This is a genomic window from Gemmobacter fulvus (assembly GCF_018798885.1).
Classification (GTDB): Bacteria; Pseudomonadota; Alphaproteobacteria; order Rhodobacterales; family Rhodobacteraceae; genus Gemmobacter; species Gemmobacter fulvus.
Genome location: NZ_CP076361.1, coordinates 3181080 through 3237591 on the forward strand (window position 1 = coordinate 3181080; position 56512 = coordinate 3237591).

Annotated in this window: 54 protein-coding genes, 1 tRNA gene and 1 CRISPR repeat array (2 of these 56 only partly in view); of the genes, 29 read left to right on the top strand and 26 right to left on the bottom strand. The window is 64.9% G+C overall.

What is annotated here, in order from left to right:
- Positions 1 to 2447: a CRISPR direct-repeat array (repeat unit 31 nt; unit sequence GTTTCGATCCACGCCCCCGGGTGGGGGCGAC); it begins 5743 nt to the left of the window's first position.
- Positions 2448 to 2642: 195 nt separating this feature from the next.
- The 9 genes from cas2 to KM031_RS15485 form a co-directional block, all read right to left on the bottom strand.
- A complete protein-coding gene (gene cas2, locus KM031_RS15445) occupies positions 2643 to 2933 on the bottom strand; it encodes a CRISPR-associated endonuclease Cas2 (RefSeq protein ID WP_215504558.1) in 291 nt (96 codons plus the stop codon).
- Position 2934: 1 nt separating this feature from the next.
- Positions 2935 to 3969 (bottom strand): type I-C CRISPR-associated endonuclease Cas1c, encoded by a 1035-nt coding sequence (gene cas1c, locus KM031_RS15450; protein WP_215504557.1) that lies wholly within the window; start codon positions 3967 to 3969, stop codon positions 2935 to 2937.
- Positions 3966 to 4601 (bottom strand): CRISPR-associated protein Cas4, encoded by a 636-nt coding sequence (gene cas4 / locus KM031_RS15455; RefSeq protein WP_215504556.1) that lies wholly within the window; start codon positions 4599 to 4601, stop codon positions 3966 to 3968. The genes cas1c and cas4 overlap by 4 nt, the downstream gene beginning before the upstream one ends.
- 3 nt (positions 4602 to 4604) lie before the next feature.
- Complete coding sequence (gene cas7c, locus KM031_RS15460) at positions 4605 to 5561, bottom strand: type I-C CRISPR-associated protein Cas7/Csd2 (protein ID WP_215504555.1); 957 nt, start codon at positions 5559 to 5561, stop codon at positions 4605 to 4607.
- The gene (gene cas8c / locus KM031_RS15465; RefSeq protein WP_215504554.1) at positions 5558 to 7288 is read right to left on the bottom strand and encodes a type I-C CRISPR-associated protein Cas8c/Csd1; all 1731 of its coding nucleotides are present in this window, start codon (positions 7286 to 7288) and stop codon (positions 5558 to 5560) included. The genes cas7c and cas8c overlap by 4 nt, the downstream gene beginning before the upstream one ends.
- Positions 7285 to 7983: a type I-C CRISPR-associated protein Cas5c gene (gene cas5c / locus KM031_RS15470; protein ID WP_215504553.1), complete on the bottom strand. Its 699-nt coding sequence runs from the start codon at positions 7981 to 7983 to the stop codon at positions 7285 to 7287. The genes cas8c and cas5c overlap by 4 nt, the downstream gene beginning before the upstream one ends.
- A gap of 381 nt (positions 7984 to 8364) precedes the next feature.
- Complete coding sequence (locus tag KM031_RS15475; RefSeq protein ID WP_215504552.1) at positions 8365 to 10605, bottom strand: CRISPR-associated endonuclease Cas3''; 2241 nt, start codon at positions 10603 to 10605, stop codon at positions 8365 to 8367.
- Positions 10606 to 10922: 317 nt separating this feature from the next.
- Positions 10923 to 10997, bottom strand: a tRNA-Asn gene (locus KM031_RS15480).
- Positions 10998 to 11086: 89 nt separating this feature from the next.
- Positions 11087 to 11974 carry an MBL fold metallo-hydrolase gene (locus KM031_RS15485; RefSeq protein ID WP_246566923.1) on the bottom strand — a complete coding sequence of 296 codons (888 nt, stop codon included), beginning with the start codon at positions 11972 to 11974 and terminating at the stop codon, positions 11087 to 11089.
- A 49-nt stretch (positions 11975 to 12023) separates the two neighbouring features.
- Between KM031_RS15485 and KM031_RS15490 the strand changes: the two genes are divergently transcribed.
- Positions 12024 to 13322, top strand: coding sequence for an ATP-binding protein (locus KM031_RS15490; protein WP_215504551.1), 1299 nt, complete (start codon positions 12024 to 12026; stop codon positions 13320 to 13322).
- Between the two features lie 4 nt (positions 13323 to 13326).
- Here the strand turns inward: KM031_RS15490 and KM031_RS15495 are convergent, their stop codons facing one another.
- Positions 13327 to 13860, bottom strand: a complete 534-nt coding sequence (locus KM031_RS15495; RefSeq protein ID WP_246566921.1) for a CAP domain-containing protein — start codon at positions 13858 to 13860, stop codon at positions 13327 to 13329.
- Positions 13861 to 14095: 235 nt separating this feature from the next.
- Positions 14096 to 14662 carry a CAP domain-containing protein gene (locus tag KM031_RS15500; RefSeq protein ID WP_215504550.1) on the bottom strand — a complete coding sequence of 189 codons (567 nt, stop codon included), beginning with the start codon at positions 14660 to 14662 and terminating at the stop codon, positions 14096 to 14098.
- Between the two features lie 96 nt (positions 14663 to 14758).
- Here KM031_RS15500 and KM031_RS15505 point away from each other — a divergent pair, with 96 nt between their 5' ends.
- From KM031_RS15505 to clpX, 3 genes are all read left to right on the top strand, one after another.
- Positions 14759 to 15367, top strand: a complete 609-nt coding sequence (locus KM031_RS15505; protein ID WP_215504549.1) for a CDP-alcohol phosphatidyltransferase family protein — start codon at positions 14759 to 14761, stop codon at positions 15365 to 15367.
- A 132-nt stretch (positions 15368 to 15499) separates the two neighbouring features.
- Positions 15500 to 16132: an ATP-dependent Clp protease proteolytic subunit gene (locus tag KM031_RS15510; protein ID WP_215504548.1), complete on the top strand. Its 633-nt coding sequence runs from the start codon at positions 15500 to 15502 to the stop codon at positions 16130 to 16132.
- Positions 16133 to 16246: 114 nt separating this feature from the next.
- Entirely contained in the window at positions 16247 to 17512 is a 1266-nt protein-coding gene (clpX, locus tag KM031_RS15515; protein WP_215504547.1) for an ATP-dependent Clp protease ATP-binding subunit ClpX, read from the top strand.
- A gap of 78 nt (positions 17513 to 17590) precedes the next feature.
- On the opposite strand, the gene KM031_RS15520 is transcribed toward clpX, so the two are convergent.
- A complete protein-coding gene (locus KM031_RS15520; protein WP_215504546.1) occupies positions 17591 to 17980 on the bottom strand; it encodes a GFA family protein in 390 nt (129 codons plus the stop codon).
- 269 nt (positions 17981 to 18249) lie between these two features.
- Between KM031_RS15520 and KM031_RS15525 the strand changes: the two genes are divergently transcribed.
- From KM031_RS15525 to KM031_RS15535, 3 genes are read left to right on the top strand one after another with little or no spacing between them, the layout of a single operon-like run.
- Positions 18250 to 18624 carry an NADH:ubiquinone oxidoreductase subunit NDUFA12 gene (locus tag KM031_RS15525; protein WP_215504545.1) on the top strand — a complete coding sequence of 125 codons (375 nt, stop codon included), beginning with the start codon at positions 18250 to 18252 and terminating at the stop codon, positions 18622 to 18624.
- Positions 18625 to 18637: 13 nt separating this feature from the next.
- Entirely contained in the window at positions 18638 to 19108 is a 471-nt protein-coding gene (mlaD, locus tag KM031_RS15530; protein ID WP_215504544.1) for an outer membrane lipid asymmetry maintenance protein MlaD, read from the top strand.
- A complete protein-coding gene (locus KM031_RS15535) occupies positions 19105 to 19530 on the top strand; it encodes a DUF2155 domain-containing protein (protein ID WP_215504543.1) in 426 nt (141 codons plus the stop codon). Before mlaD ends, KM031_RS15535 begins: the two co-directional genes overlap by 4 nt.
- On the opposite strand, the gene aat is transcribed toward KM031_RS15535, so the two are convergent.
- From aat to accB, 3 genes are read right to left on the bottom strand one after another with little or no spacing between them, the layout of a single operon-like run.
- Positions 19467 to 20123, bottom strand: coding sequence for a leucyl/phenylalanyl-tRNA--protein transferase (gene aat, locus KM031_RS15540; protein ID WP_215504542.1), 657 nt, complete (start codon positions 20121 to 20123; stop codon positions 19467 to 19469). The genes KM031_RS15535 and aat overlap by 64 nt on opposite strands.
- A 34-nt stretch (positions 20124 to 20157) precedes the next feature.
- The gene (accC, locus tag KM031_RS15545) at positions 20158 to 21504 is read right to left on the bottom strand and encodes an acetyl-CoA carboxylase biotin carboxylase subunit (protein WP_215504607.1); all 1347 of its coding nucleotides are present in this window, start codon (positions 21502 to 21504) and stop codon (positions 20158 to 20160) included.
- A gap of 19 nt (positions 21505 to 21523) precedes the next feature.
- A complete protein-coding gene (gene accB / locus KM031_RS15550; protein ID WP_215504541.1) occupies positions 21524 to 22018 on the bottom strand; it encodes an acetyl-CoA carboxylase biotin carboxyl carrier protein in 495 nt (164 codons plus the stop codon).
- Between the two features lie 280 nt (positions 22019 to 22298).
- Between accB and KM031_RS15555 the strand changes: the two genes are divergently transcribed.
- Positions 22299 to 23627: an NAD(P)-dependent oxidoreductase gene (locus KM031_RS15555; RefSeq protein WP_215504540.1), complete on the top strand. Its 1329-nt coding sequence runs from the start codon at positions 22299 to 22301 to the stop codon at positions 23625 to 23627.
- Positions 23628 to 23652: 25 nt separating this feature from the next.
- Entirely contained in the window at positions 23653 to 24954 is a 1302-nt protein-coding gene (gene preA / locus KM031_RS15560; protein WP_215504539.1) for an NAD-dependent dihydropyrimidine dehydrogenase subunit PreA, read from the top strand.
- A 59-nt stretch (positions 24955 to 25013) separates the two neighbouring features.
- Here preA and KM031_RS15565 read toward each other — a convergent pair whose 3' ends face one another.
- From KM031_RS15565 to KM031_RS15575, 3 genes are all read right to left on the bottom strand, one after another.
- Positions 25014 to 26855: a potassium transporter Kup gene (locus tag KM031_RS15565; RefSeq protein ID WP_246566919.1), complete on the bottom strand. Its 1842-nt coding sequence runs from the start codon at positions 26853 to 26855 to the stop codon at positions 25014 to 25016.
- Between the two features lie 94 nt (positions 26856 to 26949).
- The gene (locus KM031_RS15570; RefSeq protein ID WP_215504538.1) at positions 26950 to 27378 is read right to left on the bottom strand and encodes a hypothetical protein; all 429 of its coding nucleotides are present in this window, start codon (positions 27376 to 27378) and stop codon (positions 26950 to 26952) included.
- A 105-nt stretch (positions 27379 to 27483) separates the two neighbouring features.
- A complete protein-coding gene (locus KM031_RS15575; RefSeq protein ID WP_215504537.1) occupies positions 27484 to 28104 on the bottom strand; it encodes a TetR family transcriptional regulator C-terminal domain-containing protein in 621 nt (206 codons plus the stop codon).
- 236 nt (positions 28105 to 28340) lie between these two features.
- Between KM031_RS15575 and aptA the strand changes: the two genes are divergently transcribed.
- The 3 genes from aptA to KM031_RS15590 all read left to right on the top strand — a co-directional run bounded on the left by aptA (position 28341) and on the right by KM031_RS15590 (position 30977).
- On the top strand, positions 28341 to 29669 hold the full coding sequence (gene aptA / locus KM031_RS15580; RefSeq protein WP_215504536.1) for an omega-aminotransferase AptA: 1329 nt from the start codon (positions 28341 to 28343) through the stop codon (positions 29667 to 29669).
- 75 nt (positions 29670 to 29744) lie between these two features.
- The gene (locus KM031_RS15585) at positions 29745 to 30029 is read left to right on the top strand and encodes a cupin domain-containing protein (protein ID WP_215504535.1); all 285 of its coding nucleotides are present in this window, start codon (positions 29745 to 29747) and stop codon (positions 30027 to 30029) included.
- Between the two features lie 120 nt (positions 30030 to 30149).
- Positions 30150 to 30977, top strand: a complete 828-nt coding sequence (locus tag KM031_RS15590; RefSeq protein ID WP_215504534.1) for a hypothetical protein — start codon at positions 30150 to 30152, stop codon at positions 30975 to 30977.
- Between the two features lie 4 nt (positions 30978 to 30981).
- On the opposite strand, the gene tldD is transcribed toward KM031_RS15590, so the two are convergent.
- Positions 30982 to 32403, bottom strand: a complete 1422-nt coding sequence (gene tldD / locus KM031_RS15595; RefSeq protein WP_215504533.1) for a metalloprotease TldD — start codon at positions 32401 to 32403, stop codon at positions 30982 to 30984.
- Between the two features lie 175 nt (positions 32404 to 32578).
- Between tldD and coxB the strand changes: the two genes are divergently transcribed.
- The 10 genes from coxB (at position 32579) to KM031_RS15645 (ending at position 41485) form a co-directional block, all read left to right on the top strand.
- On the top strand, positions 32579 to 33472 hold the full coding sequence (gene coxB / locus KM031_RS15600; protein ID WP_215504605.1) for a cytochrome c oxidase subunit II: 894 nt from the start codon (positions 32579 to 32581) through the stop codon (positions 33470 to 33472).
- 69 nt (positions 33473 to 33541) lie between these two features.
- Positions 33542 to 34489, top strand: a complete 948-nt coding sequence (gene cyoE / locus KM031_RS15605) for a heme o synthase (RefSeq protein ID WP_215504532.1) — start codon at positions 33542 to 33544, stop codon at positions 34487 to 34489.
- Positions 34489 to 34683, top strand: coding sequence for a cytochrome c oxidase system small membrane protein (locus KM031_RS15610; RefSeq protein ID WP_215504531.1), 195 nt, complete (start codon positions 34489 to 34491; stop codon positions 34681 to 34683). The genes cyoE and KM031_RS15610 overlap by 1 nt, the downstream gene beginning before the upstream one ends.
- Positions 34683 to 35258, top strand: coding sequence for a cytochrome c oxidase assembly protein (locus KM031_RS15615; protein WP_215504530.1), 576 nt, complete (start codon positions 34683 to 34685; stop codon positions 35256 to 35258). Before KM031_RS15610 ends, KM031_RS15615 begins: the two co-directional genes overlap by 1 nt.
- A gap of 22 nt (positions 35259 to 35280) precedes the next feature.
- A complete protein-coding gene (locus KM031_RS15620; RefSeq protein WP_215504529.1) occupies positions 35281 to 36081 on the top strand; it encodes a cytochrome c oxidase subunit 3 in 801 nt (266 codons plus the stop codon).
- A gap of 91 nt (positions 36082 to 36172) precedes the next feature.
- A complete protein-coding gene (locus tag KM031_RS15625; protein WP_215504528.1) occupies positions 36173 to 36832 on the top strand; it encodes an SURF1 family protein in 660 nt (219 codons plus the stop codon).
- Positions 36833 to 36840: 8 nt separating this feature from the next.
- Positions 36841 to 38226, top strand: a complete 1386-nt coding sequence (gene thrC / locus KM031_RS15630; RefSeq protein WP_215504527.1) for a threonine synthase — start codon at positions 36841 to 36843, stop codon at positions 38224 to 38226.
- Positions 38223 to 39482 carry a M16 family metallopeptidase gene (locus KM031_RS15635; protein WP_215504526.1) on the top strand — a complete coding sequence of 420 codons (1260 nt, stop codon included), beginning with the start codon at positions 38223 to 38225 and terminating at the stop codon, positions 39480 to 39482. Before thrC ends, KM031_RS15635 begins: the two co-directional genes overlap by 4 nt.
- Positions 39482 to 40066, top strand: coding sequence for a GNAT family N-acetyltransferase (locus KM031_RS15640; protein WP_215504525.1), 585 nt, complete (start codon positions 39482 to 39484; stop codon positions 40064 to 40066). Before KM031_RS15635 ends, KM031_RS15640 begins: the two co-directional genes overlap by 1 nt.
- Before the next feature lie 24 nt (positions 40067 to 40090).
- The gene (locus tag KM031_RS15645) at positions 40091 to 41485 is read left to right on the top strand and encodes an FAD-binding oxidoreductase (protein WP_215504524.1); all 1395 of its coding nucleotides are present in this window, start codon (positions 40091 to 40093) and stop codon (positions 41483 to 41485) included.
- 265 nt (positions 41486 to 41750) lie between these two features.
- On the opposite strand, the gene KM031_RS15650 is transcribed toward KM031_RS15645, so the two are convergent.
- On the bottom strand, positions 41751 to 42623 hold the full coding sequence (locus KM031_RS15650) for an S-methyl-5'-thioadenosine phosphorylase (RefSeq protein ID WP_215504523.1): 873 nt from the start codon (positions 42621 to 42623) through the stop codon (positions 41751 to 41753).
- Between the two features lie 150 nt (positions 42624 to 42773).
- On the opposite strand from KM031_RS15650, the gene KM031_RS15655 reads away from it, so the two are divergent.
- Entirely contained in the window at positions 42774 to 43262 is a 489-nt protein-coding gene (locus KM031_RS15655) for a GNAT family N-acetyltransferase (RefSeq protein WP_215504522.1), read from the top strand.
- A 90-nt stretch (positions 43263 to 43352) separates the two neighbouring features.
- A complete protein-coding gene (locus tag KM031_RS15660) occupies positions 43353 to 44126 on the top strand; it encodes an EcsC family protein (RefSeq protein ID WP_215504521.1) in 774 nt (257 codons plus the stop codon).
- Between the two features lie 20 nt (positions 44127 to 44146).
- Here KM031_RS15660 and ptsP read toward each other — a convergent pair whose 3' ends face one another.
- From ptsP to purD, 4 genes are all read right to left on the bottom strand, one after another.
- Positions 44147 to 46393, bottom strand: a complete 2247-nt coding sequence (gene ptsP / locus KM031_RS15665; protein WP_215504520.1) for a phosphoenolpyruvate--protein phosphotransferase — start codon at positions 46391 to 46393, stop codon at positions 44147 to 44149.
- Positions 46394 to 46416: 23 nt separating this feature from the next.
- A complete protein-coding gene (locus tag KM031_RS15670) occupies positions 46417 to 47676 on the bottom strand; it encodes an aspartate kinase (protein WP_215504519.1) in 1260 nt (419 codons plus the stop codon).
- Between the two features lie 90 nt (positions 47677 to 47766).
- A complete protein-coding gene (locus tag KM031_RS15675; RefSeq protein WP_215504518.1) occupies positions 47767 to 48675 on the bottom strand; it encodes a bestrophin family protein in 909 nt (302 codons plus the stop codon).
- Positions 48676 to 48678: 3 nt separating this feature from the next.
- On the bottom strand, positions 48679 to 49941 hold the full coding sequence (gene purD, locus KM031_RS15680) for a phosphoribosylamine--glycine ligase (RefSeq protein ID WP_215504517.1): 1263 nt from the start codon (positions 49939 to 49941) through the stop codon (positions 48679 to 48681).
- A gap of 74 nt (positions 49942 to 50015) precedes the next feature.
- Between purD and KM031_RS15685 the strand changes: the two genes are divergently transcribed.
- The 3 genes from KM031_RS15685 (at position 50016) to xseA (ending at position 52874) form a co-directional block, all read left to right on the top strand.
- Positions 50016 to 50612, top strand: coding sequence for a hypothetical protein (locus KM031_RS15685; RefSeq protein ID WP_215504516.1), 597 nt, complete (start codon positions 50016 to 50018; stop codon positions 50610 to 50612).
- An 89-nt stretch (positions 50613 to 50701) separates the two neighbouring features.
- Complete coding sequence (locus KM031_RS15690) at positions 50702 to 51316, top strand: glycine-rich domain-containing protein (protein ID WP_215504515.1); 615 nt, start codon at positions 50702 to 50704, stop codon at positions 51314 to 51316.
- Positions 51300 to 52874, top strand: a complete 1575-nt coding sequence (gene xseA, locus KM031_RS15695; protein ID WP_215504514.1) for an exodeoxyribonuclease VII large subunit — start codon at positions 51300 to 51302, stop codon at positions 52872 to 52874. Before KM031_RS15690 ends, xseA begins: the two co-directional genes overlap by 17 nt.
- Positions 52875 to 52995: 121 nt before the next feature.
- Here xseA and KM031_RS15700 read toward each other — a convergent pair whose 3' ends face one another.
- Both KM031_RS15700 and KM031_RS15705 read right to left on the bottom strand, forming a co-directional pair.
- Entirely contained in the window at positions 52996 to 53394 is a 399-nt protein-coding gene (locus KM031_RS15700) for a hypothetical protein (protein WP_370879051.1), read from the bottom strand.
- A 75-nt stretch (positions 53395 to 53469) separates the two neighbouring features.
- Complete coding sequence (locus KM031_RS15705; protein ID WP_246566915.1) at positions 53470 to 54510, bottom strand: alkane 1-monooxygenase; 1041 nt, start codon at positions 54508 to 54510, stop codon at positions 53470 to 53472.
- 157 nt (positions 54511 to 54667) lie between these two features.
- On the opposite strand from KM031_RS15705, the gene ftsY reads away from it, so the two are divergent.
- Complete coding sequence (gene ftsY / locus KM031_RS15710; RefSeq protein WP_215504512.1) at positions 54668 to 55675, top strand: signal recognition particle-docking protein FtsY; 1008 nt, start codon at positions 54668 to 54670, stop codon at positions 55673 to 55675.
- A gap of 113 nt (positions 55676 to 55788) precedes the next feature.
- Positions 55789 to 56512: the 5' portion of an EamA family transporter gene (locus tag KM031_RS15715; protein WP_215504511.1), read on the top strand. It continues 176 nt past the right edge of the window; 724 of the gene's 900 nt are visible here — the first part of the coding sequence; the start codon lies at positions 55789 to 55791; the stop codon falls past the right edge of the window.

The window sequence follows — 56512 nt, forward strand, 5'->3', positions numbered from 1 at the left end:
CGCCCCCGGGTGGGGGCGACTTCGAGACCCACGGCATATTGTCCGCGACCACAGGTTTCGATCCACGCCCCCGGGTGGGGGCGACGCGAGACACGCCGTCCCTGCCCATGCGACGGCGCGTTTCGATCCACGCCCCCGGGTGGGGGCGACTCGTACCCGCAGCATTTCCTGCCACCCGATAGAGGTTTCGATCCACGCCCCCGGGTGGGGGCGACGCAATGGATCTGTCATGCGTCCTCGCAGTGCATGTTTCGATCCACGCCCCCGGGTGGGGGCGACGATGGCGTGGGCCTTTGCCCGCAATAGCTTGCCGGGTTTCGATCCACGCCCCCGGGTGGGGGCGACTTTATGTGTTTTTAGAAGCTATATCTTCACGAATGTTTCGATCCACGCCCCCGGGTGGGGGCGACTTGAACTTGTGCAGTTCATCACCGCGCTGTGCGACCGTTTCGATCCACGCCCCCGGGTGGGGGCGACGTGGCGCGTGGGTGGTGGTGACTGAGGGCAGCGATGTTTCGATCCACGCCCCCGGGTGGGGGCGACCGTGTAGGCTTTATCGCCAAAGCTGCATTTCCATTGTTTCGATCCACGCCCCCGGGTGGGGGCGACCTGGCGATCCAGACCGCCCTGCTGGACAAGACCGTTTCGATCCACGCCCCCGGGTGGGGGCGACGCAGGCCTCATAGGCATCAACCTGATGATCCGCCGTTTCGATCCACGCCCCCGGGTGGGGGCGACCAGACGATGGGCCGCCCGTCCCTACGCGCGATCAGGTTTCGATCCACGCCCCCGGGTGGGGGCGACAGAAACCAGCGCCGCAGGCGCATTGGCGCCGAATGGTTTCGATCCACGCCCCCGGGTGGGGGCGACGCTGCCTCGCACTCATGGCGCGGGCGCGTGTCGGGGTTTCGATCCACGCCCCCGGGTGGGGGCGACGTGTGGATCAGGCAGCCATCCGGGCCGACCCCATAGGGTTTCGATCCACGCCCCCGGGTGGGGGCGACCACCGACACCACCACCTGCCAAGGGTCCGCTCTTGTTTCGATCCACGCCCCCGGGTGGGGGCGACGGTAGGCGTTGGTCATTTTGGTCGGCCAATATTGGTTTCGATCCACGCCCCCGGGTGGGGGCGACGCGACTGCGACAACGCGGACAACCCAACCGATAGTTTCGATCCACGCCCCCGGGTGGGGGCGACCACCTCGGAAGAGGCCTCGGAGGGCAGAGCAAAGGTTTCGATCCACGCCCCCGGGTGGGGGCGACGCGCAGGCGTCTTGATCGACCGCACGGCAGCAAGGTTTCGATCCACGCCCCCGGGTGGGGGCGACGCCTGATTCCGCACGGCCAGACCGGCATGGTGGGGGTTTCGATCCACGCCCCCGGGTGGGGGCGACAGCTTATCACCGATATGCGCAACACGTCTGGCGGTGTTTCGATCCACGCCCCCGGGTGGGGGCGACCACGCGCCCAAGCCTCTGCACGCGGGTTGAAGCCGTTTCGATCCACGCCCCCGGGTGGGGGCGACCATAAGCCTCCACCGCACCAGACACCTCTGCCAGGTTTCGATCCACGCCCCCGGGTGGGGGCGACGGTCCATCCGCCGACCTCGATCAGCCCGTCTTGGGTTTCGATCCACGCCCCCGGGTGGGGGCGACTACGGATCTTCGCACCGTATCCGAGCTGCACACCTGTGTTTCGATCCACGCCCCCGGGTGGGGGCGACCACCGCGCATCGTGGCGCGGGCAGCATCAGCAGAGTTTCGATCCACGCCCCCGGGTGGGGGCGACGCCGGTCTATGGCCGAGATGCGGGGCGAGTTTGGCGTTTCGATCCACGCCCCCGGGTGGGGGCGACATGATTGGTGAGATACCCCACACCGGCAAGACCTGTTTCGATCCACGCCCCCGGGTGGGGGCGACCGCGGCTGGATGCCTTCCATCTGACTGATCATCAGGTTTCGATCCACGCCCCCGGGTGGGGGCGACCCACGTTAACCAGGGGTGTGGGGGCGATGATGACTGTTTCGATCCACGCCCCCGGGTGGGGGCGACGGGGCAAGCGGGCAAACGCTTGGATGATGGCGGCGTTTCGATCCACGCCCCCGGGTGGGGGCGACGTAAGCCCGGCCCTTCCAAGGTCCAGTTGCGGATGGTTTCGATCCACGCCCCCGGGTGGGGGCGACCCCCCGCAGGCCCCGTGATTTCGCGCCGTGGCCGCGTTTCGATCCACGCCCCCGGGTGGGGGCGACGTGGGCACCTATACCGATGCTGTCTGGGATTGGGCGTTTCGATCCACGCCCCCGGGTGGGGGCGACCCGGTTGATTTCGCCATAAAGTGGGGTCATGCGAAGTTTCGATCCACGCCCCCGGGTGGGGGCGACGCCTGCGCCCGGCGTGCTGGAAAATCTGGCGCGGGCGTTTCGATCCACGCCCCCGGGTGGGGGCGACGTGGGGGGATATAGAGGATTGGGGAGCATGGGTAAATTGTGGGGATGGTGCGGATGTGCGAGAAAATGTGCTGCCACGGGCACTGTCCACCCGAGTCAGTTTACTTTTATCAACGATTTCAAAGAACTGTCCTTGCTGCGAACCTGGGCCGGAAAATGGCACGCTTGGGGTTCGCAGCGGATAGGGGGCTCTGTGTCAGATGATCAGCGGGCCGTTCAGGTCGGTGGCGGGCTTGGCTCCGACATGCTCGACCCGGCGGGTCCAGTTGGCGCCCAGATAATAGTAGCGCAGGCTGTCATGCGATGGTTTGATGATCCCTTCCAATCGCGCCTTCAGCTTGGCCCATTGGCCCGGATCCACCTCGATCTCGAAAACAGAAAACTGCACACGCTGGCCCCAATCTTCGCAGGCGCGGGCGACCTGGCGCAAGCGCTTTTTACCACCGTCCTCCAGTGTGTTCACATCATATGTGACCAGAACCAGCATCTCAGCTCCAGAACCAGGGGGGATAAGCGTCCAGATCACCGCGCAGATGGCGGGCCAGCATCTGCGCCTGAAGATAGGGCACCAGACCGAACGGGGCCTTTTCGGCCAGAAACGGATGCAGGCGTTCTTCCTTCTTGCGCTCTTGCCAAGCGGTTAGAACCAGCTTGCGGGCGTCATCGGTCAGCAGCACGGCCCCACCTTCCATCTGGCGGAAATCGCCCGCGCGCAGCTGACGGCGGTTGACCAGCGACAACGCGAGCCGGTCGGCAAGGGGAGCGCGCAACTCCTCCATCAGGTCGAGCGCAAGGCTGGGGCGGCCCGGCCGGTCGCGGTGCAGGAAGCCCACAGCCGGATCAAGCCCGACGGCCTCGCAGGCGGAACGGCAATCATGGGTCAGCAAGGTGTAAAGGAAGGACAGCAGGGCGTTGATCGCATCCAGCGGCGGGCGGCGCGAGCGCTGGGTCCAGCGCAATTCGGCATCGGGCGAGCGGATCAGATGATCAAAAACCGCGAAATACAGATTGGCCGCCTCGCCTTCGGATCCGCGCAGCGCGTCCACGCCGGTATCGGACAACTGCACCCGGCGCAGGATCATCGCCATGCGGTCCGAGGCCCTTTCCAGCGCTTCGCGGGCGGCGGCGGCCATCTCGGACCCATAGTCGCGCAAGGCCCGGCGGATCACCGCGCGCTGATTGGCGATCTTGCCCATGACGATAGAACGCACGATGTCCTCAGCAGTATCGGCAACCCGGTATTGCGCGCGGCGCAGCAGCACATTGCCCGACACCGGGCCTTCGATCCTTGCCTGAAACCGGCCTGCGCGGTCCAGCAGAGCAATGGTGATGCCGCGCTCGGCGCAAATGCCGATCAGCGCGGGCGAGAGCAGGATGGGCCCGAAAGCCACCACCGAGGCCAGCATGTGCAGGGGCACGCGGGCGCGTTCCACGCCGTCGACCTCGGCCAGCAGAGCCTCGCCCTCTTTCTTCAGGGCGGTGCCTTCCGTGGTGACGTAAACGGTGTTCAGCAGCTTTTTCATGGGTTTTCCAACGCCTTGGCCAACATGCGGTCGCGCCAGTGCCGCACCGGGCGGGCGACGATCTCGGGGCGGCACAGCTCCAACAGCGAGCAGGCGCGGCAGCGGGTCTTGTGCAGTGTGGGCGGAGGCGTCTGGCGACTGGCCAGCACCGCCGCCAGATCGGCCACGGTCGCTTCGGTCAGCGCGCGCAGCGGGGCGTCGAATGGCACCACGACCCGGCGCTTGGTCTGGGCATAGAACAACGCCCCCTCCGGCACAGGCTGGCCGGTCATTTCCTCCAGACACAGCGCCTGCGCGCAAAGCTGCACCTCATCGGCGCGGTGCAGCTTGGGCTTGCCGCGCTTGTATTCCACGGGGAACGGGACAAGGCCCTGAAACTCCACCAGATCCGCCACCCCGGTCAGATTCAACCGCGCCGAGGCCAGTGGCAAGGACAGCACGCGCCGCAGCCCGCGCGCACGGCGGCTGCCGCCCTTGTCGGCCACGGCATGCAGCACGTCCCCTTCGGCGGTAAAGCGGTTCTCGGCCCAAAGCCGCTCCAGATGGATCAGCGCTGCCTGCCGCAGGCAGTAAACCGCATGCTGCACCGCCGAGAGGGGGATGGGGTCCATCTCGGCGGGCAGGTCGGTCATGGGTCAGACCAGTTCGAGGATGTCGATGCCCTCTGGCAGGCCCTCGTGGTCGATGGTGATGGTGTAATCGCTGAACCGGCGGGTGGGGGCAAGATTGCCCAGGCCGCGATCATCCAGCGCGCGGAACTCGCCATCGACATTGCGACCGATCTTGACCCGGTCGAACAGCGTATGCGCGGGCGCATTGCCCAGCGCGTTGGCATGTCGGAAGGCGATCAGCTTGCGGGTCGTCATCTCGCCCCGTGCAGCCGAACGGTCATGTTCGAACATATTGGTCAGCGCCTCGAACAACAGGTCGAGATCCGCCTCGGAAAATCCGGTGCGTTCGGCAAACTTGGCCGAGATGAAGCCATGCGCGACGTACAGCCCGTAAGGGACGATATGCTTGCGCCCCATGGTGCGGTTGTCGGTGCGGGTATCGCTTTCCTCGGCCCCTTCGGCGCGTTTCTTCTGTTCGGCCTCATTGGTGGCGGCCATGCGGGTGATCGAGATTTCCACCGGCAGAACCGGCTCCACCGAATTGGCGAAGGTCATCTGCACCGGGCCTTTGACCTGCCCGCAATTGATGCCGGTCGACATGACCGCGCCGAAGGTGCGCACATCGAAGAAGTTCTGGCACATGAAATCGCGCAGTGCCGTCGCTTCGGCGTCATCCTTCGGGTTCAGCTTGGCATCCTTTTTTGCCTTCGCATCGTCGGGGCGCAGGGCAATATAGGCTTGCCGGTGTTTTTCGTTCAGGATCGAGCCTTCCTGAACATAGATGTGATGTCCGGCCTCGCCGGTTCGGGCCAGATCGACATAGTTGCGGATCTTGCGCTTGAGGCTGACATCGGTGACGAGGCCGTGGTTGGTTTCAGGATCAAGCCGCGGCAGGTTACCTGCATCCGGGTCGCCATTGGGGTTGCCATTGGTCACATCGAAAATCAGCACAAAATCATGGCGGCGGGAAAGCGTGGTCATTCGGTCACCTCGGGGGTCTTGTCATCGTGCTTGCGGAAAAAGTCGCTGCGCTGGTGGTAATAGCCCAGCCCGAACAGCGCCTGTTCGGCAGCGGTCAGCGAGGCGGGATAGGGGTCATTGCCCGGCTCCATCAGATCGGTGATCGCGGTCAGCAGCTTTTCCAGATTCACCGCCCGGCCGGGCGATTGCTTGCGCAGTTTGGAAAAGTGGTTCTGCGCCCCCGCATCCAGCGTGCGATAGACCTTCTGTGGCGTGGCCGAGGCCGCGCCATAGAACTTGTCCTTGATGGTGGCGTTCACATTGCCGCCCAAAGCGGCGCGCTGCACCTCTTCATAGACGGCGAACAGCCGTCCGAGCATATAGCCCTTGTTGGTATTGGCGGGATCGAGCGCCACGGGGGCCTCCTTGGATTTGAAATTACGGATGAGAATGGATTTCAGGATCGCCGCCCGCAGCGGGCTCACCTCGCCATCGGCGCGGAGACGCATCAGCGTGGTCGAGAGCAGCGTGAGCGGGTAGGGCGCGCCGGTCAGGATTGCGCGCATCCATTCGCCCGCGATCAGCGGCGGCACATTCTCGCGTTTGCCCTGTACGGCCAGTTCGATCAGATAACGCCACAGCGGCGGCCAGCCGTCACGGGGTGGCGGCTGAACCTCTGTATCCTGCAGGTAGCGCTGATAATGCGCGGTCAGCGTGCCGAAATCGCTGGTCCAGTAGAAGCGCACCGACAGGCGCGCAGCATTGGGGGCAAGGCCGAGAACGTGGAACCGCACCCCTTGCGCCAGATTGGGGGCCACCTCGGTCAGACGGGTTCCGCTGCGGATCGCATCCAGCTTGTCCTTGATCTTTGCCGCCGCAAGCTTTTCGTCACCGGCGGGATCAAAGAAGGCGCTGAACAGGTTTTCCGCCTCCTCGGCTGCATCGTCTGGCGCATCCGCCCAGAACACGGTCGAGGCATCGCCGATCTGGATCCGGTGCCCGCTGTCCTTTTCCAGAAAGCGGTTCAGCGCGGTGGTATAGGCAAAGGCGGCGGCCTCGGACACCGGGGCGTTGTCGCCCTGATCGTGGCCATAGGAGGTAAAGGCGTCGAGGTTGAACGAAATCAGGCTGGCCCCCGAGGATTGCGCCCCCCAGACCCCCTTGATCGAGGGGTGCAACCGGGCCACCGGGCCGGGGGTACAGGTCACAAGGCAGATCTGCGGATCCGAGGCACCTTCCGCCCCGATCTCGCGCCAGAGCGTCCGGGCGGCGGGGCGATCGTGCAGAAAGGTGAACTCGCCCGACAGGCGGAACACCAGATTCTGATCGCGCGCCTCGTCTTGCCACTGCGGCGCGGCAAAGCTGGCGGGATCCCAGCTTTCCAGAAACCGGCACAAGGCCAGCAGGCCCGGGTCGGTGGTGTCGGCCAGCCAGTCCAGATGCTTTTCCCGGAACTTTGCATGTTCCTCGGCGGTGCGTTTGCCTTCACCAGCCGTCACGCCCAGCACATAGGCCGATTTGTCCCACAGGAAGTTCGGCGCAATGCCTGCGGTGCGTTTGACCGCCTGTGGCACCAACAGCATCCTCGGGCTGCGCTTCTTGTCATCGCCGCGCAGGTCGATCACCTCAGCCACGCGGCCATCCGTTTCCAGCACCACGCAGAAGCCGATCTTCTCGGTGGAAAACCCATAGGGCGGGGCGTCGGGCAGGCGGTCATAGGCGCGGGTGAGGGCGGCGAGCAGGCTCATCGCTTCACCTCCGGGCTGCCGGGGGCGGGCACCTCCATCACACCATCGCGCAAACCGGCGCGGAACAGCAGCGAGGGGCGGCCGGGTGCGGCGTGGTCTATATCCCACAGCATATAGCCCAGATCGCGCGGCGTGCCGAAGCCGAGATCAGCGGTTTCGGCCGCAGGGTTGCGGGCGGGCAGGGCGGCACCGGGTTCGATCAATTCAAAATGCGCGGCAAATTCGCGGGTGCCAAGGCAGGGCTGGTGAAAACATTGGCCGCGCGCCGCGCGCCGGTTGAAGATGTCCAGATGTTTGCCTTCACTGTCGCTGACATCGGCCCGGGCGGTGAGCGTGAAATGCGCCTCGATCACATAGCGCGGGGCCACCAGAACCGTCGAGGCGCGCTGCTGGCGATCCTCATCGACCAGAAGCTGCACGCCCTCCAGATCCCCCCGGTTCATCGCGCGTTTGATGGTGCCTGCGGGCGCCTTGTGCCCCACCTCATTGCGGCGGATGGATTGGAAGCGGATCGGCTCCAGCACATGGATACGGTCGATTTCCCAGCGGATTGCGGGCTTCCAATGCACCGCCTCCAGCACGCCCCGCGCGGCAGAGGGGGTCATTACATCATAGCTGACGCGTTCGACCTTGAGTTCGGGGCGGGTGAACAGGGCGTGTTGGCCCCAAACATGCAAGCGAATACCGTAAGCCATGATCTTTCCTCAAATTCCGTCCAGACTATCGCTTCGCGCGCATCTGGCAAGGGCGATCTTGCCGCAGGTTGCGCGCCCGCAAGGCGGGCGCGCAGTGCTTCTTTCACTGCACACAGATCATACGTTTCGATCCGCGCCCGTTAGGGCGACCTAGCCAGAAGTGCTTGCCCTCACGGAAAGAACTTCAGCGCAATGCGCAAAGCAAGCGCAAGGCATTCCAAAAGCATCTCTATGGTGGAGCTGGGTTTGGGCGGCTTCAAATTCATTGTCTGCGCTCCCGCGGGGTTGCTATGGAGCTAACTTAGAGTGTGCTTGGTGGATTTTAAAGTTCGTATGATCTGTATGTGAAATATGATCTGTATGTGAAAATTTCCAGCTTGATTAGATCATGGTCTGATCTGCCGCAAGATATTCCGCGTTCTCCCATCTCAGCCCGGTATCCTGATGATAGAGCGTATGCGTCGCCAATACGCAGAACTGGTCGCCGCGCAGATGCGGGGCTTCAAAACGGGCATGGCCGTTCTGCACCAGAAGGCTGCGTGCCTTTTCAGGCACTTGCACGGTGAAGGGCTGCAATTGACGTGCGATCAGGCCGGAAGGGATGTCGGCTACGCCCAGACGGGCGACCGCCGCTTCGGCCTCGGGTTCAATGGCGATGATCACCGGCACCATCAGGCTTTCAATCATGCGATAGGCCTCGGCGGTGCTGCGATAGGGGAAATTGGTGTGCCCCGCCCCGATATCCTTGCCAAAGACGAAGGCGTCGACCATTGGTTGCCCCATCCGCTCGGGCCCCCGGGTCCAGTAGACCTGTTCGAACCAGTCGCGGATGGCCTCGGGCGACAGCAGATCGTCGAACCGTGCGGCGGTGCTGCGCATGGCGGCGATGAGCGGTTGCAGGCTGCGCGGCACGGGCTGGCCGGGCGCCTCGAACACGGTCAAGGTGCTGTCCTCCAGCGGGCGTTTGCCCTCCCTGTTGACCCTGCCCGCCGTTTGCACGATGCTGTCCAACCCGGTTTCTGCCCGCCAACCCTTTGGAAAATCGACATCAACCCCGGCTTCGATCAGGCTGGTGGCGATCAGTCTGCACGGGGTTCCGGCCTTCAGCCCCGCCCGGATATCGGCCAGAATGCGGCGGCGATGGCTGGGGTATTGCCGTGTGGTCAGGTGCACCGCGCCCGCCAGCCCCTCGGCCTGCACCGCCTGAAACAGCTCCAGCGCATGTCTGCGGCTGTTCACGATCACCATGCCCTGCGGCGTGTCACGCAGCGCCGCGATCAGCGCGGCATCCTCCATTGCGCCGCCCTTCACGATCCGGGCGCGGCGCAGGCGGCTGGCCAGCCCCACCGGATCCGGGGCCAGCTCGCGCCCCTCCAGCGGCAGACCGCCCTGTTTCAGCTGGCGGCTGTCAAAGGCCGGTTGCGTCGCGGTACACAGCACCACGCTACAGCCATAGCGGGCCGCCAGAATGTCGATCATCCGCAGGGTCGGCAGCAGCAGGTCGCGCGGCAGGCTTTGCGCCTCGTCCAGCACGATCACCGATCCGGCGATGTTGTGCAGCTTGCGGCAGCGCGAGGGGCGGGCGGCGAACAGGCTTTCAAACAACTGCACATTGGTGGTGACGACCAGCGGCGCGGCCCAATCCTCCATCGCAAGGCGGGCCTTGTCGCGGCCCTGCTGGCCCGGGTGTTCGCTGTCGATGGCCGAGTGATGCTCCAGCACGATGTCGCCGCACAACTCGCGGAAGGTCGCCGCAGTCTGGTCGATGATCGAGGTATAGGGGATCGCATAGATGATGCGCCGATGGCCGTGGAGCGCCGCGTGATCCAGGGCAAAGCCGAGGCTGGCCAGCGTCTTGCCGCCGCCGGTGGGCACGGTCAGGGTGAACAGGCCGGGGGGCAGGGCTGCCTTGCTGCGGATCTGGGCCAGCACCTCCGCCCGCAGGCGGTTCAGGTCGGTTTCGGCCGGAAAACGCGCCATATGCGCATCGAAATCGGCGCGCAACCGGGGCAGCAGATCGGGCAGGGCAGGCCAGTCGCGGTCTTTCTGGCGGGCCTCCAGCCGGTCATAATAGGCCTCGGTGTCGCGGAAATCGGCATCGACAAGGCAGGAAAAGATCATCCGCCCGGCGACCGACAGATCAAAGGCGGCAGTCTCCTTACCGCGCAGCTTTGCCATGATCTCGGGCAGTAGCGGCGCGAAATCAACCGGCGTTGCGGCGGTGATCGCAGGCGGGATCGGGTCTTTGAACAGATCGAGCCTGCGCTCCATACTGCTGTCAGACCCCATGACATCGGGCAGACCCGCGTGATGGCCCAGAATGGCATAGGCCAGAAGTTCGGCTGCCACACGCTCGGCCCCCTTGGCACGGCCCAGCACCAGCGCCGCCCCGGCGGTGGAATGGTCAACCCGGTCGGGGGCGCCCAGCAGCCGACGTTGGAAGGCCGGATCATGCTTGCCAAAATCATGCAGGGCGGCTGCCAGACGGGCCGCCTGGCTGAGCCCAAAGACCGCGGCACGCGGGGCGGCCAGAGCTGCGGCACCAGCCTGATGCGCCGCAAGCGTCTGCCAGTCTGCCAGATGGCCGGGCGTGCCGGAATGTGCGTAGATCTCTTGGCTCATCGGTCTCGCCTGTGGTGATGCCGGATGGCCAGCAGTGTTCCCGACTGACGCGGGCATCGCAATTCCGAAATCGGACGGATTTGAAATATGCGGATCGGTGGCGGCTGTGGGGTTGCCCCTTTGGGTCGCAGGATCGTTGTTAAAAGACTGGGCATTCGCCACCAAACGGCGCAGCGCGAGGTCTCATCGCGACGCGGTTCGACAAGCTGTTGCGGCGATAAGCCAGACCTGTTCCTGTAGCCTTCCCCAGAGACATAACGAGAAAAGCCCCCTTGCGGGGGCTTGCTCGTAAATCTCTGTATTGTCAGGGATTTTTTTGGCTCCGGCGGTAGGGATCGAACCTACGACCAATTGATTAACAGTCAACTGCTCTACCGCTGAGCTACGCCGGAACACGAGGGGTGTATAGCGAGGGGTTTTGGGGGGGGCAAGAGGTTTGGCGTGGAAAAAATGCAGGTTGGTGAAGTTTTTTCGTGCCGCCTCAGATCCGGCTGAATTCGGCGTCGGGGTGCAGGGCTGGTGTGGCTCTGATCTGATTTCTGTCAGCCAGATCAATCAGATGTGCCAGAAGGTTGCGGCGGGCGGCGGGGATCAGGGGGGCGGGGGTGTCGTGATAGACGCGGGCGGTCAGGGTCTCGAGCGTGGCCGGGCCGGGCGATAGGGCGGCAAGGATCGCGGCCTCGCGCATCCGGCGGTGCGCGATGAGGGCGGTGATCCGCTGGCCGGGATCCTCGATCGGGGCGCCATGGGCGGGGTAGGCGCGGCGCCAGCCTTGTCCGGCCAGGCGCGTCAGGGTTGCCAGATAATCGGTCATGTCGCCTTCTGGGGGCGAAACGAGCGAAGGCGCCCAACCCATCACATGATCGCCGGAAAACAGCCGGTCCTGCCAGCCGAAGCACAGATGGTTGCCCATATGGCCTGGGGTGTGCAGCGCGGTGAGGCTCCAGTCGCCGCCCTGCACCTCGGCGCCATCGGCAAGGCAGCGGTCGGGCACAAAGCCGTGGTCGACGCCTTCGCCCCCGACAAGCCCGCTCAGCCCTGCCATCCGCGGCGAGCGCCCGGCATCCGCCGCGCCAAAGGCCAGCACCTCGGCCCCGGTCACGTCGGCCAGCGGGCGGGCAAGCGGCGCATGATCCAGATGCGCATGGGTGACGAAGATATGGGTGATCCGCTCGCCGGGCGCGAGCGCCGCCTGAATGGACGCCAGATGCGCGGGCAGGGCGGGGCCAGGGTCGATCACCGCCACCGTACCCTGACCGATCAGGAAGGTATTGGTGCCCCAATGGGTCATCGGTGACGGGTTGGGGGCCAGCACCAGCCGCAACCCGGGTTCAAGCGTCACCGGCACACCGGCCTGCCATGGCTGCATCCTCTGTCTCCTCTTTCGCCCGCAGCGCAGCGGGGCTAGGCTGGGCGCCATGTCCATGCGCCTCAAATCCGTCTTGCCCCGCAGCCTCTATGGCCGTGCCCTGCTTATTCTGGTCGTGCCTATCGTCACGATCCAGCTTGTCGTGTCCATAGCCTTCATCCAGCGGCATTTCGAACGGGTGACGCAGCAGATGACCGGCGGCATTTCGGTGGAACTGCGGCTGGTGCTGGACCGGCTGGCACAGGGCGACGAGGCGGCGGCGCAGGCTCTGGCCGGGGGGCTGGGATTCGGGCTGGCCGACGGCACGCCGCCGCTGCATGACGTGCGGCGCGCGCCCTGGGATCTGTCGGGGCGGGTGGTCGCCGACACGCTGCGGCAGGAGGTGCCCGGATTTCTGGGGGCGGATCTTCTGGTCGAGGAAGGCCGTGTGGTGGCGGATTTTCAGCTGGGGCCACGGGTGATCCGCACCAGCATTGACCGGCGGCGCATGTCGGCCACCAACCCTCATCAGCTTCTGGTGCTGATGATTGCGACCTCGGTGTTGATGACGCTGATTTCCTATCTGTTCCTGCGCAACCAGATTGCGCCGATCAAGCGGCTGGCGCAGGCCGCCGAGGCCTTTGGCAAGGGGCAGCACATTCCCTACAAGCTGCGCGGGGCCACAGAGGTGCGGGCGGCAGGGGCGGCGTTTCTGGACATGCGGGCGCGGATCGAACGGGCCATCGAAAGCCGGACCCTGATGTTGTCGGGGGTCAGCCATGATCTGCGCACGCCGCTGACGCGGCTGAAGTTGGGGCTGGCGATGCTGCCCGAGGATGAGGAGACCGCCGCTCTGCTGGCTGATGTCGCTGATATGGAGCGGCTGGTGAATGAATTCCTGGCCTTCGCGCGCGGCGACGCCACCGAGGATGGCGAGTTGGTCGATCTGGCGGCGCTGCTGCGCCGCGCCGTCGACAATGCCGAGCGTGCGGGGCACAGCGTGGAATTGCGCGGCGAGACGGCGCTGTCGATGCGGCTGCGCCCGGCGGCGGTGACGCGGGCGGTGGAAAATCTGCTGGGCAATGCCTGGCGCTTTGGCACACAGGCCCGCATCACGCTGTCCTCCACCGAACGCACGGCGCGCATTGTGGTAGAGGATGACGGGCCGGGCATTCCGATGGAACGGCGCGACGAAGCGGTTCTGCCCTTTGCCCGGCTGGATGGTGCGCGCGATCCGAACCGGGGCGGCGGCGTCGGGCTTGGCCTGTCGATTACCGCCGATATTGCCCGCAGCCATGGCGGTGTGCTGCGGCTGGGCGAAAGCGAGGATCTGGGCGGTCTGAAGGCCGAGCTGGTGCTGATGCGCTGAGGCCTTACAGCGGGGTGGCCAGCACCAGCACCCAGGCCTGCGCCCGCGCCTTGCCGATGCCCAGACCGATCTGGCGCAGGCCGGGGTTGAGGATATTGGCGCGGTGCGGCGGCGAGGCCATCCAGCCGCGCACCACCTGCGCCGGGTCATTGTTATACCCCAGCGCATTGTTTTCAGCGACGGTGGCAAAGGCATAGCCCACCCGTTTCAGCCGCGTGCCCAGATCGGCGCCATCGGGGCTGACATGGCTCAGGCTGCGGGTCCGGGCATTGTCGCAGGCATGGGCCTGCGCGGCGGCGGCGAGTTTCGGCGCGGCGCGGAAGGGTTTCAGACCGGCAGCGGCGCGTTCGGCATTCAGCAGATCCAGCACCGTGGCCGCCATGGCCTTGCGGCCGGGCGGGGCGCATTTGGCTTGCACCGGCATTGCGGCACCGGGCAGGGCAAGCGGCGGCAGCGTGGGCTGGGGCGGCTGGCTTTGGGCCATGGTGGCCAAGGCAAGGGTCAACAGCGCGAGCAGCAGAGGCAGAGAATAGCGCATGGCATTCCTTTCCGGCCTGTCATCGCGGATCCATGTCGCAGATCCGGCACGCGGGCCATGACTGTGAGGGCGGCAGAACATCACGAAAGGCAGCGACAGGCACAAAACGACACATGCACACCGCCCGAGTCTTCGGGCGGTTTTTAGGGGGATGCGGGGCGGAACCGTTGATCCTGCCCCGCCATGGTCGCGCCGCTTTGCCGTTGCGTCAAGGGCTGCGGCGCGGAGATGGGGATCAGCGCAGCGGCGTGGCCATCACCAGCACCCAGGCCGGTTTGGCCCCGGCCGCCATGCCCAACCCGGCCTCTGTCACCTTGGGGTCCAGCAGATTGGCGCGGTGTTTGGGCGAGCCGAGCCAGAAATCGACCAGACGTTCGGGCGATCCGGCAAAGCCGAGGCCGGTATTTTCGGTGGCGCGGCGCGGCGCATAGCCCACCCGTGCCAGACGGCTCATCAGCGCCGCGCCATCCGATCCGACGTGGCGATAGGTCTGATGGGCGGCATTGTCGCAGGCATGGGCCTGTGCTGCCCGGGTCAGCCGGTCCGAGGCGCGCAGCGGCGCTAGGTCCTTGCCCGCCCGCAAGGCATTGGCGCGACGCAGCACCTCGGCGGCATATGCTGCCGTCTCAGCCGGGCGAGGGCATTGGGTGGTTGCCGGGGCAGGGCCGCCTGAACTCGCCGTGCTGGCCGATGTTGTGCCGACCGGCAGCGGGACGATGATGCAGGCGGACAGGCTGGCGGCCAGCGTCAGCGCCAGCAGCGGCGCCAGACGCCGGGATGCAAGGGGGCGGGGCAGGATCATGCGAGACTCTTTCGTGCGGAACATATGCCGTTTAAAAGGCAATCCGGGGCGGATGCGCAATGGCAAAGCCGGAACAGGACAAAAGGTGGGGTGCGGATGCTGGATGGTTGGGCACGGCGGCTGATGGATCCCCCTCTCAACCACCTCGGGCGGCAGCTGGCCACGCGGGGGGTGACGGCGGATGCGGTGACGCTGGCCGGGCTGGCGCTGGGGCTGTTCGCGGCCACGGCCCTTGCGGCCGGGCTTGCGCCATGGCTGGCGCTGGCGCTGCTGCTGGCCTCGCGTGTAGCGGACGGGTTGGACGGGGCCGTGGCGCGGGCCAGCCGCAAGACCGACTTCGGCGGCTATCTCGATATCACCTGCGACTTCCTGTTTTACGGCGCGGTGCCGCTGGCCTTTGTGCTGCGCGATCCGGCCAATGGGGCTGCGGGGGCCTTTCTACTGACCAGTTTCTACGTCAACGGCGCCAGTTTTCTGGGCTATGCGATCCTTGCCGAAAAGCGCGGCCTGACCACCGCCAGCCGGGGCGAAAAATCGCTGTATTTCACCGCAGGCCTGCTGGAAGGCAGTGAAACCATCCTGTTTTTTGTCGTGCTCTGCCTGTGGCCGGGCCTGTTTGTGCCATTGGCCTGGGGCTTTGGCGGTCTGTGTTTTCTGACCGCGCTGAGCCGGGTTCTGCTGGCGCGGCGGGTGTTTGCGCCGTGAACCCCTGCCGCCAACCGTCGGAAACCGGCGGGCGGAATAAGCCAACTGCCCTTGCAGCCCCCGGCGCGCAACACTAAGACTCGGGTAATTCCTCGGCGATAAAGCTCAACGCAAGGCAACAGGCAGGCGACCATGAGAGACCCGATCGACCTTTACATGAACACCCTTGTCCCGATGGTCGTCGAACAGACGAGCCGGGGCGAACGCGCCTATGACATCTTCTCGCGCATGTTGAAGGAGCGGATCATTTTCCTGTCCGGCCCGGTGCATGACGGCATGTCGTCGCTGATCTGCGCGCAGCTTCTGTTCCTTGAGGCGGAAAACCCGTCCAAGGAAATTGCCATGTATATCAACAGCCCCGGCGGTGTCGTGACCTCGGGCCTGTCGATCTATGACACGATGCAATACATCCGCCCCAAGGTCTCCACGCTGGTGATCGGGCAGGCGGCCTCGATGGGGTCGCTCTTGCTGACGGCTGGCGAAAAGGGCATGCGCTTCTCGCTGCCGAACAGCCGTGTGATGGTGCACCAGCCCTCGGGCGGCTATCAGGGCCAGGCGACCGACATCATGATTCACGCCCGCGAAACCGAAAAGCTGAAGCGCCGCCTGAACGAGATCTACGTCAAGCACACCGGGAATGATTACGCGACCGTCGAACAGGCGCTGGAGCGCGACAATTTCATGTCGGCCGAGGATGCCAAGGCCTGGGGCCTGATCGACGAAATCACCGAGGCGCGCGGCAAGGCCGAAGGCGAACCGAAGTAAGACACCACGCCCCCGGCGGCCAGGGCTCCGGGGGCGATTTGCGATTGTGAAGGCGCGGGGCTTGCCCTAGACTTTCAAGATAGCGCCGAAGGGTGCGCACGGCAGAGGATGACGATGGCGAATAATTCTGGCACCGACAGCAAGAACACCCTCTATTGCTCGTTCTGTGGCAAGAGCCAGCATGAGGTGCGCAAGCTGATCGCGGGGCCCACCGTGTTCATCTGCGACGAATGTGTCGAGCTGTGCATGGATATCATCCGCGAGGAAACCAAGACCACCGGGCTGAAAAGCACCGATGGTGTGCCGACCCCGCGCGAGATCTGCAAGGTTCTGGACGACTATGTGATCGGTCAGGAACATGCGAAGCGTGTTCTGTCGGTTGCGGTTCACAACCACTACAAGCGGCTGAATCATTCTGCAAAGAATGATATCGAACTGGCGAAATCGAACATCCTGCTGATCGGCCCCACCGGCTGCGGCAAGACCCTGCTGGCGCAGACGCTGGCACGGATTCTGGATGTGCCCTTCACCATGGCCGATGCCACCACGCTGACCGAAGCGGGCTATGTCGGCGAGGATGTCGAAAACATCATCCTCAAGCTGCTGCAAGCCAGTGAATACAACGTGGAGCGGGCGCAGCGCGGCATCGTCTATATCGACGAGGTCGACAAGATCACCCGCAAGTCCGACAACCCCTCGATCACCCGCGACGTGTCGGGCGAGGGGGTGCAGCAGGCGCTGCTGAAGATCATGGAGGGCACCGTGGCGTCGGTGCCGCCGCAGGGCGGGCGCAAACATCCGCAGCAGGAATTCCTGCAGGTGGATACGACGAACATCCTGTTCATCTGTGGCGGGGCCTTTGCCGGTCTGGAAAAGATCATCGCGCAGCGTAACAAGGGTTCGGCCATCGGCTTTGGCGCCGCTGTGAAGGGCCCCGAGGATCGCGGCGTGGGCGAGCTGTTCAAAGAGCTGGAGCCGGAAGATCTGCTGAAATTCGGGTTGATCCCGGAATTTGTCGGCCGTCTGCCGGTGATCGCCACGCTGACCGATCTGGACGAGGCGGCGCTGGTCACCATTCTGACCGAGCCGAAAAACGCGCTGGTGAAACAGTATCAGCGCCTGTTCGAGATCGAAGGCGTGGGCCTGACCTTCACCCCCGATGCGCTGGTGGCCATTGCCAAACGCGCCATCAAACGCAAGACCGGCGCGCGTGGTCTGCGCTCGATCATGGAAGACATCCTGCTGGATACCATGTTCGAACTGCCGGGCATGGGCGATGTGTCCGAGGTTGTGGTGAAGGAAGAAGCGGTCAATTCCGGTGCCGCACCGCTTCTGGTGCATACCGAAGCCAAGAAGAAAGAACCTGCCGCCGCAGGCTGAGCGCCGGGTGGGAGCATTTGCAAAAAGGCGGCCTTCGCGGGCCGCCTTTTTCATTTGGCTCTGTCTGGGGGGCCGCTGCTACGGGGGCCCGCCGGATTGCGGCGCATCATCGCAGATCTGATACCAGTCCGGCTTTTCAGAGGTGAATTCATGGAACTGGTTCCTGAGGCCGACCTCCGTATCCAGCGCGTTTGCGGCGATGGGGAAGGTGGCATCCTCGGACAGGATTTCACCGAGCGAGGTTCCGCAGAGCCGACAGAAACAGCGGCCATATTTGTAAGGCGCGCCGGGTTTATAAAGGGCCACATGCTCCTTGCCCTGATGCCACATCAGGTCTTCACGCTTTATGAAAACGATGGTGCTGGCCCCCACTTTTCGACACCGCGAACAGTGGCAGGTGCCCATCATCGAGGGCACCGCCAGGATTTCGAACTGCACGGACCCGCAGCAACAGCTTCCCTTGATCATGTTATTTCCCGCTTTCAGATGTGTTAAATAATGGGAACATTATGGGAACATCTGACTGTGATCAAGGTCCGTCACGGGGGCAGAACGGCAGGGTGCCGAGAGGGGCTGCTGGCTACAGGAAATCAAAGCGCAGCGCGCTGTTAGCGCGCGCCTTCGGCAGGCGCGCAAAAGGCCGATCCGGCGCTTTCCCGCCCAAGGCGATGCGTCTTGCCCCTAGACCTTCCGCGCGGTTTCCGCCATAGGAGAACAAATCCCTTCGGAGGCCCGCGATGTATTTCCTCAAGCGTCTCGTCACCTGGTGGAATAGCCAGACGATCGGCACCCAGCTTTTCACTTGGCGCAAAGGCGTGAAGGTGGGCGAGGACGATCAGGGCAACACCTATTACCAGACCGCCGACGCCAAGCGCCGCTGGATCATCTTCAATGGTGAGGCCGAAGCCTCGCGCGTGTCGCCCGATTGGCATGGCTGGCTGCATTTCACCTGGGATCAGCCGCCGACCAAGGCGCCGCTGACCCATAAGGTATGGGAAAAGCCGCATCAGGAAAACCTGACCGGCACGCAGGCGGCCTATGCGCCCACCGGCTCGATCCGCAAGGGCGCACCGGCCGAACGGCGCGATTACGAGGCGTGGCAACCCGAATAAGGGGCCGGAGATCATGGCGGAAAACGCAACAGAAGTATTGGCTGGCGGTGTGGTGCTGGTCGCGGCCTTGGGCTTTCTGGCCTATGCCGCGCAGGGCGTCGGCTTTGGCGGCAGCAGCAGCAGCTATGACCTGCGCGCCTCGTTCCAGTCGGTCGAGGGTATCTCGGTCGGCACCGATGTGCGGCTGGCAGGGGTCAAGGTCGGCACCGTGTCGAAGCTGGAGCTGAACCCGGCCACCTTCTATGCCGATGCGACCTTCTCGGTTCAGGATCATGTGCAACTGCCCGAGGATTCGGCGGCGCTGATTTCTTCCGAAGGTTTGCTGGGCGGCAATTTCGTGGAACTGCGTCCCGGTGGCGCGCTCGACAATCTGCCCGCCGGGGCGGAAATCGAAGATACGCAAGGTGCGATCAGCCTGATCGGTCTGCTGATGAAATTCGTCGGCAAATCGGCCGAGGATGGTCTGGGCGGTGCCGCGCAATGAAGCGGCTGCTGGTCGCCGCCCTGCTGACTGTGGCAAGCCCCGCTGCGGCAGAGGATGTGACCGATTCCCCCGGTGCGATCCTGCGCTGGCTCGACAAGATGACGGGCGAGACGGCGGATATCGAACTCAGCCGCGGGCAGGCTGCCGTTTCAGGACGGCTGACCATTCAGTTGGATGAATGTCGTTATCCCAGCGCGAACCCGGCCTCCAATGCCTATGCCCATCTGACGATCATGGAAAAGGGCAAGGCGGATCCGGCCTTTACCGGCTGGATGGTCGCCTCCAGCCCGGCGCTCTCGGCGCTGGAACACCCGCGTTACGATGTCTGGGTGCTGCGCTGCCTGACGCCCGGCGCACCTCAGATCGAGGATATGCCGGAGCCGGAAGAGGGCGAAGAGATTATCGCGCCGCAAGAGGGCTGATAGAGGGGCGGGGCAAACTCTGCCTGGCCCTGCAACGCCGTTTGCAACCTGTCCTGATACGCGGCCCGCGGGATCTCGATCCCGCCCAGCGTGGCCAGATGCGGTGTCAGGAACTGGGTGTCGCACAGGATGAATCCGCCCGCCCGCAGCCGGTGCATCAGCCAGGCCAGCACGATCTTTGACGCCGATCTGCGGCGCGAAAACATGCTTTCGGCAAAAAAGGCCTGCCCCAGCGCCACGCCATAGACACCACCAACCAGACGGCCCTCCTCCCACATCTCCAGACTATGCGCGAAGCCGCGCTGGTGCAGCGCCAGATACAGCGCGAAGATGCGGTCGTTGATCCAGGTGCTGTCGCGGTCGGCGCAGCCTGCCACCACGGCTTCAAAGGCGGTATTGGCGCGGATGTCATAGCCGCCGCGCAGGATCTCGCGCCGGAGGCTGCGCGAGATGTGAAACCCGTCCAGAGGCAAGATGCCACGCCGACGTGGATCGACCCAATGCAGCGTGGGATCAGTGGCGCTTTCCGCCATCGGAAACACACCGGCGGCATAGGCCCGCAGCAGCAATTCGGGGGTGATGACCTGATCCATCAGATGAAAAGGGCGCCCGAAGGCGCCCACTCCCTTAGCCGAACTGGCTTTCCAGCCATTTTTCCAGCCAGTGAATGTTGTATTCGCCGCTTTGCACATCCGGCTCGGCCAGCAGGGCATGGAACAGCGGCACCGTGGTATCGACCCCATCCACGATCAGCTCTCCCAACGCGCGGCGCAGACGGGCCAGCGCCTCGGGCCGGTCGCGGCCATGCACGATCAGCTTGCCGATCAGGCTGTCGTAATAGGGCGGGATCGAATAGCCGCCATACAGCGCCGAATCCATCCGCACCCCCAACCCGCCGGGGGCGTGGAACACCCGCACCTTGCCGGGGCAGGGCGAGAAGTTCGGCAGCTTTTCGGCGTTGATGCGGACTTCGATGGCGTGGCCGTTGATCTCCAGCTCGTCCTGCGTGAAGGACATCGGCAGGCCCGATGCGACGCGGATCTGTTCGCGCACCAGATCAACGCCAAAGATGGCTTCCGTCACCGGATGTTCCACCTGAAGGCGGGTGTTCATCTCGATGAAATAGAACTCGCCATCCTCATAGAGGAACTCCACCGTGCCCGCGCCGATATAGTTGATCTTGGCCACGGCATCGGCACAGACCTTGCCGATCTTCGCCCGCATCTCGGGCGTGATGCAAGGGCCCGGCGCTTCTTCGAACACCTTCTGGTGGCGGCGCTGCAACGAGCAGTCCCGCTCGCCCAAATGGACGGCATTGCCCTTGCCATCACCAAACACCTGAATTTCGATATGGCGCGGCTTTTGCAGGTATTTCTCGATATAGACTTCGTCATTGCCGAAGGCGTTTTTCGCCTCGGACCGCGCGGTGCGGAAGGCCACTTCCAGTTCTTCGGCATTGCGCGCGACCTTCATGCCGCGCCCGCCGCCGCCTGCGGTGGCCTTGATGATCACCGGAAAGCCGATGCTGGCCGCCACACCGATGGCGGTTTCAAAATCGGGCACGCCGCCTTCAGAGCCCGGCACGACCGGAATCCCCAGCGCCTTGGCGGTTTCCTTGGCGGTGATCTTGTCGCCCATGATGCGGATATGTTCCGCCGACGGGCCGATGAAGGTCAGGCCGTGATCTTCCAGCGCCTGCGCAAAGCTGGCGTTTTCCGACAGGAAACCATAGCCCGGATGCACCGCCTGCGCGCCGGTGATTTCGCAGGCAGAAATGATCGCGGCCTTGCTCAGATAGCTGTCAGACGACGGGGCCGGGCCGATGCAGACGGATTCATCCGCCATGCGCACATGCATCGCGTCGCTGTCGGCGGTGGAATGGACGGCGACCGATTTGATCCCCATTTCCTGACAGGCGCGGATCACCCGCAGCGCGATTTCACCGCGATTGGCGATCAGGATCTTCTCGAACATCTGGGTCAAGGCGCGGCCCTCACTCGATGATCATCAGGGGGGCGCCGTATTCCACCGGATTGCCATCGGCCACCAGAATCCGCTTCACCACACCGGCGCGCGGGGCTGGGATATGGTTCATGGTCTTCATCGCTTCGATGATCAGCACGGTCTGGCCTTCGGTGACAGTGGCACCCACCGTGGCAAAGGGCGTGGCCCCCGGTTCGGCGGCCAGATAGACGGTGCCGACCATGGGCGAGGTCACGGCACCCGGATGCTGCGCCGGATCTTCGGCGGGGGCGGCTGCGGCTGCCGCCGGGGCGGCAGCGGCGGATTGCGGCGCTGCCATCATCATGGGCTGGGGGGCCGCCATCGTGGTGGTCACGATGTTGGATTGTTTCACGACACGCACATCGAGGCTGTCATCCTCGCCATATTCGCGCTTCACCGACAGCTCTGTCAGATCGTTCTTGTTCAGAAGCTCGGCCAGCGCCTGAATGAAGGCAACATCGGCATCGGGGGAGTGTTTGCTCATACCATCCTCTTCGTGTGGTGTCTGGCGTCCGGGGGCTGCGGCCATGATAGCGCAAGCAGTCCCCGCCAGGGCTGGGGGTGGTTATACGCCAGCCTTACGGGGGTGAAAAGCACGGATATGCGGGCCGGAATGTCCAGTTTGCAGGCAGTTTGTCGGGCCGTGCCCGAAACACGGGCAGGGCATCGGAATTTTTGCCGCGCCGAAAATTTACCGATTGATAAAAAATTGACCTGTGGCAGACTGAGGGCAATCAAAAAAGCAAAAAAGGGAGGTTACGACCTTGACCAACAGCCAGCTGACGCCCGGCATCGCGCCGGGACGCCTGCCCGCCACCGCCTATGCCGAAAACTTCAGCGACCACACGCCGCCGCTGGACCGGCACGAGGCGCGGGTGGCGGCGGACAGATGTTATTTCTGCCATGACGCGCCCTGCATGACGGCGTGCCCCACCTCGATCGACATTCCGCTGTTCATTCGCCAGATCGCCACCGGCACGCCGGATGCGGCGGCGAAAACCATCTTCGCGCAGAACATCCTCGGCGGCATGTGCGCTCGCGTCTGCCCGACCGAGACCCTGTGCGAAGAGGTCTGCGTACGCGAGGTGGCCGAAGGCAAGCCGGTGGAGATCGGCCGCCTGCAACGCTTTGCCACCGACACGCTGATGGGCAAGGGCGTGCATCCCTTCACCCGCGCTGCCGCCACCGGCAAGACGGTGGCGGTGGTCGGGGCAGGCCCGGCGGGTCTGGCCTGCGCGCACCGGCTGGCGCTGAAGGGCCATACGGTGGTGGTGCTGGAACGCCGCGCCAAGGCGGGCGGGCTGAATGAATATGGCATCGCCACCTACAAGACGACCAATGATTTCGCCCAGAAAGAGGTCGACTGGCTGCTCAAGATCGGTGGCATCACGATCCGCAATGGGGTGACGCTGGGCCGCGATGTGATGCTGGGCGATCTGCTGGCGCAATATGATGCGGTGTTTCTGGCCATCGGTCTGGCCGGGGTGAATGCCTTGCGGGCGGCGGGCGAAGATCTGTCGGGCGTGCAGAATGCCGTCGATTTCATCGCCGATCTGCGGCAGGCGCCGGATCGGGCCGCCGTGCCGGTGGGCCGCGACGTGGTGGTGATCGGTGGCGGCATGACGGCGGTGGATGCTGCCGTGCAGTCCAAGCTGCTGGGCGCGGAAAACGTGACCATCGTTTATCGCCGGGGCAAGGACCGGATGTCGGCCTCGGACTATGAACAGGATCACGCTACGCAAAGCGGCGTGCGCATCATCTATGGCGCAGCACCGCTGCGCGTGATCGGCGACGGCGCGGTGCAGGCGGTGGAGTTTGCCTATACGCAGGAGGGCGATGCCGGGCTGGTGCTGTCGCAGGAAACCTTCACCCTGAAGGCGGATCAACTGTTCAAGGCGATTGGCCAGACCCTCGCCGGGGTGCCGGACGGGCTTGCCGTCAGCGGCGGCAAACTGTCGGCGCAGCCGGGGCAGAAGCTCTGGGCCGGGGGCGATTGCGCGGCGGGGGGCGAAGATTTGACCGTCACAGCCGTGGCCGAAGGCCGCGATGCTGCCGAAGCGATTCATGCAAGCCTGATGGGGGCGGCGGGCTGACGCCTGCCAGAAGGAGACACGCACAATGGCCAATCTCACCACGAATTTCATCGGGATCAAATCTCCCAACCCGTTCTGGCTCGCCTCGGCCCCGCCGACCGACAAGGAGGTCAATGTCCGCCGCGCCTTCGAGGCGGGCTGGGGCGGGGTGGTCTGGAAGACCCTCGGCTCCGAAGGGCCGCCGGTCGTCAATGTCAACGGCCCGCGCTATGGCGCGATCTGGGGCGCGGATCGTCGTCTGCTCGGGTTGAACAATATCGAACTGATCACCGACCGCCCGCTGGAGGTGAACCTGCGCGAAATCAAATCGGTGAAGCGCGATTACAAGGACCGGGCGCTGATCATCAGCCTGATGGTGCCCTGCGACGAGGAATCGTGGAAAGACATCCTCGCCCGGATCGAGGATACCGAAGCCGACGGGGTGGAGCTGAACTTCGGCTGTCCGCATGGCATGGCGGAACGCGGCATGGGCTCGGCCGTGGGGCAGGTGCCCGAATATATCGAAATGGTCACCCGCTGGGTCAAGCAATACAGCCGGATGCCCTGTATCGTGAAGCTGACACCCAATATCACCGATGTGCGCAAACCCGCCGAGGCGGCAAAGCGCGGTGGGGCGGATGCGGTCAGCCTGATCAACACCATCAACTCGATCACCGCCGTCGATCTGGACGATTTCGCACCAGAGCCGACGATTGACGGCAAGGGCACCCATGGCGGCTATTGCGGCCCGGCGGTCAAACCCATTGCGCTGAACATGGTGGCCGAGATTGCCCGCTCGCGCGAAACGGCGGGGATCCCGATCTCGGGTATCGGCGGTGTGACCACCTGGCGCGATGCGGCGGAGTTCATGGCGCTTGGCGCGGGCAATGTGCAGGTCTGCACCGCCGCGATGACCTACGGCTTCAAGGTTGTGCAGGAAATGATCTCGGGCCTGTCGGATTACATGGACCGCAAGGGCTTTACTGACACGTCCGAACTGGTGGGCCGCGCGGTGCCAAATGTCACCGACTGGCAGTTCCTCAATCTGAACTATGTCACCAAGGCCCATATCAGCCAGGATGACTGCATCAAATGCGGGCGCTGCTATATCGCCTGCGAGGATACCAGCCATCAGGCCATCGCGATGAGCGCCGACCGCACCTTCACCGTCAAGGATGACGAATGCGTGGCCTGCAACCTCTGCGTCAATGTCTGCCCGGTGGAGAATTGCATTACCATGGTGCAGATGCCCAAAGGCGCCACCGATCCGCGCACCGGGGCCGTGGTGGGCGATTATGCCAACTGGACGACCCATCCCAACAACCCGTCCTCGCACGCGGCAGAGTGAGGCGGGTTGCATGACGGGGCAGGGCGGGGTCATCCCGCCTTGCCCTTTTCCGCCCGGTGTCAGATCGTCAGTTGCTGGCCAAGCTCGATCACCCGATTGGTGGGCAGGCGGTAAAACTCGGTCGCATTGGTCGCGCCCTTGGTCATCGAGATGAACAGCTTTTCCTGCCATGTCGGCAGCCCTTCGCCCTTGGCCGACCGGAAACTGCGGTGGTTCAGAAAGAACGAGGTGGTCATGATGTCGAACTTCTCGCCCTGTTTGCGCGCCAGTGCCAGCGCCCGCGGCACATTGGGATCCTCCAGATAACCGAAGGTCAGATGGATGCGCAGAAACCTGTCGTTGATGCGTTCCAGACGGATCCGGTCGACCTCGGCCACCTCGGGGATGGGGGCGGTTGTGACGGTGACGATGAAGTTCTTTTTGTGCAGCACCCGGTTGTGTTTCAGATTGTGCAGCAGCGCAGGCGGCGCCATTTCGGGATCGGCGGTCAGAAAGACGGCGGTGCCTGGTGCCTCCAGCGGATGCGATTTTTCCAGCATCCGCAGCAGGCTGTCGAATTCGATTGAGGAGGCGCGGGATTTGCGCTTCACATGCGCGGTGCCGCGCACCCATGTCCACATCATCAGGCACAGCAGCGCGGCCAGCAGGATCGGGATATAACCGCCATCCACCACCTTGGTCAGGTTTGCGGCCAGAAACAGCCCTTCCAGCAGGATCAGCGGCAGCATCACCAGCAGCGTCAGCGACAGCGGCCATTTCCAGGCGCGGTGCAGCAGGAAGATGGCGAGGATCGAGGTGATGACCATATCGCCGGTGACGGCGATGCCATAGGCGCTGGCCAGATTGGTGGAGGATCCGAAGGCCAGAACCAGCGTCACCACCCCCATCGCGAGGATGGAGTTGATCTTGGGCATGTAGATCTGCCCATATTGCGTCTCTGACGTGTGGCGGATCTGCATCCGCGGCAGCAGCCCCATCTGCACCGCCTGTTTCGCCACCGAAAACGCGCCCGAGATCACCGCCTGGCTGGCAATGACCGTCGCCGCCGTGGCCAGCAGCACCAAGGGCAGCAACAGCCAGTCCGGGGCCAGCAGGAAAAACGGATTGCGGGCGGTTTCGGGATGCGCCAGCACCATCGCGCCCTGCCCGAGATACGACAGGGTCAGCGCCGGAAACACCAGAATCCCCCAGGCCAGCCGGATCGGCTTGCGCCCGAAATGCCCCATATCGGTATACAGCGCCTCGCCACCCGTCACCGCCAGAAACACCGAGCCCAGAACGATGAACGACGCCAGCCCGTTCTCCACCAGAAACCCCGCCGCATGCAGCGGGTTCAGCGCCGCCAGAATGCTCAGATCATCGCGGATATGGCTCAGTCCCAGCGCGGCCATGGTCAGGAACCACAGGATCATGATCGGGCCGAACAGCGCCGAGACGGCCTCGGTGCCGCGCGATTGCACGGCAAACAGCCCGATGATGATCACCAGCGTGATCGGCACGACATAATCCGACAGGCCGGGGGCCACCAAGGCGCTGCCTTCAACTGCCGACAGCACCGACATGGCCGGCGTGATGATGGCATCGCCGAAAAACAGCGAAATGCCCACCGCGCCAAAGGCGATCAGCCAGGTGGGCCGACTGTTCAGCGCGCGTTGCACCAATGCGACCAGCGACAGGGTGCCGCCTTCGCCATTGTTGTCGGCGCGCATGATCAGCAGCACATATTTCAGGCTGACGATCAGGATCAGGGTCCAGACCAGCAATGAAATCACGCCCAGCACATCGGCCCGTGTCAGGCCGTCATGGCTGGCGGCGTGCAGCGATTCCCGCATCGCATACAGCGGGCTCGTGCCGATATCGCCATAGACCACGCCAATCGCCCCCAGCGTGAGCTTTGCCAAAGATCCGTGCGCGTGGGGAGGGTGGTCGCCTTGGGCAGCTTGCGACACGATGTTGGCTCACAGCTAGGGAACGCAAGCCTGTGCTGTATCTGGTTCACGGCCCGCTCACAAGCGTGTCACCGGGTTGTGCTGCACTGCCGCATCCATCTGATACCGGCCCGCCACAGCCCCTGATCATCCCGCCCTCGCGGCCTGGCCCGTAAGGCGGCATCTGCGAGGCTTCAAGCGAAAGATCACCCTTTTCCGGCAAGAGCACCACCCGCTCGGCCAGCGATTGCGCCCCGGCCAGCGCCTCGGCGGCCTCGTCATAGGCGTGCAGCGCGTGGCGGTGCAAAGTGGCGGCATCGCTTTGGTCGGGCGGCGCGGCAAAGACCGGCGGCGCGCTTGGCGGCATCGGCGCGGGCAGGGGCGGTGCTGTTGCCGTCTGACCGGCCAGACCGGGGAAACCGGACGCGCCCATATGTGTCTGAAGCGCCGACCCCGGCGGCAGCGCCACGCGCGGCCCTGTTATGGAAAGATCCATTGCCACATCCTTCACGCCAAAGAATGCCCCCGCCTGATCTTACCGCAGATCGCCACCCGCCTCAGCCGGTTTCGTGGTAAACACCGCGCGGAATATCTAAGATTTTCAGATCCCTGTCGTCAGGCTGCGCCGGAACAGGCTGATCAGGAAATCCTCGGCTTGCGCGAAATGCGCATCGCCCTGCGCCCCCAGCACCGCCCGCACCTGCACATCGAAATCGGCGTAATGCTGCGTGGTGGCCCAGATCGAGAAGATCAGGTGATGCGGTTCCAGCTGCGCCAGCTTGCCCTGCGCCATCCATCCGGCAATCACATCGGCCTTTTCATCGACCAGCGGCTTCAGTTCTTCGGTGAAGGCGGCCTGAATGCGCGGCGCGCCTTGCAGGATCTCATTGGCAAACAGCCTGCTTTCGCGCGGGAAATCGCGGCTCAGCTCCAGCTTGCGGCGGATGTAATCCAGAATCTCCTCGACCGGATCCCCCGCCGGATCCAGTTCGCGCAGCGGATCCAGCCAGACCTTCATCAGCCGCGCAATCAGCGCCGCATGGATCGCCTCTTTCGAGGGGAAATAATACAGCAGATTTGGCTTCGACAGCCCGGCCCCCTCGGCAATCTGATCCAGAGTGGCACCACGGAATCCCTGCTGCGAAAACACTTCCAGCGCCGCCTCCAGAATCGCTTCGGAATTCTTCTGCTGGATCCGGGTCTGCGCTTTCGGTCGGCTCATCAGGGCTCCGTGGATGGTATTTGATCAAAATGTCGGTTTCAGGCCGCGCCTGACGTGGTTCCCGCATTGAGCGATGCTGCGAAACGCGTCAATATGCAAAGAGTACATGGCGCGCGGGCGGGTGGGGCCACCCATGGCTTGACGCAGCGGGATGTGCTGATAGCAATGGAATTTGACCGTAGGGTCAAGGAAATTCGGCCCCCCGCAAGAAGGGATGGCCCAACCGGGAGAGCCCCATGGCGCTTGATCGCAAGCAGACCCCCAATGACCTGAACGCGTTCTGGATGCCGTTCACCGCGAACCGGCAGTTCAAGAAATCGCCGCGCATGTTCGTGGCGGCGAAGGACATGCACTATACCACCTCGGATGGTCGTCAGGTGCTGGATGGCACGGCAGGTCTGTGGTGCTGCAATGCGGGCCATTGCCGCCCCAAGATCACCGAGGCGATCCAGAAACAGGCGGCCGAGCTGGATTATGCGCCGGCCTTCCAGATGGGCCACCCCATCGCCTTTGAACTGGCCAACCGCATCATCGACATCGCCCCCAAGGGGATCGAGCATGTGTTCTACACGAACTCCGGCTCGGAAAGTGTTGAAACGGCTCTGAAACTTGCCATTGCCTATCACCGGGCACGGGGCGAGGGCGCGCGCACCCGGCTGATCGGGCGCGAGCGCGGTTATCATGGCGTGAACTTCGGCGGCATTTCCGTCGGGGGCATCGTCAACAACCGCAAGATGTTCGGCACGCTGCTGGGTGGCGTGGACCATCTGCCGCATACGCATCTGCCGGGCCAGAATGCCTTTACCAAGGGCCAGCCCGAACATGGTGCGCATCTGGCCGATGATCTGGAACGCATCGTGGCGCTGCACGGGGCCGAAACCATCGCGGCGGTGATTGTGGAGCCGATGGCCGGATCGACCGGCGTGCTGATGCCGCCGAAGGGCTATCTTGAAAAGCTGCGTGCGATCACCAAAAAACACGGCATCCTGTTGATCTTTGATGAGGTCATCACCGGCTTTGGTCGCCTTGGCAGCGCCTTTGCCGCGCAGCATTTCGACGTGCTGCCCGACATGATGACCACCGCCAAGGGCCTGACCAATGGCGTGATCCCGATGGGCGCGGTGCTGACCACGGCGGAAGTGCATGACGCCTTCATGCAGGGCCCGGAGCATATGATCGAACTGTTCCACGGCTATACCTATTCCGGCAACCCGATTGCGGCGGCCTGCGGCATTGCCACGCTGGACACATACAAGGAAGAGGGGCTGTTCGAACGCGCGGCAGAGCTGGAAGGCTACTGGGCCGATGCGCTGCACAGCCTCAAGGGCCTGCCGCATGTGATCGACATCCGCAACATGGGCCTGATCGGCGCGGTGGAACTGGAGGGGATTCCGGGCGAGCCGACCAAACGCGCCTTCGAGGCCTTCCTGCGCGCCTATGACAAGGGCATCCTGATCCGCACCACCGGCGACATCATCGCCATGTCGCCGCCGCTGATCATCTCGAAATCCGAGATTGATACCCTGATCGGCACCCTGGCCGATGTTCTGAAAACCCTGCCGTAAGGCGGGCACGGGCAGGGTGGGCGTGTCCTGCCCTGCCATCCCATCCCCCCTCTCAAGATCATGGAAGGCGCCATCATGCGCATACAGGCGACATCGACTTTGCTGATGGAAACCGACCGGGTGATGGTCTGGCGCTATGATTTTGAACCGGGTGCCGAAACCGGCTGGCATGTGCATGGCCATGAATATGTGATCACCACGCTGACCGATTGCCCCTTGCGGCTGGAACTGCCGGGCGGCGAGGTGCGCGAAAGCTTCATCCCCGCAGGCAGCGCCTATTCCCGCCCCAAGGGCACGGAACACAATGTCATCAATGCGGGCGATGGCCCGATGAGCTTTGTGGAAGTGGAGCTGAAATAGCCGACCACCACGCCGCAGGTTTCTGAAACATGGCGTGAGTTGCATCCTCCGCACCAGGCGGTATCTCTGCCGCGAGCCTGTGCCACTCCCGAAAGGCACGTCGAAGTGGAGCTGCCCCGGATGATCCAGATACCTGTCCCCGCCGCCCTTGGCCTTGCCGCCGTGCTGACCCTGCTGTCCGCTGCGGCCCATGCGGCGGATTTGCAGCCCTGCGACACTTCGATTGCGGGGCAGACGCAAAGCTTTGTCTATGATCCCGACAGCCCGACGCTGAAAGACAGCCTGTCGCTGCGCGAACGGCTGTATGGCGAGCGCGGGGCCATCACCTGTCCGGGGCTGGTGACGCTGCGGGTGATGACGCCCGAAATGACGGATGCCGAACGCGCGCCCTTTTGTCTGCAATGGGATGCGCAGGGCAAAACCTATATCGGTTATGACATCGGCAGCCGCGATGCCTGGCTGACCTGCCGCAAACCCTCGCGCAGCTTCTGCGAGAGGGTCAACCGCTCCAAGACGGCGGCGGGGCGGCTGGCGGGGCAAACCGCCGATTTCGCACTGGGCATGGGCACGCAGGCGGTGCTGCATCCCTCTGGTGCGGTGGCGGTGCAGGGGCCTGCGGCGGTGATCGGCGAAAAGCTGGTGGCGCTGGGGTCAACCGCGCTGTCAGGCGTGTCGGCCCCGGCGGCGCTGGGGGCCGTGGCCGTGACGGCGGTTGCGGTGGGCGGTGCGGTCTATATCTGTTCCGACAGCGGCGCAGAGGCCGCCGCGGTTGCCGCCGCGCCAGTGGCCGCCCCGGCTGCGGGGCTGCCCATTTCGGGACTGCCCGCCGAGGAGGTGCCGGGATCGGATCTGCCCGAAGGCGTTCCGCCCGCACCGCTGCCGGAGCCTGCGCCGATACCGCAGCCGGGCGTCCCTGCACAACCACAGGCGCCCGCCCAGCCGGACTGATCCGTCAGGTGGCAGAGCCACCGACAGTCAGCCCGCCGATCAGCAGCGTCGGTTGGCCCACGCCCACCGGCACCCATTGCCCGGCCTTGCCGCAATTGCCGATGCCCGGATCCAGCGCCATGTCATTGCCGATGGCGCGGATCTGTTTCAGTGCGGTCGCGCCATCGCCGATCAGCGTTGCCCCTTTGACCGGCGCGCCGATCTTGCCATGCTGCACCCGATAGGCCTCGGTGCAGGAAAACACGAATTTGCCATTGGTGATATCCACCTGGCCGCCGCCGAAACCCACGGCATAGATGCCGTCCTTCAGGCTGGCCAGAATATCTGAGGGGGCCGCATCGCCGCCCAGCATATAGGTGTTGGTCATGCGCGGCATCGGGATATGCGCATGGCTTTCGCGGCGGCCATTGCCGGTGGGGGCCACGCCCATCAGCCGGGCATTCTGGCGGTCCTGCATGTAGCCCACCAGAATTCCATCGTCGATCAGCACGTTGCGGGCCGAAGGCGTGCCCTCGTCATCGACCGAGATCGAGCCGCGCCGGTCGGGGATCGTGCCGTCGTCCAGCACCGTCACGCCGGGGGCGGCAATGCGCTGGCCCATCAGCCCGGCGAAGGCCGAGGTTTTCTTGCGGTTGAAATCGCCCTCCAGCCCGTGCCCGATGGCTTCATGCAGCAGGATGCCCGGCCAGCCCGCGCCCAGCACCACATCCAGCGTGCCTGCCGGGGCGGGGATCGCCTCCAGATTGACCAGCGCGATGCGCAGCGCCTCGCGCGCAACACTGTGCCAATGCGCAGGATCCATCAGCCGGGCCAGCCCATAGCGGCCGCCGCCGCCCATGCCGCCGGATTCGCGCCGCCCGTTCTGTTCGACAATGACGGAGATATTGATCCGTGCCATCGGGCGGATGTCGCTGAAGCGGATGCCTTCGGGGCGCAGGATCTCTACCTCTTGCAGCCCCGCCGCGATGGTGGCCGACACCTGCACCACCCGCGGATCGAGCGCGCGGGTGAAGGCGTCAATCTCGCGCAGCAGGTCGATCTTGCCCGCAAAGCTTGCATCCAGCATCGGATCAGCATCGGTATAGAGTTTGACATTGGTGCCCTTGGGCGCATCGGCCCAGGTGCCGCCGCCATCGCCCACCGCAAGGCGCGCGGTCTCTGCGGCGCGGCGCAGGGCGCTTTCCGAGATTTCGGTGGAATGGGCGTAACCGGCCACCTCGCCCTTCACCGCGCGCAGCCCAAACCCTTCGGAGGCATCATATGAGGCGGTTTTCACCCGCCCGTCATCCAGCACCAAAGCCTCGGAGCGGCGGCGTTCCAGAAACAATTCGCCATCCTCCGCCCCTGCGACAGCCTGTCGCAGCACGGCGAGTGCAGCCGCCTCATCCAGCAAGGTCTCAAACGGGCGGAAGGGATGGTCGGTCATGGGGCGTCCTTGATCCTGATCAATTGGCGGCGGTTTGTCGCACGGTTTTGCTTGTCGTTCTGTGCCTAATATGGTTTCAACGGCATCAGAAACAACGGGATTCTGCCCGGCTTTCGGGCATGGCCGAGAAGCGGACGAAAAGCCGCACTTCGAACGGGATACGAACATGCGACTGATGAAGAACCTTTCCGGTCTCGCTGCGGGCATGGCCGCGCTGATGGGCGCAGGGGCCGCCCTTGCGCAGGAACTGCCGGTGATCGGCCGTCCGGTGGACAAGATGACCGGCTTTCAGCCTGCGGCGACCGAACTGGCGCGCGAGTTGCAAGGCCTGGACCATATGCTGAACATCATCATCGGCGTGATCGTGGTGTTTGTGACCGCGCTGATGATCTACAGCTTTGTGCGCTTCAACCGCAAAGCCAACCCCAAGCCTGCCACCTTCACCCACAACACCCCGATCGAGATCGCATGGACGCTGGTTCCGATTCTGGTTCTGGTGTTCATCGGGGCCTTCTCGCTGCCGGTTCTGTTTAAGCAGCAGGAAATTCCGGAAGGCGATATCGTCATCAAGGTGACGGGCAACCAGTGGAACTGGTCTTACGAATATGTCGGTGAAGACGTTGAATTCACCAGCTTCATGATCGGCGGGCCGGGCACCGACGATGCACTGATACTGACCCCGGATGTCGAGGCGAAACTGGTGGCCGCTGGTTATGCCAAGGAAGACTTCCTGCTGGCAACCGATACCGCCGTGGTTCTGCCGGTGGGCAAGACCATCGTGATGCAGGTGACGGCGTCGGACGTGATCCACTCCTGGACCATCCCGGCCTTCGGCGTGAAACAGGATGGCGTGCCGGGCCGTCTGGCGCAGCTGTGGTTCAAGCCCGAGGTTGAAGGCGTGTTCTATGGCCAGTGCTCGGAGCTGTGCGGCAAGGAACATGCCTATATGCCGATCACCGTCAAAGTGGTCTCGCAAGAGGTGTATGACGCCTGGCTGGCCCGCGCGAAAGTCGGCGATGTGACGCTGGCGGCCAATCCGGCACCACTGACCGTGGCCTCGAACAACTGATCTGACAGACAGGCAGGCGGGCGGCAGGCCGGAAGGCCTTGCCGCCTGATCCAACCAAAGGACCAAAGCATGAGCGACATTCACGCCACTCGCGGGTTGACGGAGACCGGACCGGCCGAGGCCGGTTTCGGTGATTTCGTGGCCCTGCTGAAGCCGCGCGTGATGTCGCTTGTGGTGTTTACCGCCCTTGTCGGCCTGCTGGTGGCCCCCGTGTCGGTGCATCCTTTCGTGGCCTTCACCTCGGTGCTGTTCATCGCATTGGGGGCGGGGGCCTCGGGCGCGCTCAATATGTGGTGGGATGCCGATATCGACCAGGTGATGCGCCGCACGCAAAGCCGCCCGATCCCGTCGGGCAAGGTGCAGCCGGGCGAGGCGCTGGGGCTTGGTCTGGCGCTGTCGGGCATTTCGGTGATGATGCTGGCACTGGCCGCGAATGTGCTGGCCGCCGCCCTTCTGGCCTTCACCATCTTCTTTTATGCCGTCGTCTATTCGATGTGGCTCAAACGCTCCACGCCGCAGAACATCGTGATCGGCGGCGCGGCCGGGGCCTTCCCGCCCATGGTCGGCTGGGTGGCCGCTACCGGCAGCGTGTCGGTCGAGGCATGCCTGATGTTCATGCTGATCTTCATGTGGACGCCGCCGCATTTCTGGTCGCTGGCGCTGTTCATGAACAGCGACTACGAAAAGGCCGGTGTGCCGATGCTGACCGTGACTCATGGCAAGCGCAGCACCCGCAATCACATTCTGGTCTATACCATTGCGCTGGTGCCCTTTGCGCTGGCGGCAGGGTTCACCTCGATTGGTGGGCCGATCTACATGGCGGTGTCGGTGGTGCTGAATGCCGGGTTCATGCTGGGTGCCTGGCGCATCTGGCGCCGGGACGAGGCGCAGGCCGAGGCCGATGGTTATGCCACCGAAAAATCGGTGTTCAAATTCTCACTTCTTTACCTGTTCCTGCATTTCGGGGCCTTCCTTGCGGAAGCGGCGCTGAAACCCTGGGGCATGGGGGGCTGGTAATGGCATCTTTTCCTCCGCAGCACGAGATCTATCGGCGGCGCTTCGGGCGCAATCTTGGCCTCGGGCTGGTGCTGGTGGCCTTTGTGGCGCTGGTGTTCGGGCTGACGGTGGTCAAAGTGACCCGCGGCATGTCGATGGAAGCCTATGACCATGCGCCGCGCCCGGCCATTGTTCCGGCAGAGGGGGGCAACTGATGGCGATGACACCGCAGAAGAAAACCGGCTTCGCCCTGCTGGGCGTGGCGGCCACGATGCTGTCGCTCAGCTTTGCCGCCGTGCCCTTCTATGACTGGTTCTGCCGGGTGACGGGCTATGCGGGCACGGTCGGCGTGGCCGGGCAGGGCGCGGATCACATGCTGGACCGCACGGTTCTGGTGCGGTTTGACGCCTCGAAAGAGGCGGGCATGCCTTGGGATTTCAAGCCGCAGCAGGTGTCGATGCGCATCCGTATCGGCGAAACCGGGCTGGCCTTCTATGAGGCGCACAACCCGACCGACCGCGCTGTGGCGGGCACCGCAAGTTACAACGTCACGCCTGACATGGCGGGCGGATATTTCACCAAGATCGACTGTTTCTGTTTTGAACAGCAGGTTCTGGGCCCGGGCGAAACCGCGATCATGCCGGTGACTTTCTATGTCGACCCCGAGATCGTGAATGACCGGGACGGCAAATATGTGAAGGAAATCACCCTTTCCTACACCTTCCACGAAACCGCGCTTCCGGCAGAGCAGGCGGGCCTTGCCGCCCCTGCCACCAGCGACGTAAACTGACAAGACAACGAGGGAACCCCAAATGGCCCACGCCAAGAACCACGACTATCACGTTCTGCCACCGTCGATCTGGCCCTTCCTCGGCTCGGTTGGTGGTTTCATCATGCTGTTCGGCGCTGTGCTGTGGATGCATGGCTCGGGCCCCTGGCTGGGGCTGATCGGCCTCGCGCTGGTGCTGTATGTCATGTATGCGTGGTGGTCGGATGTGGTGCATGAGGCCCAGACCGGCGATCACACCCCGGTGGTGCGGATCGGGCTGCGCTATGGCTTCATCATGTTCATCATGTCGGAAGTCATGTTCTTTGCCGCATGGTTCTGGTCGTTCTTCAAACATGCCATGTACCCGATGGGGCCGCTCAGCCCGATGGTGGACGGTGTGTTCCCGCCGGAAGGCATCCAGACCTTCGACCCCTGGCACCTGCCGCTGATCAACACGCTGATCCTGCTGTGTTCGGGCGCTGCGGCCACCTGGGCCCACCATGCGCTGGCGCATGAGAACAACCGCAAGGATCTGGTGAATGGCCTGATCCTCGCCATCGTGCTGGGTGTGTTCTTCACCGTGCTGCAAGCCTATGAATACAGCCACGCCGCCTTTGGTTTTGCCGGCAATATCTATGCCGCGAACTTCTACATGGCGACCGGCTTCCATGGCTTCCATGTGGTGATCGGCACGATCTTCCTGACCGTCTGCTTGATCCGCGCGCTCAAGGGCCACTTCACGCCTGAGCAGCACATCGGCTTTGAAGCAGCAGCCTGGTACTGGCACTTCGTCGATGTGGTCTGGCTGTTCCTGTTTGCAGCGGTTTACGTCTGGGGTCAGTGATCCCGGGGCGGGCTGGCCTTTCGGCGGCCCGTAATCCCTCGGTCAAGCGCGTGCCGGATGGCGCGCGCTTTTCCTTTGCGTGGAGGTGGTGATGACAGCGCGGATGATTTTGCCGATGTTGTTCGGCCTGATCGGGGCGGCGATCCTGATCGGTCTGGGCACATGGCAGGTGCAGCGGCTGGCGTGGAAACAGGGCGTTCTGGCCGAGATTGACGCGCGTATTGCCGCCGATCCGGTGCCCTTGCCCGGCCCGGGCGGCGAGTGGCGGTATACGCCGGTGCGGGCCGAAGGGCGGCTGACCGGCGAGTCGCTGCGCGTGCTGGTCAGCCGCAAGCAGGTGGGGGCCGGCTATCGGCGGATCGCGGTGCTGGATGTGTCCGGGCGCCGGGTTCTGGTCGATCTGGGCTTTGTGCCCGAGGGCGAGCAGGTCGATCTGCCGCAAGGCCCGGTGACGGTGATCGGCAATCTGCATCAGCCGCAAGAGGTGGACAGCTATACCCCCGCGCCCGATCTGGCCAAAGGCCTGTGGTTTGCCCGTGACGTGCCCGCCATGGCGAAGGCGCTGAACACCGAACCCACCCTCATCATCGCCCGTGCGCCGGTGGTGGATGGGATCGAGCCGCTGCCGGTGGACAGTTCAGCCATTCCCAATGATCATCTCGGCTATGCGATCACCTGGTTTTCGCTGGCGGTCGTCTGGTTGGGGATGACAGTTCTGTATCTCTGGCGTATCAGACGGCGGACAGCATGAGGGCAGGAATGCGATATATCTCGACCCGTGGGCAGGCGCCCGTTCTGAGCTTTGGTGAAGCCATGATGACGGGCCTTGCCCGGGATGGCGGGCTTTACGTTCCCGAAACTGTTCCGGTGATGTCGCAGGCCGATATCGCGGCACTGGCTGGCCTTCCCTATGAAGAGATCGCCTTTCGGGTGATGTGGCCGTTTCTGGGCGGCACCTTCAGCGAAACCGAATTCCACGGGCTGATCGCAAAGGCCTATGCCGGGTTCGGCCATGCCGCGCGCGCGCCGCTGGTGCAGCTTGGCCCCAATCATTTCCTGCTGGAACTGTTCCACGGCCCGACGCTGGCGTTCAAGGATTTCGCCATGCAGCTCATCGGGCAGATGATGCAGGCGGCGCTGGCCAAGACCGGCGAGCGGATCACCATTGTCGGCGCGACCTCGGGTGATACCGGATCGGCGGCGATGGAGGCCTTCCGTGGCCTTGCCAATGTCGATCTGTTCATCCTGTTCCCGCATGGCCGGGTGTCGGATGTGCAGCGCCGCCAGATGACCACGCCCGCCGAGGCCAATGTGCATGCGCTGGCGATGGATGGCGATTTTGACGATTGTCAGGCGCGCGTGAAGGATATGTTCAACGATTTCGCCTTCCGCGATGGCGTGCGGCTGGCGGGGGTGAACAGCATCAACTGGGCGCGGGTTCTGGCACAGGTCGTCTATTATTTCTCGTCCGCCGTCAGCCTGGGCGCGCCGCATCGCGCCGTCAGCTTCACCGTGCCGACCGGCAATTTCGGCGACATCTTCGCAGGCTATATCGCCCGCAAGATGGGTCTGCCAATCGACACGCTGGTGATTGCCACCAACCAGAATGACATTCTGGACCGGGCGATGACCTCGGGCGCCTATGTGATGGATGGGGTCAAACCTTCGATCAGCCCGTCGATGGATATTCAGGTGTCGTCGAATTTCGAGCGGGCGCTGTTCGACGCCTATGGTCGCGACGGTGCGGCGATTTCTGCGCTGATGGCCGAGCTGAAATCCGGCGGCTTCACCATCAGCCAGGGCGCGGTGCAGATGCTGCGCGATACTTTTGCCTCGGGCCGCTGTTCCGAAGAGGAAACGCTGGCGACGATCCGCGCGCAATTCGCCGCAACCGGCGAGATCCTCTGTCCGCATGGCGCGGTGGGGGTGAAGGTGGCCGAAGAACATCTTGGCGCGGCGCCGATGATCACGCTGGCAACGGCACATCCGGCCAAGTTCCCCGATGCGGTGGAACGCGCGATGGGGGCCCGCCCGGCACTGCCGCCGCGCATGGCCGATCTGTTCGACCGCCCCGAACGCCAGACCCGCGTGCCCAATGATCTGGACGCGCTGCAAACCCTCATCCGCGAAAGGATCGCGCGTTGACGCTGAACATTGCCACGCTTCCCAACGGGTTCCGCATCGTCACCGAACATATGCCGGGGCTGAAATCCGCCTCGGTCGGCATCTGGGTGACGGCGGGCGGGCGGCATGAGCGGGCCGAGCAGAACGGCATTGCACATTTTCTGGAACATATGGCCTTCAAGGGCACCCAGAAGCGCAGCGCCTTGCAGATCGCGGAAGAGATCGAGGATGTGGGGGGGTATATCAACGCCTATACCTCCAAGGACATGACCGCCTATTACGCGCGGGTGCTGTCGGCCGATGTCAGCCTCGCGCTGGATGTGATTGCCGACATCGTGCTCAATCCGGTGTTCGACCCGAAAGAGATCGAGGTGGAGCGCCATGTGATCCTTCAGGAAATCGGGCAGGCGCTGGATACGCCCGATGACATCATCTTTGACTGGTTGCAGGATGTCAGCTACCCTGACCAGCCGTTTGGCCGCACCATCCTCGGGCTGGAGGAGCGGGTCTCGTCCTTCACCCGCGAGGATCTGTTGCGCTTTGTGGCCGAACATTACGGGCCGGATCAGATGATCCTGTCGGCGGCGGGCGGTGTCGATCACGACAGCATCGTGGCGCAGGCTACCGCGATCTTTGGCGGCCTGACCCCGGTTGGCGCGCCGGTGATCGAACGCGCACGGTTTGGCGGCGGCGAGCGGCGCGAGGTGAAGGATCTGGAGCAGGTGCATTTCGCCCTGTCCTTCGAGGCTCCGGGCTATCGCCATGCCGATGTCTATACTGCGCAGATCTATGCCACGGCGCTGGGGGGCGGCATGTCCTCGCGGCTGTTCCAGAAGATCCGCGAAGAGCGCGGACTGTGTTATTCGATCTTCGCCCAGTCCGGTGCCTATGAGGATACCGGCGCAATCACGATCTATGCGGGCACCAGCGCCGCCGAAATCGCCGATCTGACGCAGTTGACCGTCGCCGAGCTGAAACGCGCCGCCGAAGACATGACCGAGGCCGAAGTGGCGCGGGCGCGGGCGCAACTGAAGGCCGGGCTGCTGATGGGGCTGGAAAGCCCGTCGTCGCGTGCCGAACGGCTGGCGCGCTTGCTGGCGATCTGGGGCCGGGTGCCTGATGTCGACGAGGCGGTGGCCAAGATCGACGCGGTGACTACGGCAGATGTGCGCCGCTATGCCGCCGAAATGGCCGCGTCAAAAGCGGCGCTGGCGCTGTATGGTCCGGTGGCTGAAGCGCCGGGTCTGGCGGACATCCGGGCCGGACTGGCCGCCTGATGTTCGGCCTGCGCCGCAAGCTGCGCATCGAGACGGAGCGCATGTCGCTGCGCCTGCCGACGCATGTGGATTACCGGGCCTGGGCCGAGCTGCGCGCCGAAAGTGCGGCGTTTCTGAACCCGTGGGAGCCGGTCTGGTCGCAGGATCATCTGTCACGCAAGGCCTATACCAACCGGGTCTATTGGGCGCAGCGGGCGGTGGCGCAGGGCACGGCCTTGCCGGTGCTGATGATCCGCCGCGACGATCAGGCGCTGCTGGGCGCGATCACGCTCGACAATATCCGCCGTGGTCCGGTGCAGGCGGGCACGCTGGGTTATTGGATCGGTGCACGCCACGCGCGGCAGGGCTATATGCGCGAGGCGATCCTGACGCTGGTGCATCACGCCTTTACCGCGCTGGATCTGAGCCGGATCGAGGCTGCCTGCCTGCCGGAAAATCAGGCCTCGCGCGGGGTGCTGGAAAAGACCGGCTTCAAATACGAAGGCGTGGCGCAAAGTTATCTGCAAATCGCCGGGCGCTGGCGCAACCATGTGCTTTACGCCAATCTGCGGTCAGACCGCCGGGGCCGCACCGATGTGGGCTGAGGCCCATGGCCCGAGGAGAGCCGGATGCTGAACGCCGCTGATGCCACCTTTCTTGCCACGCTGCCCGAGGCGCTGTTGCGCCCGGTGACGCCCGCCGATGTCGAAGACCCGCGTGGCCGCTGGCTGGGGCAGGGGGCCGCCGTGGCGGTGCCGCGCGATGTGCAGCAGGTGGCGCAGATCCTGCGTGCCTGTGCCGCAGCGCGGGTCGGGCTGGTGCCCCTCGGCGGCGGCACCGGCCTTGTGGGCGGGCAGATCCTGCCCGCAGGCCCGGTGCCATTGCTTCTGTCGCTGGAGCGTATGGCGGCAATCCGCGCGGTCTATCCCGACGAAAACGTGCTGATCGCCGAAGGTGGCGCCGTGCTGGCCGATGTGCAGGCAGCCGCCGAGGCGGCGGACCGGCTGTTCCCGCTCAGCCTCGCGTCGCAAGGTTCTTGTCGCATCGCGGGCAATCTGGCGACCAATGCGGGCGGGGTGAATGTGCTGCGCTATGGCAATGCCCGCGACCTCTGTCTGGGGCTGGAGGCGGTGCTGGCGGATGGCACGGTGTTGCAGGGGCTGAAGCGGCTGCGCAAGGACAATACCGGCTATGACCTGCGCAACCTGCTGATCGGCTCCGAAGGCACGCTGGGCGTGATCACCGCCGCCAGCCTCAAGCTGGTGCCGCGCCCGGCTGCCGAAGGCGCTGCGTTCTTTGTGGTGCCGGATCCCGAGGCCGCGCTGCGCCTGCTGGCGCTGGCGCAGGCGCGTCTGGCGGGCATGGTTTCGGGGTTCGAGCTGATCCACCGGCAGGGCCTCGATTTCCTCAGCGAAACGTTGCCACAGGTGCGGCAACCCTTCGCTCATCCGCCCGAATGGGTGGTGCTGATTGATCTCGGCCTCGCCTCTGGCATGGATCCGGCCGACACGCTGGCCGATCTTTATGCGGCGGCAGGCGATCTGGTGCTGGATGGGGTGATCGCGCAATCCACCGCGCAACGCGCCGCCTTCTGGGCGCTGCGCGAAAACATCCCGCAGGCCAATCGCCGTATCGGGGCCATCTCGTCGCATGACATTGCGCTGCCGCTGGGGGCTATTCCGGCGTTTCTGGCGGCGGTTGGTCCGGCGCTGGCCCGGATCGGCAGCTTCCGCATCAATTGCTTCGGCCATCTTGGCGACGGCAATCTGCATTACAACGTGTTCCCGATGCCGGGTCGCAGCCGCAAGGATCACGAGGCAGAGCGCGAGGCGATCAAGACCTGTGTGCATGATCTGGTAGATCACTTTGACGGATCGGTCAGTGCCGAACATGGCATTGGCCGCCTGAAAGTGGGTGATCTGGAGCATTACGGCGATCCCGCAAAACTTGCCGCGATGCGGGCGATCAAGGCGGCGCTGGATCCGCAGGGCATCCTCAACCCCGGTGCGGTGCTACGCGCCTGAGGCGTTCCGCGAGGGCAGGTGGCGTGGCACAGGCACCGTCTGTGCCGCTGTCCATGGCAATCGGCCTGCGGAGGCTCGATGCCTCCAAAGGCCGGGCTGGGGGAGAGATACCCCGCCGGTGGGTTAGTCCGGCGGGGTCGTTTGGGTCACGTGGTGCAAGCAGCGCCCAACCGGACGGGGTGACATCCGGCTTGTCCGGTCTAACGCGCAAAGGTTAAGGCGCAGTTACCAAGATCGCGCCCCCACCGTTTTTCGGCGCGGGCCGTCAGGCCCCGAGGATCCGGCCCGCAACCGCGTCCAGCCGGGCCAGCAGCGCCGGGTCGCGCTGCGCCGGGGCCGTCATCACCGCATGATCCAGCGCATGATCGCAGCCCGCCGGGCAGGGCCTGCGCCCGGTCCCGAGGATCGGCGGCAGTGCCGCAATCATCGCCTTGGCCACTCCGGCATTGGCACTCAGCACCGCAATCACCGCCGCCACATCCACCGCGCCGTGATCGGGGTGCCAGCAATCGTAATCCGTCACCATGGCGACCGAGGCGTAACAGAGCTCTGCCTCGCGGGCGAGCCTGGCCTCCGGCATCGCCGTCATGCCGATCACATCGCAGCCCCAGCTGCGATAGAGCCGCGATTCGGCGCGGGTGGAAAATTGCGGCCCCTCGATGGTCAGCGCGGTGCCGCCCACATGCACCACCGCCCCCGTATCGCGCAGCGCCGTGGCGCAGGCGGCAGACAGCGCCGGGCAGGTCGGGTCGGCGAGGCTGACATGCGCCACACAGCCGCTGCCGAAAAACGATGGTTCGCGGCTGGTGCTGCGGTCGATGAACTGATCCACCACCACCATGTCGCCGGGGCGGAAATCCTCGCGCAGGCTGCCCACCGCCGAGACGGCAATCACATCGGTGCAGCCCAGCCGTTTCAGCGCGTCGATATTGGCGCGGTAGGGCAGATCGCCCGGGGCGTGGCGGTGGCCACGGCCATGGCGCGGCAGAAAGGCCATCTCAATCCCGGCCAGCCGCCCAGTCAGGATCTGGTCCGAGGGGGCCCCCCATGGTGTCTCCACTGCGGTCCATCCTGCCCCCTCCAGGCCCTCGATCTGATAGACCCCTGATCCGCCGATCACCCCGATCTTGCGCTGCATCCTGCTGCCTCCGTCTGTGCTGCCCAAGCTTAGGCAGCCGCTGCGCCGCGCGAAAGGGTGTTTCCGATTTGCTCCTGTCATGTCTGCATGTTACGCGGCGGGGCCGATTGATTCCGCCGGGCCAGCGCCTGCCCGGCCACGGGGGGTGTGATGTATCATCTCGAAGAGGAAACCGAGGCCGACTGGTGGGAGGTCGAGGCGCTGTATGACCTGTGCTTTGCACCGGGCCGCACCGCATTGTCCTCCTATCGTCTGCGGGATGGTGTGGCCACGGTGGCACCGCTCTGCCTTGTGCTGCGCGATGAAGAGCGCACGCTGGCGGCGGTAATCCGCTATTGGCCGGTCGAGGTCGATGGCCAGGACGTGCTGCTGCTGGGGCCGGTGGCGGTGCACCCGACACGGCAGGGCGAGGGGCTGGGCGGGCTGCTGATCAACGAAAGTCTGGCCGAGGCCCGCCGCCTTGGCTGGGAACGGGTGCTGCTGGTCGGCGACGCGCCCTATTACAGCCGCTTCGGCTTTCGCAAGCTGGATCATGTGGTCATGCCGCCCCCCACCAACCCCGACCGTGTGCTGGGGCTGGAACTGGTACGCAATGCCTGGCAGGGGGTGCAGGGCCCCGTGGTGAAGGCGCACGCCTGAACTGCGGAGCAGGGTGCCGGATCCAGAGCTTTTACCTCTCGCAACGTCCTGCCCATTGCGATGCCGCGCGCCCATGCTTACCTTTGACGCATGAGTGACAGTGACCCGCTTCCCGCCCTGCCGACCGCACCTTTCCCCGAGGTGGAAATCGCCCTGCTTGCCAAGCGCGCGCGCAAGGCGGGCGGGCCGTTGATGGCGGTGCTGAACAAGGTGGGCGGCTCGCTGGAAAGCCGGTTGTCACTACTGCCCGACGGGTTGCGCCGCCAGATTGATGCGGTCACGCTGGCCAGTCTGGACCGGGCGTTCACCGTGGCGAAGCTTGGGCGGCATGCGCCGGATCTGGGCGGGGCGGCAGCACCGATTGTCGCGGCGCTGGCCGGGGCTGCGGGCGGGGCGGGCGGGCTTGCCACCTCGGTGGCAGAACTGCCGGTGACCATCACCCTGATCCTGCACACGATCTGCACCGCCGCCGAGGCCGAAGGCTTTGATCCGGCAGAGGAATGGGTCAAGGCCGAGATCCTGCAAATCTTTGCCTCGGGCAGCCCGATGGCGCGGGATGATGGCGTCAACACCGCTTTCATCAGTGCGCGCATCACCCTCACCGGCCCGGCCTTGCAGCGGCTGATCAGCACGCTGGCCCCCAAGATCGCCGCCGCCCTGGGGCAGAAGCTTGCCGCGCAATCGGTGCCGGTGCTGGGGGCGCTGTCGGGTGCGGCGCTCAATGCCACTTTCCTCAGCCATTACCGCGAACTGGCGCGCATCCGCTTTGCGCTGTTGCGCCACGCCCAGACCCATGACGCAGAGCGGGTGATCCAGCGGTTCAACGAGGCGGCAAACGTGCGCCCCTTGCTGCGCAACGCCTGAGCGGCGTCACGCAAGGCCGATCACTCCGGCAAAGTGGCCAGCCAGCCCATCATCGCCGGACGCACGCTTTCCAGCCCGGCAGCGCGGGCGTCATCCATCACGGCACGCACTTCGCGCAGATCCACCTGCCGCAGCAGCGATTTCACCGGGCCAATCGAGGCCGGGCGCATCGACAGCGTGCCAATGCCAAGGGCCGCAAAGCACATCGCCTCGATCGGGCGGCCCGCATCCTCGCCACAGAAGGACAGCTGGGTTTCACTTTCGGCACAGCGCGCGACGATCTTGCTCAGGAAGGTCAGGAAACTGACATTCAGCGTGTCATAGCGCCTGCGCACCCGTTCATTCTCGCGGTCAGCGGCAAAGAAGAACTGCTTGAGGTCATTGCCACCGATAGAGATGAAATCGGCCAGATCGAAGAACTGTTTCGGGGCAAAGGCGAGGCTTGGCGTCTCCAGCATCGCCCCGATGCGCAGCGTCTCGGGTACCGGATGCCCCAACGCCGCTTCGCGGTCACGCTCGCGCAGCAGATGGTCGCGCGCGGTGGTGAATTCGCTCAACTCGCTGACGAAGGGGAACATCACCGTCAGATCCCGCCCGGCCGAGGCGCGCAACAGCGCCTGCAACTGCATCCGCAGCACACCGGGCTTGTCCAGCCCGACCCGGATCGCCCGCCAGCCCATGGCCGGGTTGGGTTCGTCCTGCGGCTTCATGTAGGGCAGCACCTTGTCCGAGCCGATGTCCAGCGTGCGGAAGGCGACGGGGCGGCCCTTGGCGGCCTCCATCACCCGGGCATAAAGCTTGGCCAGCTCGTCGCGTTTGGGCATCTGGTTGCGGATCAGGAACTGCAATTCGGTGCGGAACAGGCCCACCCCTTCGGCCCCCGAGCCTTCGATGGAGGGCAGATCCGCCATCAGCCCGGCATTCATCAACAGCCGGGTGACGGTGCCGCATTTCGATTGTGCGGGCAGCCCGCGCAACGAGGTATACCGCTCCTGCGCCTTGGCCTGCATGGCGATCTTGTCGCGAAAGCTGCGGGCCACGGCATCATCGGGGCGCAGATGCACGACGCCAGTATCGCCATCGACAAGGATATGGTCGCCATTCAGCGCCTCGGAGGTGATGCGTTCAGCATGGATCACCAAGGGAATGGTCAGCGCCCGCGCAACAATCGCCGCATGTGATCCGACCGAGCCTTCTTCCAGCACCACGCCCTTCAGCTTGCGCCCGTATTCCAGCAATTCCGCAGGGCCGATATTGCGCGCGATCAGCACCGGATTTTCCGGCATCTCGGCCCCGGTATCGGCACCTTGCCCGGTCAGGATGCGCAGCAGCCGGTTCGACAGGTCATCCAGATCATGCAGCCGGTCGCGCAGATAGGCGTCGGGCACCTGTTCCAGCCGGGCGCGGGCGGCGGACTGTTCCTTTTCCACGGCAGCTTCGGCCGAGAGGCCGCGCGCGATGTCTTCTTCCATGCGCTTCAGCCAGCCGCGCGAATTGGCGAACATGCGATAGGCTTCCAGAACCTGCTTCTGGTCCTTGTCCAGACTTTCCGCCGACAGAAGATCATCTACCGATACGCGCAATTGCCCCACCGCCTCGCGGATGCGGTCAATCTCGGTCAGCGGATCATCGGCCACCGGGTTGGTCACCACCACGCGCGGCTCGTGCAGCCAGACGCGGCCTTCGGAGGCGCCTTCCTGCCCGGTGCTGCCCCGGAACATCACCGGCTGTTTGTGCAGCGTCGCCATGCCGTCACCATCGCCACCGGCAAAGGCCCCGAGTTCGGTCATTTCGGCCAGCACCATGGCCACGACTTCCAGCGCATAAACCTCGTCATCCGAGAATTGCCGCGCGATCTTGGACTGCACGACCAGCACGCCCAGCTTTTCCCCGACGCGCTGGATCGGCACGCCCAGAAAGCTGGAGTAAATCTCTTCGCCGGTTTCCGGCATGAAGCGGAAGCCCTTTTCCGAGGGCGCATCGGCGGCGTTGATCGGGGTGGCACTGCGCGCGACCCGGCCGACAAGGCCTTCGCCCAGCCGCAGCCGTGTCTTGTGCACCGACGCCTTGTTCAGACCCTCGGTCGCGCAGAGTTCCAGCGTATCCTCATCGCGGAACAGATAGATGGAACACACTTCGGTGCCCATGGAATCCGCGATCAGATGGGTGATCCTGTCCAGTCGGTCCTGCCCTTTTCCGGGCAGGGCCAGACTGTCGCGCAAACGCCGCAGCAGCTTGCGGCTGTCACTTTCACTGCGTTCGGGCATCGCCCCCCGCTTTCAATCGCCGGTCAAACGGCCTTGTCGAGTTCAAAGGCATCATGGAGGGCCTGCACCGCAAGTTCCATATATTTCCGGTCGATCAGCACCGAAATCTTGATCTCGGAGGTGGCGATGACCTTGATGTTCACGTTTTCAGCAGCCAGTGCCTTGAACATGGTCGCCGCAACCCCGGCATGGCTGCGCATGCCGATGCCCACGACCGAAACCTTGGCCACATCGGTATCCACGGCCAGATCGTCATAGGTGATCAGACCGGCGGCGCGGGCATCTTCCATCGCCTTCTGGGCGCGGGCCACCTGATTGACCGGGCAGGAAAAGGTCATGTCGGTCACGGCGCCGGTATGAGTGCCATAGTTCTTTTCCGAGATGTTCTGCACGATCATGTCGACATTGACACCCGCTTCGGCCAGCGGGCCAAAGATGGCCGAGGCGACGCCGGGGCGATCCTCGACGGTGACGAGGGTCATTTTCGCTTCATCGCGCGAATAGGCCACGCCCGAGACAACTTTCGATTCCATGATTTCCTCCTCGTCGCAGACCAGAGTTCCAGAGTGTTCGTCGGTATCCTCGAACGAGGACAGCACGCGCAGCCGCACCTTGTAGCGCATCGCCAGTTCAACCGACCGGGTTTGCAGCACCTTGGCCCCCAGCGAGGCCAGTTCCAGCATTTCCTCGAAGGCGATCTTGTCGAGCTTGCGGGCCTTGTCGGTGATGCGCGGGTCGGTGGTATAGACACCATCCACATCGGTATAGATGTCGCAGCGTTCGGCACCAAAGGCGGCGGCAAAGGCAACGGCGGTGGTATCGGAGCCGCCACGGCCCAGCGTGGTGATCCGGCCTTCATGGCTCACGCCCTGAAAGCCCGCGACCACGGCGACCTTGAAGCCTTCTGCGAATTTCGCATCCATATTGGCGCGAGGAATATCCACGAACCGGGCCGAGCTATGCGCCGAGGTGGTGTTGATCGGCACTTGCCAGCCCTGCCAGCTGCGCGCGGGCACACCCATTTCCTGCAGCCGCAGCGCCATCAGGCCTGCGGTCACATTCTCGCCGCTGGATACGACTGCATCATATTCGCGCGCGTCATAGAGCTTGGAGGTGGTTTCGACCCAGCCCACCAACTCGTTGGTCTTGCCCGACATGGCGCTGACGATGACGATCACGTCATAGCCGCGTTCCACCTCTTTCTGCACTTTTTTCGCCGCATTTTCAATGCGGGCGAGATCGGCTACCGAGGTGCCGCCGAATTTCATCACCAGAAGCGGCATGGCCAACCCCCCAGTCCTGCCGTTGCAAATCGCGTGCTTCATAGCAGAAGCCGGGGGGGGCGCAAGCGCGGGTTGGGCCTTGACGCGACCTTAGTCGAGCCGGAAGTTCCGTGGGGTCAGCGGCGGGGGCGGCGTCTCGCCCAGATGCGGCGCAAGGCTGATCTCCACCGCGCGGCAGATCGCATCCAGCGGCAGCGCATTGGCGGTATGGCCGAACGGATGCGCCAGCTCTTCGGTGACTTCGGCCAGACCGAAGAACGTATAGGCCACGATCCCGGCAAACAGCGGCGTCAGCCAGCCGGCCGAGTCGATCAGGCCCAGCGGCAGCAGCAGGCAATAGAGCCACGAGGTGCGGAAGATCAGCAGCGAATAGACATAGGGCAGGGGCGTCACCGCAATGCGTTCGCAACTGGCCTGCGCCAGACCAAAGCTTGCCATGCGGGTGGAGATCGCCCTTGCGCCAAACCCGTCCAGACGGCCATCGGCATGGGCTTCGGCCAGCAGGCGGTTCATCAGGTTCACGGCGGCGCAGGGTGGGTGTGCTGCGGTGGCAAGGCCATCGCCGGGGGCGGCGGCCTCGGCTTTCGCAAGCGCCTCGGCATCATTGCTCAGGCGGCGCAGCTGTGCGCGGTGCAGATGCAGAAAGGCGATGAACAGCCGCAACAGCCGCGCCCGCAGCAGCGGATCGGGCAGAAACATCTCCAGCTCGCGCGCGAATAGCCGGGCATCGGCCAGAAGCCCGCCCCACAGCTTGCGCGCCTCCCACCAGCGATCATAGGCGGCATTGTTGCGAAAGCCCAGAAACAGCGACAGCGCCGCCCCGAACACCGCAAAGGGTGTGCCATTGGCATAGTTGAGCCGGTAGACCGTGTGATCGACCAGCACCGCCAGCGCCGCCACCACGGTCACGATCAGCAGCTGCGGTGCGATCTGCGGCAGAACCGAGCCGCGCACCGCAAACAGCAGCTGCATCACCCCCGGCTTGTCGCGCACGATCATGGCTTACAGCGCCCGCCAGCCGATGTCGCGGCGGCAGAACCCCTCGGGCCAGTCGATCGCATCCACCATGGCATAGGCGCGGGCCTGTGCCTCGGCCAGTGTCGCGCCGCGGGCGGTGACGTTCAGCACCCGCCCGCCGGTGGCGACAATCGCCCCGTCGCGCGCGGAGGTGCCGGCATGGAACACCATATTGGCGCTGTCTTCGGGCAGGTCGGTCAGGCCCTTGATCTCGGTGCCCTTCACATAGGCCCCCGGATAGCCTTGCGCGGCCATCACCACGGTCAGCGCGTGATCCGCTGCCCAGTTCACCTGAATATCGGCCAGACGGCCTTCGGCGCAGGCCTGCAACAGATCGAGCGCCTGCGCGCCCAGCCGCATCATCAGCACCTGACATTCCGGGTCGCCAAAGCGGCAGTTGTATTCCACCAGACGGCCCTGACCGTTCTCGATCATCAGACCGGCATAAAGCACACCCTGATAGGGCGTGCCGCGCCGGGCCATTTCGCGGATGGTGGGCAGCACGATTTCATCCATGGCGCGCTGCGCGATGGTCTCGCTCAGCACCGGGGCGGGGGAATAGGCGCCCATGCCGCCGGTGTTGGGACCGGTATCGCCGTCGCCCACCCGTTTGTGATCCTGCGCCGTGCCGATGGGCAGTGCGGTGATGCCGTCGGTCAGGATGAAAAAGCTGGCCTCTTCGCCCTGCATGAACTCTTCGATCACCACCTCGGCCCCGGCATCGCCGAAGGCCCCGCCAAAGATCTCGTCGATCCCGGCCAGCGCCTCGGCCACGGTCATGCCCATGATGACGCCCTTGCCGGCGGCCAGACCATCGGCCTTGACCACCAGCGGCGCGCCGGTGCGGCGGATGTAGTCCTTCGCCGCCTCAGCTTCCGAGAACCGCGCATATCCGGCGGTCGGCGCATTGCAGGCGTCGCAAATCTCTTTGGTGAAGGCCTTGGAGGCCTCCAGACGTGCGGCCTCGGCCGACGGGCCGAAGGTCAGGATCCCGGCGGCGCGCGTGGCATCGGCCACCCCGGCGGCCAGCGGCGCTTCGGGGCCGACGATCACGAAATCAATGGCGTTTTCCTCGCAGAAATTCACCACCGCCGCGCCATTCAGGATGTCGATGCTGGCACATTCCGCCAGTTGCGCGATGCCTGCATTGCCGGGTGCCACGATCAGCCGGTCGCATTTCGGATTCTGCCCGACCGCCCAGGCCAGCGCATGTTCGCGCCCGCCACTGCCGAGAATGAGGATATTCATGCGCGCACCCCGCTTGGCCTTTGGATAGGGGCGTCATAGGGTTTGCAGCGTCGAACCGCAAGGAGAGCAAGAGGGTGCAGGACGAACAACTTTGGCAGCAGATCCTGGCGCTGCCGTTGATTGGCCCGGACGATCTGGCCGTGCCGCGCAGCACGTTCAGATTTGGTGCGCCCCTGGCCGCGCATGTGAAGCAGGAAATCCTGCTGGAACTGCGGCGCTTCCTGTATCTTCTGGCCGTCAGCGGCGAAGAGCTGGTGCCCAGCCCGTTCATTGCCGATGCACTGCGCGATCTGGTGGCGAAATCCGGGCCGGAACTTGTTTTGGGCACGCATCCCGACCGCGCCGCCCGGCTGACACTCAGCCTGCGCATGGGGCGCAATCCGCTGCTGTGGCAGCGCGACTATCAGCGCAGCCTTGATCTGCGCGCCCGCAGTTTCGGCGCGGCGGACCCGGAACATATCTGGCCATCGCTGCGGTCGTATCGGCTGCAACTGGCGGGCTGGGCGCTTCTGGCCGCTGGGCTGGTGCTGGCCGTGCTGGCAAAACTGGGGGCCGACACGGGGGTAGCGGCCTTGGCCCTGTTGATCTGCGGCGGCTTCATTTGGGGCACCGAAGGCCCGTGGCCTGTCCACCTGCCGGTCCGGCAAGGCGTCTGGGCCCGGCTGCGCTGAGTGCGCGGCCCGCCCCTTCGGCCCGCCGCTTCGGGTTGACAGCCCTGCCATGCCCGCCGAAGGTGCAGCCCCATCGCCGCGAGTGAGACATGACGGAACACCAAGCCCTTGCCCGGATCGACGCCGTGCCGCTGACCCTGACGGGGGGCCGCAGCCTGCAAGACTGGCTGGCCCATGAAACCGCGCTGGGGCCGGAGGGCGCGCGGCGGGCGATCATCGAATACCGCCGGTTTCTTGCGCTGGCGCTGACTGCGCCGCGTGATGCGCCTGCGATGCCGCCGCCGCTGGTGCAGCAGGTCTGGCAGAGGCACCGCGATGACGGGGCCGCCTATCACGCCTTTTGCAGCGCGTTGGACTGCGGCTATTTTCACCACAACGTGTCGCGCTGGCAAATCACCCGCGCCGAAGCCTATCGCCAGACCCGCGCCCGCTATCACGCCGCCTTTGGCGCGCTTTCGCAGTTCTGGTGGCCGCATCCGGCGCTGCTGGCGATCCGCACCCGGCTGACAGTCGTGTGGATCGTGCTGGCGATCGGGTGCGTCTTCTTCGGCGTGGTCGACAGGATCGAGTCGGTCTGGGCTGTTCTGGCGATTTATGGTGTGGTGGCGGCGCTGCTGCTGGCCGGGCGCTTCCTTCCCCTCCGGTTTCGGGAGTATGAAGGCCCGCGCGGATCTGTGGCGATGAGGCATGATGGACCTGTTTGAAGACACCCCCGCCCCGCAGGGCAATCAACCCGAATTCACCGTGTCGGAACTGTCCGGCGCGGTAAAGCGCGTGATTGAAGGCGAATTCGGCCTTGTGCGGGTGCGCGGCGAGGTGGGCCGGGTCAGCCGCCCGGCCTCGGGGCATCTGTATTTCGATCTGAAGGATGATCGCAGCGTGATTGCCGCAATCAGCTGGAAGGGGCAGGTGTCCAAGATGCAGACCCGCCCGGAGGAAGGCATGGAGGTCGTGGCCACCGGGCGCATGACCACCTTTCCCGGCCAGTCGAAATATCAGCTGATCGTCGAGGATGTGGCCCCTGCCGGGGCCGGGGCGCTGATGGCGATGCTGGAAAAGCGCCGTGCCGCCTTGCAGGCCGAAGGGCTGTTCGATCCGGCGCGCAAGCAGCAGATCCCCTATCTGCCTTCGGTGATCGGGGTTGTCACTTCGCCCTCGGGGGCGGTGATCCGCGATATTCTGCACCGGCTGCGTGACCGCTTTCCGCGCCATGTGCTGATCTGGCCGGTGCCGGTGCAGGGGCAGGCCTGCGCGCCCGAAGTGGCCGCTGCGATCCGGGGTTTCAACGCGCTGCCCGCAGGCGGCCCGATCCCGCGCCCGGATCTGATCATCGTGGCGCGCGGTGGTGGCAGTCTTGAGGATCTGTGGGGGTTCAACGAAGAGATCGTGGTGCGGGCGGCGGCGGAGAGTGCCATCCCGCTGATTTCGGCGGTGGGGCACGAAACCGATACCACGCTGATTGATTTTGCCGCCGACCGGCGCGCGCCGACCCCGACTGCTGCTGCCGAAATGGCGGTGCCGGTGCGGCTGGAGCTGTTGGCCCAGGTCGATGGCATGGGCGCGCGCATGGCGCAGGGCGTGGTGCGCGGGCTGGGGCTGCGCGGCCAACGGCTGCGCGATCTGTCGCGGGCGCAGCCGCGCCCCGAGACGCTGACCGGCCCTGCGGCGCAGCGCTTTGATGCGGCGGTGCAGCGGCTTGGCGGGGCGCTTGGCATGGCGGTGGCGCAAAAGCGCGGCGCCTTGCAGGCCCGTGCAGCGGGGCTGCGCCCCGAGATGCTGCGCGGCCTGATCGCGCGCCGCGCCGACCGGCTGGAGGCGCGGTTCGCGGCACTGGATGCCGGCCTGTCGCGGCGGCTGGAACGCGCCCATACCGGCATCGACAAATGGGCCTCGCGGCTGGCCCCGGCGCTGGCGCGGCTTCTGGCCACAGCGGCAGGCGACATCACCAAAGGCCGGGCACGGCTGGCGCTGGCCGAGACCCGGCTGGAGGCCGCGCCGGCGCGGCGTCTGGCGATGCTGGCCGAGCGGCTGGAGGCACTGGAGCGGATGCGCCTGACGTTGGGCTATCAGGCGACGCTGCGCCGGGGCTATGCCGTGGTGCGCGGCGATGGCGCGGTGGTCACCGGCAAGGCCGATGCCGAACGTGCCAGCACGCTGGAGATCGAGTTCCGCGACGGACGGCTGGTTGTGGCAGCAGGCCCCGCCAAACCGGGCCGTGGCAAGAAGCCGGGCGAGGCCCCGGATCAGGGCAGCCTGTTCTGACCCTGCCGCAGGGGCGCGTTTGCAGATGGCATCGAGCCATCCGCAAACGCATTGCCATGGACAGCGGCCCGCGCGCCGCCTTTGCCATCACGGCGGCGCAGCGGCGGAGCTGGGGGCTGGGTCACACCCCGACATCTGGGCCGGCGCAAAGCAGCGGCTTGTCGGTCTGCGCCACCTCGGACAGTTCGGTGCCCTCGGGGTCGCCCTCGAACTGCGCCTTCAGCCCTTCGCCTTCGCGCCAGAATTTCCAGCATTGCGGCGCGCCTTCGTCCTCATAGACAAAGCAGATCAGCCCGGCCTCTTCATACCATGAACCGATCTTGCAGACATCCTGGGTAAAGGCCCAGCGGACACGGCGGTTCGGCAGATATTGTTCGGTGCCGAACACTTCGCCGCCCATCGCATAGGTCAGGGTCTTGCCCTGCGAATAGCTGTCGAATTCTTCGGCGGTCAACGGGGTTTCGGCCCGTGCCGCGCCGCACAGCGGCAGGGCGATCAGGGCGGCGAACAGCAGGGACAGACGCATGGGCAAGCTCCACTCAGACAGGGGCAGACTGCCAGAGCGGCGCGCGCTTGGCCAGTGACGGCGCCGTGATCAGCGCTGCCAGCGTTTCAGCCGGGGCCGCATCAGCCGCCGCCAGCGGCGCGGAAACAGCGCAATGACCGAACAGAGCGGCAGCGAATAGGGCAGGCGCGGCGCGTCCTCTGCATGTGGCAGGCGCAGCGCCGGATAGGGGCGCGCCGGATGGGCATGGTGATCGGAATGGCGCGGCGCATTCAGCATCAGCCCCGACGAAAACCAGTGCGGCGCGTTCCAGCTGTGCCGGTCGCTGACCGGCTCCAGCCGCCCGTCGGGCAGGCGGGCGCGGCTCAACCCGTAATGCTGCACATAATCCGACAGCATCAGCTGCGCCGTCGCATAGGCCGCCAGTGCCAGCCAGACCAGCCCGCCCGCCGGGCCTGCCAGCAAGACTCCCAGGCCAAGACAGGCCAGCCCGCCCCCGACATAGATCCAATAGGGATGCACCCCGCCCGCCGCCGCCCGCCGCGTGGTTTCGGCCTCCCGCCCGGCGCGGAAACTGCCCAGATAGGCGCGTGGCAGAAAGGCGTAAAAGCTCTCCTCGCCCCGTGCAGTATTGGGATCAGCCTCACTCGCCACATGCCGGTGATGCACCAGCCGATGCGCCGAGGTGTGATGCCCGTTCAGCATGGTGACATAGATCACCATGCCCAGCCGGAACAGCCCGCGCGCGCCGCGATGGATCAGCTCATGCGCCACAGGGTTCGACACCTGCCCGAAGAACTGGCCAAAGCCCAGAAAGGCCACGACGCGCATCGGGGTCGACAGATCGCTGTCCCCGGCAATCGCCCAGACCACCAGCGGAAAGGCCAGCAGATGCCCCAGCCCCAGCGCCAGAAGCAGCGCATCGGCGGCGGGAAACTCCGCCCCCTCGGGCGCATCCGGGGCCACCAGCGGCACAAGGTGGTCCAGACAGGCGGTCAGCACCCCCATATAAAGCAACCCTGCGAGCAGCCAGCCGCCGCCCCACCACAGACCAGCCAGCAACAGCCCCAGCGGCAGCAAGGCGGCAGCGGCAAACAGGATCATCGGCGGTACGGGCAGGGGGCGGCTCATGGCGCGACCTTAGCATAGGGCCGACGCGCCGCCAGCCCCCGTACCGCCAGCCCTCGCGCCAAGCTGCCGCAACTCGCAGCCCTTCCATGCCCTCGCCCCTTCCATCCTGCGTGTGAAACGACTAGGTGAGACAGGTATTTCCCATGCGGGGGCGGCGATGTCCTTCTTCAAGAAACTCAAAGACCGGATGTTCCGGTCCTCCGACAAGATCGGCAACAGCCTCGATGCGCTGGTGGATGCGGCTCCGGTCCCGCAGCCTGCCGCTGCCGTGACAGAGGCCGCAAAACCCGGCCTGCTCGACCGCCTGATCGGGCGCGAGGCCGATGCGCCGCGCCGCGTGATGGATGACGCGATGCTGGAAAGCCTCGAAGAGCTGCTGATCGAGGCCGATATGGGCGTCGATACGGCCCTGCGCGTCGCCGCCAATATCGCCGAAGGCCGGATGGGCCGCCGCATCTCCACGCCCGAGCTGAAAACGGCCCTGGCCGAAGAGGTGGCGCGCATCATGGCCCCGGTGGCCCGCCCGATGCCGCTCTATGCCAAACGCCCGCAGGTGGTGCTGGTGGTGGGCGTCAACGGCTCCGGCAAGACCACGACCATCGGCAAACTGGCGTCGCAGTTCAAGGCGGCCGGCAAGACGGTGGTGATTGCGGCAGGCGATACCTTCCGCGCCGCCGCCGTGGAACAGTTGCAGATCTGGGGCACCCGCGCCGGGGTGCCGGTGCTCACCGCGCCCGAAGGCTCCGATCCCGCCAGCCTCGCCTTCGATGCCATGACCCGCGCGCAGGAAATCGGTGCCGACCTCCTGCTGATCGACACCGCAGGCCGCCTGCAGAACCGCGCCGATCTGATGGAAGAACTGGCCAAGATCGTGCGGGTGATCCGCAAGAAGGATGACACCGCCCCCCACAACACCCTGCTGGTGCTGGATGCGACCACCGGCCAGAACGCGGTCAGCCAGGTGGAAACCTTCCGCAAACTGGCCGATGTCTCGGGCCTGATCATGACCAAACTCGACGGCACCGCCAAGGGCGGCGTGCTGGTCAGCCTCGCCGACAAGTTCGGCCTGCCCATCCATGCCATCGGCCTCGGCGAACAGATCGACGATCTGGCCGCCTTCGATCCCGAAGATTTCGCCCGCGCCCTCGTGGGCCTTGCTGAATGATCCTGCCCACCGGCCTCTCATTTCATCTTGGCCCCAATATCCTCGGGGGGACGGCCGCAGGCCGTGGGGGGCAGACAGCCCCCCGTCGCCGCTGATCCCGGGCGCAACGCAGGATGAGCGATTGGTTGCGATCTCTCGAAGGCACCGCCGCCGGGCATGATGCCGCGCTGGCTCTGGCCCTGCTGGCGGCGGTGCTGCATGCGCTGTTCGGGGCGCTGCAAAAGGGCCGCCACGATCCCTGGCTGTCACGCGCGGCGATTGACGGCAGCTATGCGCTGATCGCCGCGCCATTTGCCCTGTTCGTGGTGCCCTGGCCCGAGCCGCATATGTGGCCGATCTTCGCCGGGGCCTTTGCCATCCACGCGGTCTACAAGCTGCTGCAGGCGATGACCTACAGCCGGGGCGCCTTTACCGTGGTCTATCCGGTGGTCCGTGGCACCGGGCCGCTGTTCACGGTGACCTTTGCAGGCTTCGTCTTCGGCGAACAGTTCACTGCGGGCCAATGGGCCGGGGTGGCGCTGCTGTCGGGCGGGATTCTCGGGCTGGCACTCTGGAACCTCGTCCATATCCGTGCGCAGCGCGATACGATGATCCCGGCGCTGTGGCTCGCCTTTGCCACCGGCGGTTTCGTGGCGCTTTATACCACCTATGATGCCTACGGCATCCGCGCCACCGCCGATCCCTTCACCTTTCTGGCCTGGTTCTTCCTGATCGACGGCGTGCTGATGCCGGTGCTGACCGTCCGGCGCTGGTGCCGCTTGCCCCGGCCCGAGATCACAGCTTTGCTACAGCGGGGTGTGCTCGGGGCCTTTGTCGCCTATTTCAGCTTTGGCTCGG

Coding starts and splice junctions, on each gene's coding strand:
- KM031_RS15570 (WP_215504538.1), bottom strand. CDS start 27,378: ATGGATCTTTCCATAACAGGGCCGCGCGTGGCGCTGCCGCCGGGGTCG.
- KM031_RS15520 (WP_215504546.1), bottom strand. CDS start 17,980: ATGATCAAGGGAAGCTGTTGCTGCGGGTCCGTGCAGTTCGAAATCCTG.
- KM031_RS15500 (WP_215504550.1), bottom strand. CDS start 14,662: ATGATCCTGCCCCGCCCCCTTGCATCCCGGCGTCTGGCGCCGCTGCTG.
- mlaD (WP_215504544.1), top strand. CDS start 18,638: ATGGCGGAAAACGCAACAGAAGTATTGGCTGGCGGTGTGGTGCTGGTC.
- coxB (WP_215504605.1), top strand. CDS start 32,579: ATGAAGAACCTTTCCGGTCTCGCTGCGGGCATGGCCGCGCTGATGGGC.
- purD (WP_215504517.1), bottom strand. CDS start 49,941: ATGAATATCCTCATTCTCGGCAGTGGCGGGCGCGAACATGCGCTGGCC.
- KM031_RS15505 (WP_215504549.1), top strand. CDS start 14,759: ATGCTGGATGGTTGGGCACGGCGGCTGATGGATCCCCCTCTCAACCAC.
- tldD (WP_215504533.1), bottom strand. CDS start 32,403: ATGACCGACCATCCCTTCCGCCCGTTTGAGACCTTGCTGGATGAGGCG.
- KM031_RS15675 (WP_215504518.1), bottom strand. CDS start 48,675: ATGATCGTGCGCGACAAGCCGGGGGTGATGCAGCTGCTGTTTGCGGTG.
- ptsP (WP_215504520.1), bottom strand. CDS start 46,393: ATGCCCGAACGCAGTGAAAGTGACAGCCGCAAGCTGCTGCGGCGTTTG.
- KM031_RS15655 (WP_215504522.1), top strand. CDS start 42,774: ATGTATCATCTCGAAGAGGAAACCGAGGCCGACTGGTGGGAGGTCGAG.
- KM031_RS15690 (WP_215504515.1), top strand. CDS start 50,702: ATGACGGAACACCAAGCCCTTGCCCGGATCGACGCCGTGCCGCTGACC.
- aptA (WP_215504536.1), top strand. CDS start 28,341: ATGGCGCTTGATCGCAAGCAGACCCCCAATGACCTGAACGCGTTCTGG.
- clpX (WP_215504547.1), top strand. CDS start 16,247: ATGGCGAATAATTCTGGCACCGACAGCAAGAACACCCTCTATTGCTCG.
- KM031_RS15620 (WP_215504529.1), top strand. CDS start 35,281: ATGGCCCACGCCAAGAACCACGACTATCACGTTCTGCCACCGTCGATC.
- KM031_RS15705 (WP_246566915.1), bottom strand. CDS start 54,510: ATGAGCCGCCCCCTGCCCGTACCGCCGATGATCCTGTTTGCCGCTGCC.
- KM031_RS15615 (WP_215504530.1), top strand. CDS start 34,683: ATGGCGATGACACCGCAGAAGAAAACCGGCTTCGCCCTGCTGGGCGTG.
- accC (WP_215504607.1), bottom strand. CDS start 21,504: ATGTTCGAGAAGATCCTGATCGCCAATCGCGGTGAAATCGCGCTGCGG.
- KM031_RS15670 (WP_215504519.1), bottom strand. CDS start 47,676: ATGCCGCTTCTGGTGATGAAATTCGGCGGCACCTCGGTAGCCGATCTC.
- KM031_RS15625 (WP_215504528.1), top strand. CDS start 36,173: ATGACAGCGCGGATGATTTTGCCGATGTTGTTCGGCCTGATCGGGGCG.
- KM031_RS15490 (WP_215504551.1), top strand. CDS start 12,024: ATGTCCATGCGCCTCAAATCCGTCTTGCCCCGCAGCCTCTATGGCCGT.
- KM031_RS15645 (WP_215504524.1), top strand. CDS start 40,091: ATGCTGAACGCCGCTGATGCCACCTTTCTTGCCACGCTGCCCGAGGCG.
- KM031_RS15475 (WP_215504552.1), bottom strand. CDS start 10,605: ATGAGCCAAGAGATCTACGCACATTCCGGCACGCCCGGCCATCTGGCA.
- preA (WP_215504539.1), top strand. CDS start 23,653: ATGGCCAATCTCACCACGAATTTCATCGGGATCAAATCTCCCAACCCG.
- xseA (WP_215504514.1), top strand. CDS start 51,300: ATGATGGACCTGTTTGAAGACACCCCCGCCCCGCAGGGCAATCAACCC.
- KM031_RS15510 (WP_215504548.1), top strand. CDS start 15,500: ATGAGAGACCCGATCGACCTTTACATGAACACCCTTGTCCCGATGGTC.
- KM031_RS15485 (WP_246566923.1), bottom strand. CDS start 11,974: ATGCAGCCATGGCAGGCCGGTGTGCCGGTGACGCTTGAACCCGGGTTG.
- KM031_RS15590 (WP_215504534.1), top strand. CDS start 30,150: ATGATCCAGATACCTGTCCCCGCCGCCCTTGGCCTTGCCGCCGTGCTG.
- thrC (WP_215504527.1), top strand. CDS start 36,841: ATGCGATATATCTCGACCCGTGGGCAGGCGCCCGTTCTGAGCTTTGGT.
- KM031_RS15575 (WP_215504537.1), bottom strand. CDS start 28,104: ATGAGCCGACCGAAAGCGCAGACCCGGATCCAGCAGAAGAATTCCGAA.
- accB (WP_215504541.1), bottom strand. CDS start 22,018: ATGAGCAAACACTCCCCCGATGCCGATGTTGCCTTCATTCAGGCGCTG.
- KM031_RS15640 (WP_215504525.1), top strand. CDS start 39,482: ATGTTCGGCCTGCGCCGCAAGCTGCGCATCGAGACGGAGCGCATGTCG.
- cas4 (WP_215504556.1), bottom strand. CDS start 4,601: ATGACCGACCTGCCCGCCGAGATGGACCCCATCCCCCTCTCGGCGGTG.
- KM031_RS15525 (WP_215504545.1), top strand. CDS start 18,250: ATGTATTTCCTCAAGCGTCTCGTCACCTGGTGGAATAGCCAGACGATC.
- KM031_RS15660 (WP_215504521.1), top strand. CDS start 43,353: ATGAGTGACAGTGACCCGCTTCCCGCCCTGCCGACCGCACCTTTCCCC.
- cas5c (WP_215504553.1), bottom strand. CDS start 7,983: ATGGCTTACGGTATTCGCTTGCATGTTTGGGGCCAACACGCCCTGTTC.
- cas2 (WP_215504558.1), bottom strand. CDS start 2,933: ATGCTGGTTCTGGTCACATATGATGTGAACACACTGGAGGACGGTGGT.
- aat (WP_215504542.1), bottom strand. CDS start 20,123: ATGGATCAGGTCATCACCCCCGAATTGCTGCTGCGGGCCTATGCCGCC.
- cas8c (WP_215504554.1), bottom strand. CDS start 7,288: ATGAGCCTGCTCGCCGCCCTCACCCGCGCCTATGACCGCCTGCCCGAC.
- KM031_RS15585 (WP_215504535.1), top strand. CDS start 29,745: ATGCGCATACAGGCGACATCGACTTTGCTGATGGAAACCGACCGGGTG.
- KM031_RS15495 (WP_246566921.1), bottom strand. CDS start 13,860: ATGCGCTATTCTCTGCCTCTGCTGCTCGCGCTGTTGACCCTTGCCTTG.
- cas1c (WP_215504557.1), bottom strand. CDS start 3,969: ATGAAAAAGCTGCTGAACACCGTTTACGTCACCACGGAAGGCACCGCC.
- KM031_RS15535 (WP_215504543.1), top strand. CDS start 19,105: ATGAAGCGGCTGCTGGTCGCCGCCCTGCTGACTGTGGCAAGCCCCGCT.
- ftsY (WP_215504512.1), top strand. CDS start 54,668: ATGTCCTTCTTCAAGAAACTCAAAGACCGGATGTTCCGGTCCTCCGAC.
- KM031_RS15610 (WP_215504531.1), top strand. CDS start 34,489: ATGGCATCTTTTCCTCCGCAGCACGAGATCTATCGGCGGCGCTTCGGG.
- cyoE (WP_215504532.1), top strand. CDS start 33,542: ATGAGCGACATTCACGCCACTCGCGGGTTGACGGAGACCGGACCGGCC.
- cas7c (WP_215504555.1), bottom strand. CDS start 5,561: ATGACCACGCTTTCCCGCCGCCATGATTTTGTGCTGATTTTCGATGTG.
- KM031_RS15650 (WP_215504523.1), bottom strand. CDS start 42,623: ATGCAGCGCAAGATCGGGGTGATCGGCGGATCAGGGGTCTATCAGATC.